Origin of the sequence: Methylomonas defluvii (assembly GCF_033949435.1) — a bacterium.
GTDB lineage: Bacteria > Pseudomonadota > Gammaproteobacteria > Methylococcales > Methylomonadaceae > Methylomonas > Methylomonas defluvii.
Window position 1 is genome coordinate 55,700 of sequence record NZ_JAXARY010000017.1, and the last position, 57,671, is coordinate 113,370.

At 55.8% G+C, this 57,671-nt stretch carries 47 protein-coding genes and 1 other RNA gene (2 of these 48 running past the window's edge); 36 read left to right on the forward strand and 12 right to left on the reverse strand.

The features are described 5' to 3' along the window. The 22 genes from QLH52_RS17280 to QLH52_RS17385 all read left to right on the forward strand — a co-directional run. Positions 1–631, forward strand: partial view of a phage tail sheath family protein gene (locus tag QLH52_RS17280; RefSeq protein ID WP_319962373.1) — the 3' portion only. 1,547 nt of this gene lie to the left of the window's left edge; only the last 631 of its 2,178 coding nucleotides appear in the window; its start codon lies off the left edge, out of view; the stop codon is at positions 629–631. A gap of 21 nt (positions 632–652) precedes the next feature. Further along, entirely contained in the window at positions 653–1,114 is a 462-nt protein-coding gene (locus QLH52_RS17285) for a phage tail protein (RefSeq protein ID WP_033157779.1), read from the forward strand. A gap of 15 nt (positions 1,115–1,129) precedes the next feature. Further along, positions 1,130–2,629: a hypothetical protein gene (locus QLH52_RS17290; RefSeq protein ID WP_319962374.1), complete on the forward strand. Its 1,500-nt coding sequence runs from the start codon at positions 1,130–1,132 to the stop codon at positions 2,627–2,629. Further along, the gene (locus QLH52_RS17295; RefSeq protein ID WP_192376405.1) at positions 2,622–3,134 is read left to right on the forward strand and encodes a phage tail protein; all 513 of its coding nucleotides are present in this window, start codon (positions 2,622–2,624) and stop codon (positions 3,132–3,134) included. The genes QLH52_RS17290 and QLH52_RS17295 overlap by 8 nt, the downstream gene beginning before the upstream one ends. After that, complete coding sequence (locus tag QLH52_RS17300) at positions 3,131–4,390, forward strand: CIS tube protein (protein ID WP_319962375.1); 1,260 nt, start codon at positions 3,131–3,133, stop codon at positions 4,388–4,390. The genes QLH52_RS17295 and QLH52_RS17300 overlap by 4 nt, the downstream gene beginning before the upstream one ends. Positions 4,391–4,403: 13 nt before the next feature. Continuing rightward, the gene (locus QLH52_RS17305) at positions 4,404–4,571 is read left to right on the forward strand and encodes a hypothetical protein (protein WP_171697448.1); all 168 of its coding nucleotides are present in this window, start codon (positions 4,404–4,406) and stop codon (positions 4,569–4,571) included. A 409-nt stretch (positions 4,572–4,980) separates the two neighbouring features. Further along, positions 4,981–6,027 carry a phage late control D family protein gene (locus QLH52_RS17310; protein ID WP_319962376.1) on the forward strand — a complete coding sequence of 349 codons (1,047 nt, stop codon included), beginning with the start codon at positions 4,981–4,983 and terminating at the stop codon, positions 6,025–6,027. Then, the gene (locus QLH52_RS17315; RefSeq protein ID WP_319962377.1) at positions 6,024–6,665 is read left to right on the forward strand and encodes a phage baseplate assembly protein V; all 642 of its coding nucleotides are present in this window, start codon (positions 6,024–6,026) and stop codon (positions 6,663–6,665) included. Before QLH52_RS17310 ends, QLH52_RS17315 begins: the two co-directional genes overlap by 4 nt. Positions 6,666–6,671: 6 nt before the next feature. Further along, on the forward strand, positions 6,672–8,336 hold the full coding sequence (locus QLH52_RS17320) for a hypothetical protein (RefSeq protein ID WP_319962378.1): 1,665 nt from the start codon (positions 6,672–6,674) through the stop codon (positions 8,334–8,336). Between the two features lie 2 nt (positions 8,337–8,338). Continuing rightward, entirely contained in the window at positions 8,339–8,734 is a 396-nt protein-coding gene (locus QLH52_RS17325; RefSeq protein ID WP_319962379.1) for a GPW/gp25 family protein, read from the forward strand. Between the two features lie 19 nt (positions 8,735–8,753). After that, positions 8,754–10,925, forward strand: a complete 2,172-nt coding sequence (locus QLH52_RS17330) for a putative baseplate assembly protein (RefSeq protein ID WP_319962380.1) — start codon at positions 8,754–8,756, stop codon at positions 10,923–10,925. 9 nt (positions 10,926–10,934) lie between these two features. Then, on the forward strand, positions 10,935–13,361 hold the full coding sequence (locus tag QLH52_RS17335; RefSeq protein WP_319962381.1) for a phage tail protein: 2,427 nt from the start codon (positions 10,935–10,937) through the stop codon (positions 13,359–13,361). 291 nt (positions 13,362–13,652) lie between these two features. After that, complete coding sequence (locus tag QLH52_RS17340) at positions 13,653–14,555, forward strand: hypothetical protein (RefSeq protein WP_319962382.1); 903 nt, start codon at positions 13,653–13,655, stop codon at positions 14,553–14,555. Between the two features lie 13 nt (positions 14,556–14,568). Beyond that, positions 14,569–16,260: a hypothetical protein gene (locus QLH52_RS17345; RefSeq protein WP_319962383.1), complete on the forward strand. Its 1,692-nt coding sequence runs from the start codon at positions 14,569–14,571 to the stop codon at positions 16,258–16,260. Positions 16,261–16,727: 467 nt separating this feature from the next. Then, positions 16,728–20,405 carry a hypothetical protein gene (locus QLH52_RS17350; protein ID WP_319962384.1) on the forward strand — a complete coding sequence of 1,226 codons (3,678 nt, stop codon included), beginning with the start codon at positions 16,728–16,730 and terminating at the stop codon, positions 20,403–20,405. Between the two features lie 9 nt (positions 20,406–20,414). After that, positions 20,415–22,028, forward strand: a complete 1,614-nt coding sequence (locus QLH52_RS17355; RefSeq protein ID WP_319962385.1) for a hypothetical protein — start codon at positions 20,415–20,417, stop codon at positions 22,026–22,028. Next, positions 22,021–24,000, forward strand: coding sequence for an ATP-binding protein (locus QLH52_RS17360; RefSeq protein WP_319962386.1), 1,980 nt, complete (start codon positions 22,021–22,023; stop codon positions 23,998–24,000). Before QLH52_RS17355 ends, QLH52_RS17360 begins: the two co-directional genes overlap by 8 nt. A gap of 3 nt (positions 24,001–24,003) precedes the next feature. Beyond that, positions 24,004–27,825 carry an eCIS core domain-containing protein gene (locus QLH52_RS17365; protein WP_319962387.1) on the forward strand — a complete coding sequence of 1,274 codons (3,822 nt, stop codon included), beginning with the start codon at positions 24,004–24,006 and terminating at the stop codon, positions 27,823–27,825. After that, positions 27,825–28,790: a tetratricopeptide repeat protein gene (locus tag QLH52_RS17370; protein WP_319962388.1), complete on the forward strand. Its 966-nt coding sequence runs from the start codon at positions 27,825–27,827 to the stop codon at positions 28,788–28,790. The genes QLH52_RS17365 and QLH52_RS17370 overlap by 1 nt, the downstream gene beginning before the upstream one ends. 359 nt (positions 28,791–29,149) lie before the next feature. After that, positions 29,150–29,857, forward strand: coding sequence for a hypothetical protein (locus QLH52_RS17375; protein ID WP_033157792.1), 708 nt, complete (start codon positions 29,150–29,152; stop codon positions 29,855–29,857). A gap of 1,039 nt (positions 29,858–30,896) precedes the next feature. Then, positions 30,897–31,928 (forward strand): agmatine deiminase family protein, encoded by a 1,032-nt coding sequence (locus QLH52_RS17380; RefSeq protein ID WP_319962389.1) that lies wholly within the window; start codon positions 30,897–30,899, stop codon positions 31,926–31,928. Positions 31,929–31,943: 15 nt separating this feature from the next. Continuing rightward, complete coding sequence (locus tag QLH52_RS17385) at positions 31,944–32,828, forward strand: carbon-nitrogen hydrolase (RefSeq protein WP_319962390.1); 885 nt, start codon at positions 31,944–31,946, stop codon at positions 32,826–32,828. Positions 32,829–32,894: 66 nt separating this feature from the next. Here QLH52_RS17385 and QLH52_RS17390 read toward each other — a convergent pair whose 3' ends face one another. Then, positions 32,895–35,129: an Rne/Rng family ribonuclease gene (locus QLH52_RS17390; RefSeq protein WP_319962391.1), complete on the reverse strand. Its 2,235-nt coding sequence runs from the start codon at positions 35,127–35,129 to the stop codon at positions 32,895–32,897. Positions 35,130–35,547: 418 nt separating this feature from the next. Between QLH52_RS17390 and rluC the strand changes: the two genes are divergently transcribed. From rluC to QLH52_RS17430, 8 genes are all read left to right on the forward strand, one after another. Beyond that, positions 35,548–36,507 carry a 23S rRNA pseudouridine(955/2504/2580) synthase RluC gene (gene rluC / locus QLH52_RS17395; RefSeq protein WP_319962392.1) on the forward strand — a complete coding sequence of 320 codons (960 nt, stop codon included), beginning with the start codon at positions 35,548–35,550 and terminating at the stop codon, positions 36,505–36,507. Then, the gene (locus QLH52_RS17400) at positions 36,491–37,138 is read left to right on the forward strand and encodes an HAD-IIIA family hydrolase (protein WP_319962393.1); all 648 of its coding nucleotides are present in this window, start codon (positions 36,491–36,493) and stop codon (positions 37,136–37,138) included. The genes rluC and QLH52_RS17400 overlap by 17 nt, the downstream gene beginning before the upstream one ends. 7 nt (positions 37,139–37,145) lie before the next feature. Beyond that, complete coding sequence (gene sppA / locus QLH52_RS17405) at positions 37,146–38,129, forward strand: signal peptide peptidase SppA (protein WP_319962394.1); 984 nt, start codon at positions 37,146–37,148, stop codon at positions 38,127–38,129. 116 nt (positions 38,130–38,245) lie between these two features. Then, an RNA gene (ffs, locus tag QLH52_RS17410) (signal recognition particle sRNA small type) lies at positions 38,246–38,342 on the forward strand. Positions 38,343–38,375: 33 nt separating this feature from the next. Continuing rightward, the gene (gene dnaX, locus QLH52_RS17415; RefSeq protein ID WP_319962395.1) at positions 38,376–39,974 is read left to right on the forward strand and encodes a DNA polymerase III subunit gamma/tau; all 1,599 of its coding nucleotides are present in this window, start codon (positions 38,376–38,378) and stop codon (positions 39,972–39,974) included. Between the two features lie 16 nt (positions 39,975–39,990). Further along, entirely contained in the window at positions 39,991–40,314 is a 324-nt protein-coding gene (locus tag QLH52_RS17420) for a YbaB/EbfC family nucleoid-associated protein (protein ID WP_026147014.1), read from the forward strand. 2 nt (positions 40,315–40,316) lie between these two features. Beyond that, positions 40,317–40,913 (forward strand): recombination mediator RecR, encoded by a 597-nt coding sequence (gene recR / locus QLH52_RS17425; RefSeq protein WP_319962396.1) that lies wholly within the window; start codon positions 40,317–40,319, stop codon positions 40,911–40,913. 8 nt (positions 40,914–40,921) lie between these two features. Next, complete coding sequence (locus tag QLH52_RS17430; protein WP_319962397.1) at positions 40,922–41,260, forward strand: histidine triad nucleotide-binding protein; 339 nt, start codon at positions 40,922–40,924, stop codon at positions 41,258–41,260. Between the two features lie 71 nt (positions 41,261–41,331). Here QLH52_RS17430 and QLH52_RS17435 read toward each other — a convergent pair whose 3' ends face one another. From QLH52_RS17435 to QLH52_RS17465, 7 genes are all read right to left on the reverse strand, one after another. Beyond that, positions 41,332–42,324, reverse strand: coding sequence for a polysaccharide deacetylase family protein (locus tag QLH52_RS17435; protein ID WP_319962398.1), 993 nt, complete (start codon positions 42,322–42,324; stop codon positions 41,332–41,334). Continuing rightward, complete coding sequence (locus QLH52_RS17440; protein ID WP_319962399.1) at positions 42,321–43,178, reverse strand: hypothetical protein; 858 nt, start codon at positions 43,176–43,178, stop codon at positions 42,321–42,323. Before QLH52_RS17440 ends, QLH52_RS17435 begins: the two co-directional genes overlap by 4 nt. 52 nt (positions 43,179–43,230) lie before the next feature. Next, positions 43,231–43,497 (reverse strand): acyl carrier protein, encoded by a 267-nt coding sequence (locus QLH52_RS17445; protein ID WP_319962400.1) that lies wholly within the window; start codon positions 43,495–43,497, stop codon positions 43,231–43,233. Positions 43,498–43,527: 30 nt separating this feature from the next. Continuing rightward, entirely contained in the window at positions 43,528–44,631 is a 1,104-nt protein-coding gene (locus QLH52_RS17450; RefSeq protein WP_319962401.1) for a 2-oxo acid dehydrogenase subunit E2, read from the reverse strand. Between the two features lie 9 nt (positions 44,632–44,640). Then, entirely contained in the window at positions 44,641–46,668 is a 2,028-nt protein-coding gene (locus QLH52_RS17455; protein WP_319962402.1) for a dehydrogenase E1 component subunit alpha/beta, read from the reverse strand. Between the two features lie 122 nt (positions 46,669–46,790). After that, complete coding sequence (rsgA, locus tag QLH52_RS17460) at positions 46,791–47,702, reverse strand: ribosome small subunit-dependent GTPase A (RefSeq protein WP_319962403.1); 912 nt, start codon at positions 47,700–47,702, stop codon at positions 46,791–46,793. Further along, positions 47,702–48,952: a M48 family metallopeptidase gene (locus QLH52_RS17465; RefSeq protein ID WP_319962404.1), complete on the reverse strand. Its 1,251-nt coding sequence runs from the start codon at positions 48,950–48,952 to the stop codon at positions 47,702–47,704. The genes rsgA and QLH52_RS17465 overlap by 1 nt, the downstream gene beginning before the upstream one ends. A gap of 89 nt (positions 48,953–49,041) precedes the next feature. Here QLH52_RS17465 and orn point away from each other — a divergent pair, with 89 nt between their 5' ends. From orn to QLH52_RS17485, 4 genes are all read left to right on the forward strand, one after another. Beyond that, positions 49,042–49,587, forward strand: coding sequence for an oligoribonuclease (gene orn, locus QLH52_RS17470; RefSeq protein ID WP_319962405.1), 546 nt, complete (start codon positions 49,042–49,044; stop codon positions 49,585–49,587). After that, positions 49,587–50,294, forward strand: a complete 708-nt coding sequence (gene crcB / locus QLH52_RS17475) for a fluoride efflux transporter CrcB (RefSeq protein ID WP_319962406.1) — start codon at positions 49,587–49,589, stop codon at positions 50,292–50,294. The genes orn and crcB overlap by 1 nt, the downstream gene beginning before the upstream one ends. A gap of 42 nt (positions 50,295–50,336) precedes the next feature. Further along, positions 50,337–51,608 carry a serine--tRNA ligase gene (serS, locus tag QLH52_RS17480; protein WP_319962407.1) on the forward strand — a complete coding sequence of 424 codons (1,272 nt, stop codon included), beginning with the start codon at positions 50,337–50,339 and terminating at the stop codon, positions 51,606–51,608. 157 nt (positions 51,609–51,765) lie between these two features. Beyond that, entirely contained in the window at positions 51,766–52,155 is a 390-nt protein-coding gene (locus QLH52_RS17485; RefSeq protein WP_171697483.1) for a group I truncated hemoglobin, read from the forward strand. A 52-nt stretch (positions 52,156–52,207) separates the two neighbouring features. On the opposite strand, the gene QLH52_RS17490 is transcribed toward QLH52_RS17485, so the two are convergent. Beyond that, positions 52,208–54,238, reverse strand: coding sequence for a methyl-accepting chemotaxis protein (locus tag QLH52_RS17490; protein WP_205451411.1), 2,031 nt, complete (start codon positions 54,236–54,238; stop codon positions 52,208–52,210). A 119-nt stretch (positions 54,239–54,357) separates the two neighbouring features. Then, a complete protein-coding gene (locus tag QLH52_RS17495) occupies positions 54,358–54,627 on the reverse strand; it encodes a hypothetical protein (RefSeq protein ID WP_033157811.1) in 270 nt (89 codons plus the stop codon). A 194-nt stretch (positions 54,628–54,821) separates the two neighbouring features. Here QLH52_RS17495 and QLH52_RS17500 point away from each other — a divergent pair, with 194 nt between their 5' ends. Beyond that, positions 54,822–55,547, forward strand: coding sequence for a pentapeptide repeat-containing protein (locus QLH52_RS17500; RefSeq protein WP_205451410.1), 726 nt, complete (start codon positions 54,822–54,824; stop codon positions 55,545–55,547). A 38-nt stretch (positions 55,548–55,585) separates the two neighbouring features. Here the strand turns inward: QLH52_RS17500 and QLH52_RS17505 are convergent, their stop codons facing one another. After that, entirely contained in the window at positions 55,586–56,368 is a 783-nt protein-coding gene (locus QLH52_RS17505; RefSeq protein WP_205451409.1) for a symmetrical bis(5'-nucleosyl)-tetraphosphatase, read from the reverse strand. A gap of 564 nt (positions 56,369–56,932) precedes the next feature. Between QLH52_RS17505 and QLH52_RS17510 the strand changes: the two genes are divergently transcribed. Next, positions 56,933–57,202: a hypothetical protein gene (locus tag QLH52_RS17510; protein ID WP_033157813.1), complete on the forward strand. Its 270-nt coding sequence runs from the start codon at positions 56,933–56,935 to the stop codon at positions 57,200–57,202. Between the two features lie 223 nt (positions 57,203–57,425). On the opposite strand, the gene QLH52_RS17515 is transcribed toward QLH52_RS17510, so the two are convergent. Further along, positions 57,426–57,671, reverse strand: the 3' portion of a protein-coding gene (locus QLH52_RS17515) for a DUF805 domain-containing protein (protein WP_205451408.1). Its footprint extends 162 nt past the window's final position; the window shows 246 of its 408 coding nt (coding positions 163–408); the start codon falls outside the window, past its right edge; the stop codon is at positions 57,426–57,428.

The following is a 57,671-nucleotide window of genomic DNA, read 5'->3' on the forward strand; positions in this document are numbered from 1 at the left end:
CTTTGACGACTCCAGGCTGGCACTGTACTACCCCTGGGTGGTCATCGCCGATCCGCGCGGCTTGCTCAGTACTATCAACGTACCGCCGTCCGGCTTCGTCGCCGGCGTCTATGCCAATACCGACGTGCAGCGCGGCGTGCACAAGCCGCCGGCCAACGAGCCGGTGATCGGCGCCTTGCGCTTTGCCCAGGAAATCAATCGTTTCCAGCAGGAATTGCTGAACCCCAACGGCATCAACTGTCTGCGTTCGTTTCCGGGACGCGGGCATCGGGTTTGGGGCGGCCGCACTTTGTCCAGCGATCCGGAATGGAAATACGTCAACGTCCGCCGCTACTTTTTGTACCTGGAGCGTTCCATCGACAAATCCACGCAATGGGCGGTGTTCGAACCGAACGGCGAGCGCTTGTGGGACAACATTCGCCAGACTGTGGAAAGCTTTTTATACAACGAATGGGTCAACGGCCGGCTGTTGGGTAGCGCCAAAACCGCTTATTTCGTGCGTTGCGACCGCAGCACGATGACCCAAAACGATCTGGACAATGGCCGCTTGGTCTGCGAAATCGGCGTGGCAGCCTTGAAGCCGGCCGAATTCGTGATTTTCCGCATCGGCCAAAAAACCGCCGACGCCTGAACCCTGGACTGGAGATAAACCATGGCTACATATCGCGAAACGCCCTATGGGGTGTTCAATTATTTGGTCAACCTGGGCGACGGCAGCGAAGGCGAAGTGCAGGGCGGCTTTTCGGAAGTGTCCGGTTTGAATGCGGAAGTGACCGTAGCGGAATACCGCAACGGCAACGACGCGGTGAATTACGTGCGCAAGATTCCGGCCATCAACAAGGCCGGTGACGTGACGCTGAAGCGTGGCGTGATCGGCGCGGACAATATTTACAGTTGGCTGGAGCAAATTCGCGGCGGCGATGTGACCGCCAAGCGCGATGTGGTGATCAAGCTTAAAAACGAAGATCCCACCAGCGCCAGCGCCGTGGTCACCTGGAAACTGGTCAGGGCCATGCCTATCAAATGGACCGGGCCGACCTTAACCGCCAAGGGCGGCAGCGACGTGGCGATGGAAGAGCTGGTGCTCTCGGTTGAAACCATCATCCAAAGCTAGCCGGAGCGACAGCGGATGGAATGGCTAGCGGGAGCGCGCATCGCCCTGACGCCACGGCCGGTTGAACGCCGGATCGCGGGGCTGGAAGCGGCCATGCTCGGCCATTGCCCAGGTCGGGTCCGGCTTGAGCGCCTGCTGCAATTGCCGGCAGCACTGGCGGACATGCGCGCGGTCGGATACGGTAAGACAGTCGATGACTTGCTGCTGGGCGCTTCCAGCGAGCTTTACCATCTACCGATACCCTTGCAGTCCAGCGCCGAATTTCACGACATTTTCCCGGATGCGCTTAGCGCCACCACACAATATGTCAGCCTGCTGGCTGGTAACAAAGCCTGGCTGGGCCTGGCGGTTGACGATTTTTTTGCCAACGGCGGCGAAAAACTCTGGGTGGTGCGGATACCCGAAAGCGCCGGGCAAGCCGGTTTCCTGCCTGTCGACAACACGCAATTGCACGATAATACGACGCTCCAGGGCTTGGCTTGTGTGCTGGTCATTCCGGCTTTGGGCGTGGTGGGTTTTCCGGATTTGGAACGCCTGCAAATTCCGCCGCGTCTGCCGGATATTCCCAGGGTGCGTCTGGAAAATAACGACCCGCAGTTTCTGCCTTGCACGCAAAATACCGATGACGATCACCGCGAACGCCGGTACAGCAGCGAGTTAAGCGATATGCCGCCGCCTTGGCAATTGCCGCAGGTGTTGCGCGGCATGCTGCAATTTATTAGCAGCCATCGGCCCGATCTGCAATGTCTGTTTACCTTGCCGCTGGCGTATTCCGGCGAGTTGGACAGCCCGGTGCTCGACCCGGCGGCGTTGAGTGCACTGGCCAGTTATCAAAGCAATCCGAATACGGCGCAAGCGTTGCGCTATGTGCAGTTTTTGTTTCCCTATCTACGCGGTCCGCGCTTTGCCTTGCATAGCCCGGTGGGTTTGATCGCTGGCCAGCAGGCGGCGGTGGCGCGTCGCGACGGGCCTTGGCGCTCAATGGCGGCCAAGCCCTTAAACACCGACGCTTTGCCTTACCCGCGTTTGTCAATCGCCCAAACGATTGGTTTACGCGATAAACCCGGCATCAGTGTGCTCAACTACCGCAACGCGGTTAGCGGCGGCGCGGAGCTCAGCCTTGATGACGAGCGCCTGGTGGTGCCGGCCTTGCCGGTCGCCGATTATCCGTTCGACGACCAGCGCTACGATGGTTTTCGCTCGGCGGAAGTGATGCGCTTCCTGGGCTTTTTGCGCCGACAATTGCAGGCCTTGGGCGAGCAATTGATCTTCAATCTGGATTATCGCGATCCCCGCCCGCGATTGCTGCTGGAACAGTTTTTCCGCCGCTTGTACAGCCAGGGTGCCTTGCGCGGCGCGTCCGCCGAGCAAGCGTTTTCGATTCGCGAATCGACGCCACAAGAGGGTGCGATGCTTTACGAGATCATGCTGGCACCGGCGTTTCCGATAGACAGGCTGTTTTTGACTTTTGCCAATCTGAACGGCGAATGGCGCTCGGAGGTGGTCGATGGCTGAAGTCAGCGAATTCGTCGCCTTTCGTTTCAAGGTCAATCTGTACAACAGCGACCAGAGCAGCTTGTTGTGCAGCGGTTATTTCAGCGAAGTGACTGGTTTTGAAGCGACGATGGAACCCAAAGTGATCAACGAGGGCGGCCATAATTGGGGAGAACATCACCGATCCGGGCCGACCAAATTCGCGCCGATTATTTTGAAACGCGGCGTCACCGACATCAACGATTTATGGTCCTGGTTCGACATTACCACCCGCCAGGCCAACTACGGCTACCGGCTGAGCGGCGAGATTATCGTGTTCGGCAATCCCAGCGTCAGCGGCGGCAACGTCACCGATAACGCCGTGCTGGTTTGGAAACTTAGCGGGGTGTTGCCGACCAAATTCAAAGGCCCGGATTTGTCGGCCACCGCCAGCCAGGTAGCCATCGAAGAATTGCAGCTGGTGCATCAAGGCTTGGAATTGCAAAGGCCGGCGCCGGCCAGCACCCAAGGCAGGGGGACGGCATGATCGCCATAGAACGCGGCAAACTAATTCCAGTTAACGGCGACAACGATAGTCCTGATTTGGATAATGCCATCGATGTGCAATTTAACCCGTCCAGCCTGAAAGTCAGCCTGTCCAACACCTTGAAAGAAAACGCCCGCAACGGCAACAGCCGCTCGGCGCAGTTTGTCGATAAAAGCTCGTCCAATCTGACTATAGAGTTGATTTTTGACACCACGTATATCGAAGCCCCCGGCGGCGCAGGCCAGGGTAGCGGGCAGACGGCCAGCAATGCCGGCAGCAACAGCAGTTCCAAGAAAACCATCGAACAGGGTTCGGATGTGCGGCTGGAGACTAAAAAAATCGCCGATACTTTTATCAAGCCGGTAGAAGACGGCAAAAAAATGAAAGCGCCTAAGCGCTGCTTGTTTCAATGGGGCGCGTTCGAGTTTTTGGGTTTGGTGCAAAGCTTTGACGAAACTCTGGATTTCTTTTCCCCGGAAGGCCGGCCGTTGCGGGCTACAGTGTCCTTAAAGCTCAGCGAGGACCGCTACCAGTTCCGTAACCGCGCTGTCGAACAAGCCGCCCGCAATACGCCCAGCTTGAGTTCCACCGGTGCCGGGCCGCAAGGCGGTTCCGGGCAAACGGCCGCGCCGGTGCCGGGCACTAGTGGCGAAGGCGCGGGCAATTGGCGCGATACCTCGCTGTTTAACGGCATAGAGTCGCCCAGAATGCCGTCGCTATCGGTGGTGGCTGTGCCTAGTCTGAGCCTGAGCGCTTCGGTGGGGATTAGCGGCGGCGTAGGATTTGGGGTGAGTGCTGGCGTCAATATCAGTGGCGGAGTCAGTACCAATGTTTCGGCAAGCTTGTCTGCTTCGGTCAGTGTTGGTGGTAACACAGGCGGCAGCATTGGCGGTAATGCCGGTGCGGTAAAGGCAGCGCAAAAACCGGTGCCGCCGGCCAGTCCGGCGTTTAAATTCGGCAATTCCGCCAGCCTAGGTACCGGCATTGAAGGCGCGTTTAGCCCGGCTGGAAAAAAGGGCAGCTTGAATGCAGCCAACATTCAGACAGGCAGTGTGCCGCTAAGATTCGATACTGCGCAAACCTGGATTGGTGGCGTGCAAAACGGACAAGCGGTAACTGCGGCGACCGGTGGGAGACCCTTATCAACAGCCGCAGCTAACCAAGCCGGTTCGGCAACTGTGACTCGCAAAAGCAGTGGCGTATCGGTAAGCAGTTTATTAAAAGCTGCCGCCGACAGTGGCGTTGGTTTCGATTGAGTGGGAATTACAAATGCCGGTATTGATAGACGAAGTGATATTGGACGTGCAAGACGGCGTCACCGAAGCCGCCGAGCAACAACCGGCCGCGCAGCAGACGCCGTTGTCGCCGGCGGAAATCGAGTTGACGCAAATGCTGGAATTGATCAGGCAGCGGCAGGAGCGGTTGAGGATTGATTGAATAGATGTGGGTGAGTGAGAGATTTGGTAATGAAGTTTTATATACCCTCACCTTAGCCCTCTCCCGGAGGGAGAGGGGATGTGTCGAAGGGTTTTAGGAGGCTTTGAGTGGTGGAAGGGTTTCCTTCCCGTATGCCGCGCCGAGCACCGGAGCTTTTGAACGGATCCGCCCGTAGGGGCGCCGCATGGATGCGGCGCGTTGCCGAAGGGGCAGGAGCCCCTTTAGGCAACCCCGTTCAAAAGCTTCGGAGCGCAGGGAATAAGCGGCATCCGGGTCGCCTTTTCTTTGGATACTTTCTTTTGGCGACGCAAAAGAAAGTATCGCGGTTGTCGGTCCGCGAACCGACATTAGAAAAACCGTCGCGATAGCGACACATAATAATTAAACGACAATAAACAAGAACAACACTATGCCCGATTCAGCCTTCACCAGCTCCCGCCCAACGATCAAGATCGACGGCGAAAAACGCGAAGATCTGCAACAGGCCTTGCTGGCGATGCAGGTTAATCTGCCCTTGCACGGCTGCGCGCATGCCGAATTGCAGCTGTCCAATTGGGGGAGGCCGGAAGGCGGGCAAGACCCCGACTTTACTTTGAACGACATTGCCTTGGGTGCCGGCGTGGAAATCGAAATGGGCAGCGACACTCCGCAACATCTGTTTAGCGGCGAGATTACCGCCATTGAAGAAAGCTACGGCGAAGGCGCGCCCAACATCGCGCTGCTGTTGCAAGACAAATTGCATAGACTGGCGCGCAGCCGGCATAACCGTAGCTTTGAAGATCAAAGCCCGGACGAACTAGTGCAAGCCATCGCCGGCGAGGCGGGCCTGCAAACCGATGCGTCGTTGTCTAGTATCACCGCCACCTGGCATCAACTCAACGAAAGTGATTTGGCCTTTCTGCTGCGCATCGGCAATCGCTTTGACATAGCTGTGCGCTTGGAAGGCAATACGTTGCGGGCTAAAGTTGAAGAAGCCGATCCCAGCCCAATCGAACTGAGTGCCCAGGACAGTGCCTTGAAAGTGCGCTTAATCGCCGATTTAAATCATCAACCGCTCAGCAGCCAAGTCAACGGCTACAACCTGGCGAGCGCCGACCCGGTGGATTTTACGGCCGACGCAATGACGCCGGCGCCCACCGGCACCAGCGCGGCGGCGGCTTTAGGCAACCTGAGCTGGCCCGGTGCCGAAATTGTCCCGCAGCCCTTTCCCGGCACTAGCAGCGAAGCGGAAGCCTATGCCAAGGCCGCATTCAAACGCCAAGCCAAACGCTTTATTCACGGCGAAATTGTTTGCCAAGGCGAAGCCAGCCTAAAACCTGGCCGCGAGATCGAGTTGGACGGTGTATCGCCGCGCCTGAAAGGCCGCTACCAGATTGTGCATTGCGTGCATCGCTTCGATAACAACAGCGGTTTCGAGACACACCTGAAAGTCAACAAAGGCGGGTGGCAGTCATGAATAGTCACGCCTTAGGTAATCTGCACAGTTTGCAACTTGGGCAAGTCACCGATAACGCGGACCCGGATAGCCGTGGCCGCGTCAAGGTGCGTTTGCTGGCGACGCGGATGGAATTATGGGCCAGCGTCGTCGCACCGTCAGCCGGTCAGGGTTACGGCGCTAGTTTTGTGCCGCGCCTGGAAGAAATTGTGGTGTTGGCTTTCATCACCCCGGAAATGCCGTTGGTGCTGGGCAGCGTCTGGGCCGGTAGCAGTAGCGTGCCGGCAGAGGCCGATCCGCAGGAAGATCATTATGTGATCCGCACCCCGCAGGAAACGGTGTTGGATTTTGACGACGGCAGCGGCCCGAAAGTGGAGTTGCGTACCCGCTCCGGTTACAAGATTTCGATAGACGAAGCCGGCGGCGGGGAAATCGTTATCGAGCGCGCCGACCAGAGCGTTACGCTCAACAGCAGCAGCATTGCGGTGCGCAGCAGCGGCAGCGTCACGGTCGATGCCAGCACAGTCACCATTAACGCCAGCATGGTGACGGTGAATGCCAGCATGTCCAAGTTCAGCGGCGTGGTGCAAGCCGACACCGTGATCGCTACCTCGGTGGTGGGCAGTTCCTACACGCCGGGCGCCGGCAATATTTGGTAAGGGATTATGAAAATAGAGCAGGCGCTGCATCCGCTTAAATTGAAACCGCCGTTTTATCAGGAGGGCGGACAATGCGGCTTGCATCGATATCTGGATGCGGAGTTTATTAATCGGTTCAAGCAGGACATGCAGCGTCGCCAGTTCGATTTGCCGCAGTTCAGCGCCTGGCAGCAGGAGGAGCGTCATAGCCGCCACGGCCAGCAGCCTGTTTTACGACTACCGCTGCATCGGGCTTTTCATATCGTCAGTTGCGAAGTGGTTTGCGACCGCTTCGGCGAGCCGGCGCTGGATCCGCAAAAAATCAGCTCGGCCGGCTTCGTGATTCGCCGGCTCAGTGGTGGTCGCGAGCAGGCCTGGATGCTGGAAGACGGCGAAGCCCTGGGCTGGCAGGACGCGCCCAGCGAACTGCGCGACCCTGATCTGCATCGCCGGCTGTGCGCCAACGGCGTGCTGCTCAAACGCGATGATCAGGCGGCCTATAGCGGCGAGGAAGTGCATCCCTTGCATGTGTTAAAAACCAGCGATGCCAACCGTAAAACCCACACGCTGTTGTTCGGTTATTTGCCGCTCGGCGGTTTTTATTATCTGCGCGATGTCAGCCAGGCGTTTGATAGCGCCGATCAAGCGCAAACCGCCAGCATCGCGGCGGCGATGTTGCCCTGGCCGTTCGGTTATCGGCAACCGCTGAATCAAACCTGGCTAAACGAACACAGCAAGCCGTTGGCGCAAGGCCTGCCCAGCAAAGGCTTTTTTGAACTGCTGAGAATGCTGGTCAACCGCTATCACCTCGGCGAAGCCGGCATTGCCGAGAACACCGCGCTGGAAAATAAAGCGCAGCAACTGTGGCTGTACGACGAAGCCAAACTGCCGGTCGGTTTGCAAGGCCAAGCCTACACCGAAACCAGCCAGGGCTTGTTCGCGCCGTATCGGCAACAAACCTTTTACAGCTACCTGCAAGCTTGCTTTGCTTTGGGTGGCGATAACCCGTTGGTGCGCTGGTTGATTCAACAAGAACAAGCGATAGACGTGGTCGGCGGGCTGGACAAACTGGCGGCATTACCGGCCTTGCCGAATGCCAATGGCGTCGGCAACCTGAGTTTGACGCTGTTGCTGCTGGCCGCCGATGCCCAGGAAATCCGCGTGCTGTTGGGGCAACGCCTTAGCGACCAAGCACTGAGTAAGGTCAAGGAAATCCCCTTGCCAAAATTCGCGCAAAATGCCGGCGATGTTTATCAAGTAGTGGCCTTTGTGCGCGCCAAAAACCAGCTCGGCCAGGAACAGATTCAATGGGCCAATGCAGACACCCGCAGCATACCGTTTCGAGTCGCCGCGCCCTTCGATCCGGACGCCAGTCGGCCGGCGTTGATTCAGATGCCATCGCTGGCTGATTTGCGCCGTGGTCTGGCCAAGGGCGCGGCGATGATCACGCCCGCCGATACTTTCGATTTAATGAACAAACTGAAATTGAATAAGGGCGCCAGCGAAGACACGGTCAAAGACACGTCCGGCCCGGACTTTGGGATTCAATGGATTTGTTCGTTCAGCTTGCCGGTGATTACGCTGGTGGCGATGATCTTGTTGATGATCATGATTTCGCTGCTGAACATCGTGTTTTTCTGGCTGCCGTGGGTACGGATTTGCCTGCCGTTTCCAAAAATCAAGGGAGATTAAGCATGCGCACGCCGGTACCGGAAATTTTGAGTTGGCCGCTGGGCAATATCGGTGCCGACGGCCGCTTGAGCTGGACCCGCGACGATCAGAGCATCCGCGAGGTGATGTTGAATATCCTGCTGACCCGGCCCGGCGAACGCTTGCAACGCCCGACTTTTGGTGCCGGTTTATTAAACTTCGTGCATCAACCCAATAACGAAACCACCCGCCATCTGATTGCCGGCGTGGTGCGCAAATCGCTGGAGACCTGGGAGCCTAGAGTGGAAATCGACGAAGTGCAAGTGCAGGCCAGTCCGGCCAGCGTCGCCGATGTGCATATCAATATCCGCTATCGGCTGCGTAACAGTCAGCGCCCAGCGGAACTGGGATTCACGCTAAACCTGAGCTTGCCGGCTTGAGGTTGCAAGAGAGGCCGTTATGCCATTACCGGTACCGAATTTAGACGACAGACGCTTCGAGGATTTGGTTGCCGAGGCCAAGGCCCGGCTGGCCAGCCATTTGCCGGAACTGGCGCAGATTGCCCCCGGCGACCCGCTCAACAGCTTTGTGGATTTATTCGCCTGGCTGACCGAAACCATTTTGTACCGCGCCAACTTAATTCCGGAACGCCAGCGCCGGGTGCTTTTAAATTTATTGCAAATTCCGGTGCGCGCCGCTAGGCCGGCCAAGGGCATAGTCTGCGTCGATGCCGGACCGACCAGCGTGTTGCCGGCGGCATTATTGGCGGACGGCAGCCAGTTGCGGGCCGGCAAACAGATTTTGACGGCGGTCGGCGAATTGCAACCCACCTGCCTGAGCTTACAAGTGTTGATCAAACAGAAGTTGGAGGCTGCCGATCTGGCCGCACTGGGTTTGACCTTACAGGACTTGCAGGAGCAGTACGGTTTGCGCAACGGCCAACGTCCCGAGCCGTTTCAACCGCGCCGCTTCCAGCCGGTTAAGGAAGTGCTGGATCTGACCGGCAGTCTGGATCGCAGCTTTTACCTGGCCTGCATCGCCCCCCGGCAGCTGGAAGGCCAGATTGCCTTGCTACGCAGCCATCTGGCCGGCGTGGCCTTCAATATCGGCATCGCGCCCGCCGACAATCTGGACGGCGACGCGATCAACGAACTGAATCCGCGCAAGCTAATCTGGGAGCTGGTGTCCACCGGCGAGGCCGGAGAAACGATTTATCTACCCTTGGATGTGCTGGCCGACAGCTCCAAAGGCGGCCGGCAAACCGGCGTGCTGCGCTTGCGCTTACCCAAAAATCCGGCGCTGTTTCAGGCGTTTGTACCGACCGATCCGATGTTCAGCGGTGTCGGCGATAGGCCGCCGGAATTGGCCGATCAAGTCGAAGCCGGCCGCGTGGCGTTTTGGTTGCGCTTGCGTTGCCCGGAACATCCCACGTTACAACTGGGCTACCTGGCGCTAAACGCCGTCGATGTGCTTGCGCAAGGCTTGCAGCAGGATTTGCTGGTGGGTATGGGTACCGGCCAGCCCGATCAGGTGGTGGTATTGCCTGATCAGAATATCGAGGCCGCGACCTTGCAACTGGATGTTGAGGAAAATGGTGCCTGGGTGCGTTGGCAACAGGTGGCTTTTCTTGCCGGTCAAGCCGCCGATGCCAGGGTGTATCGGCTCAATCCGCAGTCCGGTTACGTGTACTTTGGCGACGGCACGACCGGGCGCCGGCCGCCGTCGGGTAGCCGGATTCGTATTGCGGCTTATTTATTTGGCGGCGGCATCGCCGGTAATCTGCCCGCCGGTAGCATCAAGGAAGTGGTGAACGGCAGTTCGCGTTACAAGCTGCGTCACGAATGGCCGTTAAGCGGCGGCATTGATGCGGAAACGGTCGAGCAGGCGGAAAAGCGCATCCCGCAATTTCTGACCCATCGCAACCGGGCCGTTACGCAACAGGATTTCAAAATCATCACCGAAGCCAATCCCGTCAATCCGGTGGCCCGCGCCGAAGTATTGGTCGGTTTTCTGCCCGGCGCCAGTATCCGCGCGGCGCGCGACGGCGTGTCGGGCGTGGTTAGCGTGTTCGTGCTGCCACCGGCCGAACCGGCTGTGGGTCACACGCCCAAACCTAATCAGGGCTTGTTGAAGGACGTGTTTGCCTACTTATTGCAGCGGACCATGGTCGGCACCGAGCTGTATGTGTTAAGCCCTGAGTTTGTGCCGATTGCGGTCAGCGTGAAAGTGCAGGTGCGCGACATTGAAACCGAGCAACAAACCTTGCGCGATGTGCAGCAGACGCTGCTGGAATACCTGTGGCCGCTGGCACCCGGTGGCGCGCGCGGCGCGGGTTGGCCTTTGGGCGGCGCGGTGCGCGCCAACGAATTATTGACCCAGGCGGCGCGGGTGGCCGGGGTGCAGGCCATCAATGCCTTGAGCCTGTTTCAGCGCGGTAGCCAGGGTTGGCGACGATTGTCCGCCGACGAGCCGGTCAATTTAACTCAATACCAGTTGCCCGAGCTGCTGGGCGTGCGCGCCGACAGCGGTTCCGGCACACCGGCCTTGCCGGACGGCATCGGCTTGCTGGAAGGCCAAACCCCGGACGATAGTTTGGGTGTCGCGGTACCGGTGATACCGGACATTTGTTGAGGGCGAGCGATGGACGTCAACAACACCCCGTATTTTTTACTGAAAGGCCAAGCTGATTTCGAACAGGGTTCCAGTCATTTGAACTGGAATACTGGTTTGCAGGCGCTGACGCTGGCACAAAACCAGGCCTTGCGCTTGCCAGCCGCCGATCCGGCGGCGGCTTTGCTGGCGTGGCAGAACAGCGCGCCGCTGGCTTTGGACAGTTTTAATCAGATTGGTCGTTTGAGTGCCGACGGTGCGCGTGTCGAATTTAACAGCGGCCGTGGTTATCTAAGCTTGCAGGATAATGAATTGCAGGATGTCGTCGCGCCGCAAGGCCGCTTTACTGACATGGCGTTCGCGGCGATTGCCCGCAGCGGTAAACCGGGCTTCGGGCAACCGGCCGGCGACGGCAGATTGGCCTTGCCGTTCAGTGACGGTATCAATCAGCATGGTTTGCTGCTGTTTCATCTGGCCCGGCGTTGGCAAACCTTCTGTGCTTGGGGCAATGCGGAAGGTGAGGACGCGGCGTCGCAAATGCCGCTAAGGGCATGTGTAGACGCCGAGCAGCGAATCTGGTTGATCAGCAATTCCGGTTTGATGTTGTGCAGCGGTGAAGCATTGCCCTTGCCGTACACGCCGCAACCGGTGCGCTTCGAACCCGAGCAGGCCAATCCGCATCCCTTAAACCGAATTTGGCAGCAAGCCTTGCCGGAGGGTATGCAGGCGCTGGCGCTATGTTGCGATTTGCAGCAGATTTTTATCTTGTGCCACGACGGTATGGGGGCGCAGGCCATAGTGACGCGGCCTTTATCGGCATTAGCTGATGCGCCATTCAAAGCCTACGCCTGTCCTGCGGAATTGCCGTTCGCTATCGATCTGGCGCTGGCTGCCGATTCGGCTTTACCCGACAGCGGCCGGCTGGCGGCTTTGGTGCCGCGCGCTGCGGATGATCTGAATTTTGCGCAACGCGATTGCCCGGTGTTGACCCTCCATTGGGATAACGAAACCAACACCGGTCAGGCCCGCTTGCTGTACGAGCGTTATCCAATGCTGTCGCAAGCCATGCCGCGTTTTGTCAGCAGCGCGGACGGCCAGTTGCGTTATCAAGCCGAGGCCGATGCGGATTTTCCGGCGATAGCTCCGCGTCCCCGAGAATTGCATGCCTTGCGCCGCCCGCAATTTTTTCTGGAAGGCACGGCCTTATTGCATGAGCTGGATTCCGGCCAAGTCGATACGCAATGGCACCGGCTGTATTTGGATGCCTGCATCCCGCCGGGCTGCGACATTCAGATTGCGGTGCGGGTATTTGCCAGCCGGCAGGCGGTGCGGCCTAAGCCTATCGAACAACCCGCGCCACTATGGAATCCGCTACCGTCCGAACTGCCGTTCGCGGCCAGCCTGGCCGGCCAGCAAACCGGTACTAGCGGTCTGTTCGAGATTTTGTTGCAACAGCCTTCCGGTCGGGTGCGGCAGTTGCGCAGCCGCTATCTGCAAATTCAAGTGACTTTGCGCGGCGACGGCCGGCAAAGTCCGGCTTTGCATGCCATCAGAGTCTATTACCCGCGCTTTTCCTACCAGGAAGCTTATTTTCCGGAATTTTACCGGCAGGAACTCAGTTACGACCCGGTGCAAGCCATCGGTCCGGCCAATGGTGCTGATGTGCGAGAGCGTTTGCTGGCAGCCTTCGAAGGCGTGTTGACCCCCTTGGAAGGCCTTATCGCCGCCAGCGAGCAATTGCTTGCTCCGGAGGCGACGCCTGCCGCTAATCTGCCCTGGCTGGCCGAGGCGGTCGGTGGCCACCTGCCAAGCCACTGGCCGGAAGCCCGGCAGCGGCGCTGGCTACGGGACCTGACCTTGATTCAACAATACAAAGGTACGCTGGCGGCCTTGAATCTGGCTTTGGACATCGTCAGCGACGGTGGCGTGCAGCGTGGCGAAATTGTGGTGTTAGAGAATTTCCGCTTGCGGCGCACCATGGCGACGATACTGGGCATAGACATGGATGACGGCGATCATCCTTTAACTTTAGGCACCGGCATGAGCGGCAACAGCATCGTCGGCGACAGCTTGATTCTGTCGGAAAGCGATGCCCGGCAGTTTTTGGCATTGTTCGCCCCGGAGCTCGCGACCGCCGACGAAGCGGCCCAGGTCAAAGCGTTTTTTGCAGAATACGCGCACCAGGTCAGCATCTTGCTGCACGGGCGGGCGGTGAGTTTGCGGACTGCTGTGGAAGACATTTTGACGGAACAGCTACCGGCGCACCTGCAATACCGGATCATCGAAACCGAACATCCCTTCGTGCTGGGTATCGCGCCGCTGCTGGGCATGGATACCTTCATCGAAACCGCGCCGCCGTTCCGCCGCGTCACGCTGGATGACACTTATCTGGGCCGCGAGGGGATTTTGAAAAACCCGGCGGCATTTTCACCGGAGGACATCAATGCACAGGCTTAGCGGTTTTCCTGGGTTGGTTAACAACCCGGTCCTGTCTATCACGTTGATTTCCTTTGGGCTGAGTCATTCGACTGGTTCGGCGCAACCGGCTTGGCGGATTCCGGTTCCTGTCAGAGGCTGGGGAAGAGGCTCCCTCTCCTCGCGGGAGAGGGTTGGGGTGAGGGGGCTCGAGCAATGTGATCCAGCTGTTTTTAGCCCCTCACCCTATCGTCTCCCGGAGGGCGATGGGATTTATGCTGCCGGATTCCGAGATTTTGGCATTTCCTATTGGGCACCACACACGGAGGCCGCATGGACACCCTAGACGATTTCACCACGCTGGAACAGGATGCTACTTTGGCAGAGCCCCTGCGCCGCGTGGCTTACGAAGCCGGGATGATGCTGGGTCTGGAAGCAACCCGCGACGAGCAGGCCTACCACCGCCGCCGCCTGACCCGGCATCAATACTGGCTGCAAGGCTACGGCACGTTGGCGGGCATGGCGGTGAGCATGGCGCCGGCCACGCATCCCAACAACTCCGACAATCTGACGGTGCGCCTGCTGGTTAGTCCCGGCATCGGCATTGACGGCCTGGGCCGCGAGGTGCTGATCCACGAGCCTTATTGCATCAACCTCGGCGACTGGCTGGCCGCGCAATCCGAAAGTCATCTGCGCGAAGGTTACAGCGACGCCGATAATCTGCTCTGGCTGAAAATCTGTGTGCGGCAAAAAGATTGTCCGGTGGCGATGCAGCCGGTGCTGGCGCGCAAGCTGAATCTCAGTACCGACGCGGTGCAACCCAGCCGCACCGCCGACAGCGTGCGCCTGGAATTGATTCCGGAATTGCCGCCGCCAGCGGCAGACGATGATTATCAACCCTGGGCTTGCCATCAAGTGCTACCGGCGGCCATGCCGGCGTTGTCGACCGCCGAACAAGCCTTATTGCAGCAAGTGCAAAACGATAATGCTGTGGCCGGTGCACAACTAGCGCTGCATGCCCGTTTGCTGCATGCGCTGGACAGTAGTGGGGTTAATCCGCAGCAATTGAATGACGAACTGGAGGAGGGCGCTCGTTTGTTGCTGGCCAGGATCAGCATCAGCGTCGCCGACATCAACGCCATTCTGGTTAACCCGCAATTAATCTCGATCAACAACTTGGTGCGGCCGTTCCTGGCCACCGCCAGCCAATTGGCCTGGCTGGCGCGCCAGCCCTGATCATGGAGGGACTATGAGCGAAATTTTATTTCAACCTCTCGGCAATCCGATTGCCGCCGGGCTGGCGCTGGATCAGGTCGCCGACATCGATCCGCGCTTGACCCGCAGCCATTATTTCGACGGCCGCTTGCTGACCGCCGAAGACTTGACCCGCGATCAAATCTATCTGGATCAGCGCTTGCGCGAGCTGGGCCGGGTGCTGGGCAGCGGCATCGTCGCCGGTTTGGCCTTGAGCTTCGATCGCTTCACCGGCTTGCTGACGCTGGAACCGGGGTTGGCGATGACGCCGGCCGGCCGGGTGCTGGAGCTGGGTAGCCGGCTCATCGTCAATTTGCGCGACCGGGCCTTAATTAGCGGCTTGAACGAGGGCAATTTCTCGAATCTGAACCGGGGTTTGTACGCGGTCGTGCTGCGCTATGTCGATGTCGGCACCGACATTGCCGAAGTGTTTCCGAAGGATTTGAGCGCCAAGCGCGGCTTTCAATACGCGATGATCACCGAGTCGGTGCAGATGGGCCTGGTGCCTTTGCCGATTCCGCTGCCGCAACAAAGCCCTTTGCAGATTCGGGCGCGTTTGATGAGAGAGTTGCTTGGCGATGATCAATTGCACGGTTTATTGCCGGAAGATGCCGTGGCCTTGGGTTTGGTGGCGATTCAAGAAGGCGCGCCGCAATGGCTGGATGCGCAATTGCTGCGCCATCCCTTGCGCGCTGAAGCCGGCATCGATTCCTTGCAAAGCGATTTGGCGCGGCAATATGAAACTTTGCTGGTCGATATTTTGGTCAACCGCCGTAGCGGTGGCCTGACCGGCGATTTTCATGCCAGCGATTATTTTTCCTTGCTACCGCCGGTCGGCACTCTGCCCAAGGAAGCGGTCGATCCGGTCAACGGTCGGCAAGGCTATTTTCCGGAAAACTATCAGGTCGCTATCGCACCTTTACGACAATCAGACGTGGAACAGATTCGCGCCGAATCCCTGGCTTTGCCGCCCATCGATTTAAGCAACGGCGAGCCGGTGGACATCGTGGTGCTGGTGCCGCTGTCCAATCTGGATTACGGTCATTACGCCGCGCAACTGGAACGCAATTTCGACCCGAATAAACGCCTGCTGCCGCAACTGGATTTGCTGCGCCTTAAGCTGTATCCGGTTAGGCCGGTGCATGCGCTGGATACCGACCAGGCCGCCTGGCAAGCCATCTGGGACCGTTTCGGCAGCAACGCGCCGCTTTACGTGCGCCGGCCCAGCCGCGCCGCAGAAACCTCGATCAGCGGCATCGTGTTAGCGCTGGGCACTTCGTTGCCGACGCCGCCCGAAGTGGTGGGCGGCCCAGCCGATGGCGGCGGCTTGATCGACGACGAAGACAGCGTGTTCTTGAAACGGGTGAATTACCCGATGCTGGCCGAGCTGCGCCCCCCCAGCGACGACGCCGGCCGTGCGGCCTTAGCGGCGTTGGTGGCGTCCTTCAATGAATCAACATTGGTCGCCGCCAGCCAGCGCATATTGCTGTTGGTGGAACGCCAATACGACGCGGTAATCTGGCAAACCCTGCAACAACTGGCTGCCGCGAACAGCCTGGAAGCATTTTTAGCTGCGTTGCGTGCCAAACCCGCTGACCAGACAACTCGCGAATTGGTTGTTGCAGATGGTGCGGCGTGGGGTTTGGATAACGGCTTAATCGGGCAGTGGACGGTATTGTTGCCGTGACGGGGATTAAGAAAGATTTAGTTGCTTTGCAATGCTTTCAGAGGATGGGGAAATTGGCGGTTTTATATCCCCTCACCCTAGCCCTCTCCCGGAGGGAGAGGGGACTGTTTCGACTTTTTATGAGTACTCAATAGCTTCGAGTTGGAGGCGAGTTTTATCCCGTATGCCGCGCCGAGCACCGGAGCTTTTGTCGAGAATAGCCCGTTAGGGGAGCGGCATGGATGCCGCTCGTTTTCGGAGGGGCTGGGAAGCCCCTTCCGAAAACCCTCGGCAAAAGCTTCGGCGCGCAGGGTCAAAGCGGCATTCGGGCCGCCTTTTCTTTGGATACTTTCTTTTGGCGGAGCAAAAGAAAGTATCTCGGTTGTCGGTCCGAGAACCGACATTAAAACACCTGTCGCGATAGCGACTCAACAAACAAGGTTAAAAGGGATACCAGCGTAACGGTAGCCCAATAAGGAGTAGCCATCATGTCCATGATCCTGCTGCATAACCCCATCGCCAGCTCCCGCAGCTTGCAGCGGGTGCACATGTTCCCCGGCCGGCATCTGGGCGAGGAAGAGTTCGACCGCGAACAGGCGTATGCCGACGCGCGGCTGGCTAAGCTGTTACAGGGTAAAGCGGCCGGCATCGTACATGGCCTGGATTTACAACTGGGGCCTAATGGCGTAGCCGAGCCGGGCTTCAGTGTCAGTTCCGGCCTGGCATTGGCCGCCAACGGTCAGGCGTTGGGTTTGTACTACCCATTGCGCGCCGAATGGGGGGAGCTGATCGACGCCTACCTAAATCGAAACGAGGTCGCCAGTGCGGTCGGCGTGTATTATCTGATGCTGACGCGCGGCGATCGGCAAATCGACGGGCCGGGTGTCGATCCTTGCCAGCGTACCGAATTGGATCCAACCCGCGACACCCAAAGAGTGTTGGCCGGCAGCCTGGCTCTACAGCGCATCAATATTAGCGACGCCGCAGTGAATACCTGGCCGCGCGACCGCATCGAAAACTGGGTATCCGCCGACCGGGTCGACGCCGGTTTCATGGTCAAGTTGGGACATGCCGTGCCGCTGGCCTTGCTGGCGGTGGTTACAAACGAAGATGCCAGCTACCGAATCGCCTGGCTGTCCCAAGAAGCGGGGCGCTACGAAGCGGTGGCAAATAGCGGTTACCGGGTGCTGCTCAATCAAACCGGCGCGGCGATGCGGCGGGTGATGCAATCCGCTGGTTTGCCGGCTAATATCGGGATTCCGCTGCCGCAGTTTTTACAAGACAATCTGCATCTGGATTTTCTGCCGGCCGCCGGCCAGTTGCCGCTGGACTGGCTGCAAAATCCGGCCGCGCCCGCGCCAAATCTGCTTTGGCTGCCGACGCATCTGGGCATAGACATGGTGCCGGTGCCGGAAGAAGCGGTGATCGAGCTGTTGAACGGCCATATCGCCCGCCGGGTGATTGATTTGCGCCAGCCGGCCGGCGACAAGATTAGATTGTTGCTGGCGGTTAACGAGCCGGATTATCGGCCCAATCTTTTGGATATTCCGCAAACCGACCGCGTGCTGGAAAGCGATATTTTCCGGTTTTACATGCGCGCTTACGAAGCCTGGCGCAAATGGCGCCAACAATTCGATGCGCTCTATTTCGTCGAACCCTCCAACACCTCGCCTCTGGCTGGCGGCATAGGTGTTATCGAACATGCGGTGCTCGATCCCGCGCAATTCAAAAATCTGGATTTACCTAAACCGGAAATGCCGCCGGCCTTACCTCTGACGATTTTCGAGAAAGTCATCGCTCGCGCCAACACGGAACAACAAGACCCGCAAAATCCCGGTACGCCTTATCCCTACAGCAAGGGCGTGCCTGCCTTACCCAATTTTTATAGTAACTGGCTGGGCGCAGACGGTAATCCGCCGCCGATAGCCGTGCCCAGCGACGACGGTTTGGTGGTGCAATACGCGGTAGCCTTGGTGGAACTGGAAGCCATCGAAAACCAGATTCGGGCGATTCGCAGCCGGGTCGAGAAAACCCGGGATTTTTTGCTGCTGCAGCGCCAACAACTGGATTCGCAAACCGTGGCGCTGGCCGCATTGGCTGGCGGTGTGGCCGGCGACGGCACCGGCTTGCAGGTGGCGCGTTGGTTGCCGTACGCCAATCTCAACGCCACCGACATTCCCAATAACGTCGACAAAGCGGTCAGCGCGGAAAGCGTGGTCAGCAATGCGCCGAAAGCCGTGTTTGCCACTGCGTCCGCCGGCTTATTCAACAGTGCGATCAGTCAGATGGCTGCGCCGAAAATCAGCGCCAGCAGTGCCTTGAGCAACAACTTATTGAGTAACGCGCTGGCCTCCACGTCATCGGTGTCCAAGTCGGCGTTTTTATTGACCAGCAAGCCGCAAACCTATTCGGCGTTTGAATTGGGTATCAATAAAAACCGCCTGGATATGTTGTCGCGCATCACCAAGGAAGCGGTCAGCAAGCCGGCTTTCGAAGCCAAGGAATACCGCTTTGGCGTGATTGATCATATCAGCCCGGAAATCAACGAATATGCCAAGGCCTACTACGGGATGAAGGAATTGCTGGCGACGTTGACCGATTTGTTCGACCCCACCGATGCCGCCACCTTGCGTAAACAGATGGAAAAAATCGGCGTGGTGGAAGACGATCAGGCCGGCGCCAATGCCAGCAATCCATTCGAGCGTAGCGGCAAACTGGAGTCGCCGGCGGTGCTGGATAATCTGGCCGACAAAAACGCCCCGAACAATCCGCAGCGATCCAGCCTGTTAAAAACCCAATACCGCTACCACGCCTTGTTCAAGGCCGGACGGATTTTGACGCAATGGATCGCGATTTTCGAGGCGCGTTACAACAATATCGAACGCAAACTGCAAGGCAAATTACGCGAACAAGCCAACAAGCTGGCGCAGATCGACAAACTGGCCGGTTTGATCCGGGTGGCGCGGGAAACTCTGGAAGGTATGGATAGATTCCGCGTCGAACAACTCGGCGACTACGGTGTCGCGCAGCGCTTGCTGGATGAAGATTGGCGGCAGGTGTGGGCTTTGAATAAGGAACGTACCCGGATTTTGACCAAGGCCTTGCGCGGTTTGTATTACGTCAGAGTGCGCGGTACGCCGGTCAGCGCTGCCTTGGTCGACCCCTTGGCCTTGCGTTACGGCAGCAGCAAGGACATCGTCCCCGGCTGCGATTGGGAAGAAGAGGAAGTGGATTTGCCCGCGGCGCTGGACCCGTTTTTCGCGGCGATCTGCGAGATTCCGATGGACGACTGGGCCGGTTTAAGACCGTTGCGGCCCAAGCTGCCGCCGTTTCAACAATTCGATTATCTGGGACAACTGCGTCAGGCCCGCTTCAAGGCCAGGCCCGCCAGCTTGCTGACGCCAGCCAATACCGATACCTTGCAGGCCCGCCTGCAGACCGTGCATCTGCAAACCCAGATCGTCATGCAGCAGTGGGCCGGTTTCAGCTTGCCGGCATTTACCGCCAGCAGTTTGCAAACTCAGGCGGCAGCCGCCAAAGTGTTGGCCTTGGCAGACCTGGCCGGCGCTGCCGGACCGCTGCGCAAACCAGCCCACGAATTGCGCGAGCAGTTGGAGCACTGCCAGTTTTGCTTGCTGGAAAAACTCAATCTGTTGCCGCCGTCCTTGCGTTTGCAATGGGGGCAACTGGCCGAAGACGATCAGATTCGCGTCGAAGACGTATCCTGGTGGCCGGGTATGGATAGAGCGGAAGCCGACGATTTTAACGCGGCTCGTACCGTATCGGAATTAATCGCCTGGTGGTTCCGGCAATTGGACCGCGATGCTTCCGCCGCCAGCCGCAGCGCGATGCGCAATATGATTCGGGCCGTGCTGATTCATGCTTCGTTGGGCGATCCGCAGGAAATCATTCGCGGCAACGTGCATGTACCGCCGCGCTTGGCAGCGATAGGTGAACGCTTGCAGGTCAAGTTGAACCGGCCGCCGTTGCCGGGCACCCGGTTGCAATTGCTGGATACCGAGCAGCGGGTGGTGGCGGTGCTGGCGGTGGAAGACCATAGTCCGCAAAGCACCCAGGTCACTATCGTCGATATGTTGCAAAGCGACGTGAAGATCAACACCCGCTTTAGCGTGGTGGCGAACAAGCTGACGCGGCAACGCTTGTAAATCGCCGATATGACCAAGCTGGCCGCCGACACCGTTGCGATACACCGTCTGACCGTCCGGGCCCGACAACAGCGGACGGCGGACGGCATGCGCGACAGTTTGCAAAGTGCGGATTGGCCGCAAGCCGGGCAGGACAACTGGGTGTTTATTCGCCGCCTGCAAGTCAGCGGTGCGGCGCGGCAACTGCCTCTGCATTTGCTCGAGCAAACCCGGCAGTACTTAACACAAAGCAACAATCCCGAACAGGTGATGCGCTTTGCCAGCCTGGCCGAGCTGTTGGCGGCTTTGCTGGCAGATCTGGTGCGCGGCCGCGCCGGCTTGCATTGGTATTGGCGACGCTGGGCGCATTGGTTTGAATTGCCGGTGTCGCGAGCCATATCCGGCATAGTGTCCGAACATCTGGATTTGCTACCGTCGGTTTGTGCCCGATTGGCGCAACGAGAAAAATTAGCCGCCGTCTGCTTGAGTCTGACAGACAGCGATGCTCGGCAATTGGCGGTTGAACTGGCCGGAATGAGTGGTTTTCGCTTGCCGTCTGTTTTGGAAATCGCCGAACTGCATGGTTCTGAAATCGATAACGCAGACAAGCGATCCTCCTCCGATGACCAGACGTGGGCTGAGCAACTGACGCCAAGTCCCGGATTGTTGGCGCTTTGGCGACCTCTATTGCAAGAGCTGGATGTTGCAGACGGCCGCTATCAATTGGCCTTATTGCTGATCGGCCAAGACCTAGCACCGTTGTTGTTACAACAACAGCCGGCTAGGCTGCTGGCTGTTCTATCCGCCCGTTTTGCGGCTATGCTGAACGCCAAAAAAGCGCAGACGAGTGGCGAGCCCAAGCCCAAGCCCAAGCCGGTAAGCGCGAAGGAACAGATCCATCCCCGGCAAGTAAAACCCCCTTTGCAAGCGCAGCCGCTTAACCAAGCCCATCAAGCCCTTGCGCAAACAGACGGCGAGGCCAATCCGAAACTGGATGCCGACACCGAGCGGCAGATACCGGCGCCATTACCGCACAAGCCCCTTGCCGAGCATGATGGCAACTATATTCGGCAATCCCGGCAAACGCCGATGGCTGAAAGCCTATCGTTAGCCGACTCTTCTTTTCCTGCCACGGCGCTTGCCCATGGCTCTTTTCCAGAACCGGCCAGCGCAGGCCTAGAGTTCGCGGGATTCCATACCCGGCAAGGCGGTTTGCTGTACTTACTGAATATGCTCAACCGCGCGGAAATGCGCAGCTTGATGCTGGAGCATGCCGAAACATTGCCCAGTGCGTGGGCCTGGTTGTATCGGCTTGGGCAAGAATTGCAATTGGACGAGGACGACGCGCTGGTCGATTTCATCGCGCTGCAATTAGGCTTGGATGATAGCGCCGAACTGGCCGGATTGCCGTCGCTGCCAGCTCGCGAACAGGTGTTGAGTCTGGCCCAGCGCTGGTACGGCAAAACCGGCGTTTGGCAGCCTGAGTTGTTGGCGCTGAACGGGCAAATTCAATACAGCCCCAGCCATATCGATTTGTACGTGCCGATGAACGCAATCCGCCTGCCGGTGCGTCTGGCCGGGCTGGACATCAATCCGGGCTGGCTGCCGTGGCTGGGCCGAGTCGTGAGTTTTCACTATGACTAAGCCGCCGCAGCCCTTGGCCGAATCGCTAAATCTGCAAGCACCTAACCGGCAGCAACCGCTGGCGGCCTTGGTGCGCGTCGGTTTGGCTGAATTTTGGGAACGGATGATGCCGGGCGACAGCGAACTGTCCGAGCAATTGCGGCAACAAGCCGCCCGACAGTTAAACGTGGAAGTGCTGCCGAATTGGGCTCAAATGCGCGATGCAGCGGCGATGCAGTTTTTTAACTTGCCCGGTCCCTTTGGGCATTGGTTGCGGGAACAACATATCGACCTGCCGCAAGCCTTTTTGCTGGCCGTGGTCGGCAGCGCCGAGACCGATTATCTGGTGACCTTGACGCTGAGCGAGTTGCAAGCACCCAATCCCGGCAATCGCTTGGCGGTGCATCTGGCGCTAACGATGCTGGACGAATTATTCGGTGCCGGCACACTGGATGCGCTGGATTTGCACGCTACCCTGTTGGTGCAGCAGCAAGTGTTATTGCTGGAGGGAAGTGGGCCGCTGTCGCTCAGGCCATTGCGCATCGAGCCGGCCTTGTGGTCGGTATTGTGCGGCCGGCCGACGATTTGGCCGGGATGCCGAGTGGTTGCGTTGACTGACCGGGAATTGCTGCCGCAACGTATCCGCAAACAATTGCCGCATTTGGCGACCTTATTGGCGAAAGGCGAAGTGCGCGGCTTGGCGATACGCGGCAACAGCGGTTGCGGCCGGCGGGCCTTGGCCGCCGAGCTGGCGGGTTTGTTGGGATTAACGGCCATCGAAGTGCCGAGTGATTTGTGGCAACAGCAGCCGGCCTTACCGCTGGCCTGCCAATTGGCCGGCTGGCTGCCGGTCATCAAGGTGCAAGTTGCGGCCGGTGAAAGCTGGCAGTTGCCGGCGATACAACCCAATATTGCCCATGTGATTGTGCTGGGGATGAGCGATGCGGTGTCCGGTCAGGATTTGCTGGAATTGGAAATGGGTGTGCCCGACGAAGCCGAGCGCCGCCAGCTTTGGGCGCGTTATCTCACCGATGCGGAATTGGCTCGCCGTGCCGCCAGCGCCTTGCTGAGCGGGCCGGTGATTCAGAAAGTAGCCCGGAATGCGGTGCTGCGCGCGGAACAAAGCCGCAGCGCCTTGAATGCCGAACACATTGCCCAAGCCCGCCGCGATTTGGGCGCGGAACGCTTGCGGCTGTTGGCCGAGCCGGTGCGGCGGCGCGTCGAACGGGCAGCGGTGGTATTTCCGCCGCTGGTGGAGCAATACCTGCACGACTTTATCGCCCGCGCGCATAGCCGCGAATCGTTGTGGGAAGCCTTGGGCGTGACCTTGCAAGCCTCGCGTAATGCCGGCCTGCGGGCCTTATTCGTCGGCGACAGCGGCACCGGCAAAACCCTGGCCGCCAGTTATGTCGCGACTGCGCTCGGCGCGCCATTGTACCGGGTCGATCTGGCGGCGATCATGAACAAATACGTCGGCGAGTCGGAAAAAAACTTGGGGAGTTTGCTGGATTTGGCCGCCGCCGCCGATGCCATCCTACTGTTCGACGAAGCCGATTCCTTATTCGGCCGCCGCACCGAGGCCCAGCAAAGTGGCGAACGTTACGCCAATATGCTCACCAACTTTTTATTAACCCGCATCGAAAACCACCCCGGCATCACGATTCTGACCACCAACAGCCGCGAGCGTATCGATAATGCTTTTACTCGCCGGTTGGATGCGATTGTGGATTTTCCCATGCCGGGGTTTCAGGAGCGCCTGGATTTATGGCGCAGCCATTTCGGTCAACGCAGCCCCAGCGACGATTTATGCAAAACGCTGGCTAGCTATTGCGACATCAGCGGCGGCCAGATTCGGAATGTGGTGTTGACCGCTGCCGGTTGCAGTCCGGCGGATCAGCCTATCGGCATTGAGACCTTATTGTCGGCCTTGCAGCGCGAATATCAGAAACTGGGCCGCAATCCGCCGGCGCAGTTAAAACAGTTAAGGAGTTAGCTTATGGCAACCTTGGCGTCCAAACTCCGTAAAAAACAGTCGCAGCGCAAAACCAGTGCGCCGCCCAAACCCAATGAAGAGAAAAAGCAGCGCAAGCCGGCGTATCTGCAACGCAAGATGGCCGTCAGCCAGCCGCAGGACCCTGAAGAAAAGGAAGCCGACCAAGTGGCTCAGGAAGTCAGCCGCGCCAAAAAAACCGGCGAACAGCCGGGGGTGAAGGAAGACAAGGAGATGATTTCCAGCAAGCCGGTGCCCAGCGCTCAACGCTTGTTGCGGCGGCTGAACCGGGCTGCGGCTAATGCCGCAAAACCTGAAGAGGAGCAAAAGCCGGTGCGCCGGGCGAAACAGCCGGATGAGGACAAGAAAAGCCCTGCCGCGCAGCGCTCTGTGGAAACCGAGGATAAAAAAGAAGATCAGCTCAAACGTCTGAGTCGTAAAACCAAGGAAGAAGAAAAGCCCAAGGCCGCTCGGCTATTTCGTAAGGCCGCAGGACCGGAAAAAACAGACGAACAACCAACGTCCGCCGCGCGTTTGTTACGTAAATCCAAACCGGCGGATGAGGAGCAAACGGTCGCGCAAACCCGCCTGCACAGGGCTGCCGCCGAACAAGCAGAGCAGCCTGACGATACCGAATCAGTCGCGTCGGCAAACACAGTCGAGCAGTCGGTGGAAGCGCGGATTGAGGAGAGCCGGGGTAAGGGGGCGCCGTTGCCGGAAAATATCCGTCGCGAGATGGAACAACAACTCGGGGCGGATTTTGCCGGGGTGACCATTCACAACGATGCCGAAGCGGCGGATTTGTGCAAGCAACTCAATGCCCGGGCCTTTACCGTTGGTAATGATGTGTACTTCGCCCCCGGCGAGTTTGCGCCGGAAGCCGACGCCGGGCGCGAACTGTTGGCGCACGAGTTGAGCCATGTGGTGCAACAAAGCGGCGGGGTGCAACGTGTGATGCGCGCGCCGCCGGCGGCTCCTGCTGCCGCTCCCGCAGCGGGCGGAGCCAAAAGTGCCGGTAAAGGCACGCTGAAGGGTGGGGAATTGCATGTGCCCCTGCTGACTTTGCCGCAAAAACCGGGCATGCAGGAAAAATTCAGCGCCAAATACGGCGGGCTGACCAATTGGAAACTGCCACAAGCCGACGAGCGTACCAACCAGATTGACGACTGGAAAAAGCAGATCAAACCGTCGTCCGGTGGCTGGGATTTAAAACCCTACCTCGGCAGCGACAACACTTTGCCGGATACCAACGGTGCCAGCACCCAATACGCCTTGAAGCTGAAAGCCGGGGGGGGCGGCCAAGGCTATCTGATCGGCTCCGAAAGCGACATCCGAGAGCAGGCTATTCTGCCGTGGTGGAATAGCCAGGGCGCGCCACATCTGTTCGATGTCGATCATATTCTGGAACTGCAATTGGGCGGCGATGCGGACAAGCTGGAAAACTTCCAATTACTGGATGCCAGCGCCAATCGCAGTTCGGGTAGCAAGATTAAAAACGCCATCGATAAAGCGATACGCGCTGCCATTCCACCCGAAGTGGAAGGTGGTGGCGACTTGCCGGAAAACCTCTCCAAACCGTTGCCGGGACGCGGTAAAGCCGCCCCTGGCGCTGCACCGGCACCGGCTGCGAATGCCGCGGCGCCTACTCCGGCCCCTGCTGCGGGAGGCGGCGCAGCACCGGCTACCGCCGCCAAAGATCCGGCCTCGGCTGCGCTGGACGCGATCAAAACCAGCTATCAGGACAAGCTGATTTTCGACGAAGTGAAGTTCGAGGGGGCCGTCGGCGGCAATCCGGGCATTTGTTGGCAGGCCGACCGCGTCACGAAGATGGAACACCTGAAGCCTCTGGAAAAAGCTACCAAAACCAATGCGCCCGACCTGTTTGCCAACGACAAATTGCGGCTGCTGCCACGCCCCGGTGCCGGGGTGATGTTTGTGAGCGCCTTGAAGGGCGACCCCGGCAGCGAAACTTTCGACGCCGGCAGTTGGGGCGGCATGTCGGTGGTGGGCGGAACCTTCAACCGCAGCGCCGGCAGCGGTACGGTGACGCTGACCATGCCCAAAACCAAAAAAGTCGATGCACAAAACACTACACTAAATTTTGTCAGCAGCGGTGCGCCGACCCTATGCCATATTCCGCCCGGCCAGGTAGCGGATGCTTATCGCAACGCCTTTAAAGCCAAGACTTTGAGCCCGATTGCGCTGAACAACGCCGATATGGATGCCAGCGCCAATATCGTCGGCGGCGGCGTCTTAACCATCGACGGTATTCCGCTGTTGGCTGGCACGACGGTTGACGTGGCGTTGGTGGGCGGCGATCTGGTGTTTTCAAAAACCTTTTCTACCGACGAGTTCGATATGAAAGGGCCTATCCAATTGGATAGCAGTTCGCTGACGCTGAGTGCCGGCGCGGCCACGCCGATTGCCGCCGCTGGCTTGGTGGAGTTTCATATCGGTGAACTGGCCAAAGGCTATTTGGAGGGCAGTGCCACCGCCGGCGGCTTTGCGATGGCCGGCCAATTGGAATTTGATAAACAGCTGTTCACCGGTGCGGGGCGTATCGACTATGACAGCGCCAAAGGCATTAAAGCCTCCGGGACGCTGGGCCTGAAGCCGGGCGCATTGAAAGGCATCAAAAAAGCCAGTTTTACCCTAGCTTACGACGATGCCAAAAAAGCCATCGATTTTGCCGGCGATGCCGAGGTTTCCGTGCCCGGTTTTAAAGGTGCCAAACTGTCTGCGCATGCCGACGATACCGGCAATATCAGCTTGGGCGGCGAGGCGACGCTGTCCGACACCATCCCGCGTATCAAGGCCGGCAAGCTAAATGTCTCGGCGGAGCGCAAAGGCGATGTCTGGTCGCTGGGCGGCGGCGGAGAGTTAGAGCCCGATTTGAGCGGATTGGACGCCAGCGCCAAAATCAAACTGGATTATAAAGACGGCTTATTGAATGGCAAACTCACGGCCAATTACAAACGCAGCATGCTGGCCGGTAATATCGATTTGAATGCCAAAGCCGTGGTCGGTGAAGGTGGCGGCGAGGCCGAACCGATCAAGGTGTGGGGCAGCGGCACGGTCGATGTCACTGCCGCGCCGTGGTTGAAAGCGACTGTTGGATTGACATTGGACGAGAAAGGCGAGATTACTGTGTCCGGCGAATTGGGTTTACCCAGTTCGTTGGAGATCTTTCCGCGCAAGGAGATCAACAAATCGCTGTTTGCCGTTGCCACGCAAGTACCGATTGTGCCGGGTATCGTCGCGGAAGTGGGCGGCAATCTGAGTGCGACGGCGGGCATTGGCCCCGGTAGCCTGGATCAATTGAAAATCGGTTTGACCTACAATCCCGATCACGAGCAAGACACCAAAATTACCGGCGACGCGCATCTTAAAGTGCCGGCCGATGCAGGCTTGCGCTTGGCGGTGCGGGCCGGTATCGGTCTGGGCATTACCGGCGCCAGCGCCACCGGCGGCCTGGAGATAGGCGGCAAACTGGGTATTGAGGGTGCGGCGGAGGCGGGGGTGCATGTGGATTGGACGCCGGCCACAGGCCTGGATTTGACTGCCAAGCTGGCGGTGTCCGCGCAACCCAGCTTTACCTTTGATATTTCCGGTTACGTAGCCGTGACTGCATTGGGCTTCAGCGTGTACGATCAGCGTTGGCAACTGGCTTCTTATCAATTTGGTTCGGATTACAAGTTTGGTATCAGCCTGCCGGTGCATTATCACGAAGGACAACCCTTCGATGTATCGCTGGATGACGTGCAGTTCGAGGTGCCGGACATTTCGCCGGGCGACATTTTGAGTGGTTTGATTGCCAGGATAGCCTGATGAATGCGCTTAACGATCTGCTCCGAGAAGGCGTGATTGCCCATCAGTCAGGTAACCTGACCGAAGCGGCGCGCTTATATCGGGCGGCGCTGGACTTAGATGCTGACAATGCCAGCGCGCATAACAACTTGGGCTTTGTGCTGGCGCAGCGGCAAGAGTGGGCGGAGGCCTTGGTGCATCTGCGTACCGCGCTGCGTTTGAAGCCGAATATGGCGATGGCGCATTGCAATCTCGGTCAGGTGCTGGTCAATACCGGGCATGCCGGCGAGGGTTTGGCACATCTGGAGCAGGCTACGGTATGCGATCCGGATAGCGTCACGGCTTGGGACAATCTGGCCCGCATCAGAGTCTTACTCGGCGACTTTCAGGGCGGCGAGTATGCGGCGATCCGAGCCTTGAAACTGCAACCCAACGCGCCGCAGCTGCATACCCGCTTGGGCATCTCCGTGGCCGCTCAGCAACGGTTGCCCGAAGCTTTGCAGCACTACCAACAAGCTTTGGCATTAGACAGCAAACATCAGGAAGCCTGGGCGCAACTGGGTATTACCTGTTTCCTGCGTAACGATCTGGGCAGCGCCCGCGAAGCGCTGGAAACCGCACTGGCGCTGAATCCAGACGACAGCAACGCCTTGCGGCATCTGGCCTTGGTGAATCTGAGCCTGGGTAACCGCGATGTGGCCATCGCCCAGTTCGAATATCTACTGGCGCATAACCCGGACGATGACGACTCGCGCCTGGATTTGGCGGTGGTTTTGTTATCCGGCCAGCATACGGCGGCGGCGATGGAGCAGCTGGAGTCGATAAATGAGCATGTGCGCGCGTCCAGCAAATATCAATTCTATTTAGGCCTGGCCTTGCAACAAAACGGCGAGCAGGAATCCGGCGCGCAATTGCTGCGGCAACTGGCCGATTTACCGAATGATGCTTATGGGGTTAAGGCGCGGAAGATGTTGTTGGTGAGTTGAGTTTATTGAGGTGGGAGGGTTTGAATTCGACTCGGAGGATTTCCAGCATGAAAGTATTTAAGCGATTTGTTGAAATGGATTATTTGAGAGGCGGGAACCGGCCACAGAGCAGTCTTGGAGGAATGACGGCAAATTGGCACATTGCCCGATGGTTTCGCTTCATTGATCGTCCGACTGGACACGGAAACATAACAACCTCTAAAACAACTATCGGTGTAGTTTGGATGATATACAGAAAGGAAAATCCTTGCTGATCACAAACTTATTGTAGCGACGCAGGTTTCATGGTAGATATTCAGAAACTATCTAATAACTAGTTAGCGCCCATGATCCGGACAAAAATCCTCTAGGAGGTTAGCATGGATGTTGGTACCGCCATAACAGTGAGCAAATCCCTGCTGGAATTGGGGCAAGACATAGCCGAGGTTGTTAAAAAAGCCCAGGACAGTCCAGACGTCACGAAACGTGTTCTTTTATACTTGGAATCGGCGCGGGCAGCAGTTAACGCTTTAGGCCTCGAACGCCAACACATTCTCACAGATGTGCGGAAATGTGACGTCGGAGAACTTGATCAGGTAAACGCTCTCTGGGCGCGACTTGATCGTTACCTTCATGAGGATAATATTCGCCCTCAGTTGGAGAATTCAATCCGCGGGCTGTACGCATGCCATCAGGCAATCGAAAAAGAGGCAAAGGGAATCTGGTGGCGTAAGCGCGATAAACAACTCGCTGTAAAAGCATTCACAAATACCTTAAGTGAACTGGAAGCCATGTTGCAGGGCTTGAGCTCCAACTTCTATCCTGGCGGGAGCGGTATGGGAGTCCAAACGCTTGTGCCAATCTTTGAATTAATCAGCAAGGTTCGTGAGGACCGTAAATTTGGCCGGTTCCAAGACACTCAAGTTGAATTGGTTCATGAAGAGCTTGGCGAATTGGCCTACCAAGGCGTATGTGACGAATCACACGAGGAATGGTTTCGGATGGCTGGAAGGGTTGAAGCGTTAGTTGCGCAACTGCAATTAGCGTTCTCGGTAAAGATAACGAAGGAACATGCAAGCGGCTTCTGACAAGCGGCCAGCGCTAACATTGCGCTCAAGCCCACCCGCTTCCGCTTCACTCCAGCAGTCGGCTTAGCTTTACGTTGATGTCAGCTAATTGAATCCCTCCCGACATTGAGTGCAAAGCTTCGAATGTCGCCTTGGGGGCGATGGCTACAGTTCACCAGTTCCAAATGCCATTATTCAATACGGCTGCAATGTTATCGGTACGGGGGGGCTGATTTAGATCTGGGCCAGTAGCGGTTTTAGCCGCGATGAAGGTATGGATTTAGAAAGGAATAGTAATCACAAAACCTCCAAATATTCGCATCCGTCATAGCTAGTAAGTCTAACTGATCGCCACTCCCGCGCAGGCGGCAGTCCAGTAAAAATCCTGGATTCGAGTCCCGCTTGATGCCTCATTTGTTGAAACTGCGTCAATAACCGCCCGCAAAATCAATATTCCCGCTTGAAAAAATCGGCCGGAAGGCCAGAATGAAACGCAGAGCGCTACTGCGGTGTTAACACTGCGCAAGCGGTCGATGACGAGTGGAACAAATGAGCGGCAACGCGTGTCCTGTCTGAGGATTGAACGTTAGGGGCAATTACCACGTAAAGAGCGGGTACGGAAAGATTCAAATTGGTACATAGTGGCGTCGAATCCCTCGAGCAATCGTGGTTTCGTATTTTGTTCATAATTGGCTGAAATGATGGCAGATGTCTTGGTTAGTGCGGCCTCACGGTAAATTTCGGGATTTCTGACTGACTACAGACCTCGAGTCTGACCTCGTCAACGGCATCGGCGGTAGGCTGGCGGGTTGGAGACTACAGTTTAGGCTGTGGAATCCCCCGCCGGCGGGCTCATCATCCAACTCCGGTTATTTCTCCCTTCCTGCTTCTCGAATCGCATCCCAACTGTTTCTCGGTGTTAGCGGCAAACCTCTGGAACCTTGCCTCCGTATCCAAACATGCACCGATTACATTTAAAATTCCGTGGAATAGGCCTAACCGGTCAGCATTGATACAATAAGGCATTATTTCTCAAAGCCACATTATCCAGGGAGTACTCATGATTCGCTTTCCAGCAGAATGGGAAACACAATCAGCCGTGATCATCGCTTGGCCGCACCACAGCGGCGACTTTACCAATCTGTCCGCCGTCGAAGACACCTACCATTTTGTCGCGACTACCATCAGCCGTTTTCAGCCCTTGGTGATTATTTGCAAAGACGGCGAGCATCAGCAGCATATTCAGACGCAACTGGGCCACAACGAAAAAATTCATATGGTGCAGGCCGATTACAACGATATTTGGCTGCGGGATACGGTGTTTTTGACGATGGAATGGCAACATCCCAAAGCCAGCGTGCAGCTGCTTAACTTTCGATTCAATGGCTGGGGTAAAAAATATCCGCATGCGGCCGACGACGCCTTGAATTTGGCCTTGTTTGCGCATCCGATTTTTAAAGGTCATCCCACTGCCACGCTGGATCTGGTGCTGGAAGGCGGCAGCGTGGAGTCGGACGGGCAAGGTACCGTGATGACCACTAAAAATTGTCTACTCAATCCCAACCGCAATCCGGATTTGTCGGAAGCGGCGATAGCCGGTCAACTGCAAAATTATTTGGGCGCGAAGCGGATTTTGTGGGTCGAGCAAAGCAATCTGGCCGGCGACGACACCGATGCGCACATCGATACGCTGGCGCGGTTTTGCGATGCCAACACTATCGCTTATACCAGTTGCGACGACAGCGCAGACCCACATTTCCAAAGCCTGAAAAATATGGAAGCGCAGCTAAAAACCTTTAAGACAGAAGGCTGCGATGCCTATCGGTTGGTGGCGCTGCCCCTGCCAAAGCCGATTTTTGACGAACAAGGCCAGCAGTTACCGGCCAATTACTCGAATTTCCTGATTATCAACGGTGCGGTATTGGTGCCGGTTTATGAGGATGCTATGGATGCGGTGGCGCTGGAGCGGCTGAAAACCTGCTTCCCCAATCACGAAATCATCGCCACGCCGTGTCGGCCGTTAGTGCATCAGTATGGCAGTTTGCATTGCGCCAGCATGCAGGTGCCGGCGTTCGTTAAATTGAATTTCTAAGAATCTGTTCGACTCATGAAAAAATCGATTATCGCCTGTGCCGTGCAGCAGCCCTGCAACCGCGGCCGGGAAACCAATCTGGCTTATTCGATTAGTCAAATCGAAACAGCCGCCCAACAAAATGCCGACTTAGTGGTTCTGCCGGAGCTGCATCTGGACCATTATTTTTGCCAAAGCGAAGACACCGGGTGTTTTGATTTGGCGCAGCCGATTCCCGGCCCAACTTGCGAAACGCTGGCTGAAGTGGCGAAGGCCAATAAGGTGGTGATCGTTTCGACCATTTTCGAGAAACGTGCGCCGGGTTTGTACCACAACACGGCGGTGGTGTTCGATAAGGACGGCAGCATCGCCGGCACATTCCGGAAGATGCATATCCCCGACGATCCGGGTTTTTACGAGAAGTTTTATTTCACGCCGGGCGACTTGGGTTTTACGCCAATAGAAACGTCGATAGGCAAGTTGGGGGTGTTGATCTGCTGGGATCAATGGTATCCGGAAGCGGCGCGGCTCATGGCGTTGGCTGGCGCGGATGTGTTGATTTATCCCACCGCTATAGGTTGGAATCCCGAAGACGATGCGGCCGAAAAACAACGCCAATGTGATGCCTGGATTACCGTGCAGCGGGCGCATGCGGTGGCGAACGGCATTCCGGTTATTTCCTGCAACCGCATCGGTTTCGAAGCCGCGCCGGACCAAGCGCCGGGCATTCAATTCTGGGGGAATAGCTTTATCGCCGGCCCGCAAGGTGAGATTTTAAGCAGCGCCGACGATAATCAAGATGTGTTGTTATTTGCCGAGCTCGATTCGCAGCGCAGCGAAGATGTCAGACGCATCTGGCCGTTTCTGCGTGATCGCCGGATAGATGAGTATGCGGATTTGAAGAGACGCTTTATCGATTAAAGACTGATGATGTCAGCGCTTTGAGAAAGCCGGACAACAGCTAGAACTGTTGGCCGGCTTTTTTTATCAGTCTTCGCTGGCGCTGCGGCTGACAGGTTCTTGAGGTGTTTCGTTGTGGCGATTGTTGCTGCGCTCGGCGAACTCTCTATCGTAAGAGCGCGGCTGGCTGCTGGCTTCGCCGCTTTCGGAATAGCTTGGAGCTGGGGTTGGACGTTCGCCGCCTTGATTGCCTGTTGAGCTATTTTCGCCCGCTTCGCCACCGGCGCTTTGCTCGGGGCGTCTCTCGCCACCGTTGCGCGGGCCACGTCTGCGGCTGCGGCTGCGGCGGCTGCGTTCTTGGCCACCGTTGCCGTTTTCTCTTTTTGCGGTTGTAGTCGCGTCGTCGGTATTTTCCTGGTCAATCACCACGGCTTGCTTTGGCTCGACTGGAGCGCTGCCCGTAGCTTCGGTATTTGCCGGGTTGTTGGGCGGACGGCGATTGTTGTTACGGCGGTTGTTGTTACGGCCTGATGCTGAGCGCTCGCCCCTCTCTCCTCTGTCGCCGCGATCACCACGGTCCCGGCGATTGTTTCTGCCGGATCTGGGTTTGTCTTCGTTGCTTTTTTCAGAGGCTTCGCCGTTTTCGGCGGCTTTGCTATTCCCGATCAGACGCTGCCAGAAACGTTGAATCAGACCGGCAGAGGTCTTTTTGTTTTGTACGGGGGCCGGGGAGTCCGGTAAAAACTCCTTAATCGCGGCTTTTTCGGCTTTAGGGCCGGCCTGCTTGGCAAATTCCGGTACCGTGATGTCTTCTTCCTTGATATGCAAATGGCTGGCTTTTTCTTCGCTGCTTTCGCCTGCAGATTTGATGCGTTCGATGTCGTAAGACGGGGTTTCCAGGTGTTTGCTCGGCAGCACGATAATGCCGACTTGCAGTCTGGTTTCGATTTCCTGAATCGCCGCGCGCTTTTCGTTGAGCAGGAAGGTGGCGCAATCGATAGGCAAATGGGCGATGACGCGCTCGGTGCCTTTTTTCATCGCTTCTTCCTCGATCAAACGCAATACAGCCAGCGTGACCGATTCCACGTTACGAATCGTGCCTTGGCCTTTGCAGCGCGGGCAGGTCAGTTGTGTGGAGTCGCCCAGCGAGGGACGCAGACGTTGTCTGGACATCTCCATCAAACCAAAGCGCGAGATGCGGCCGGTCTGGATGCGGGCGCGGTCGATTTTCAACGCATCGCGCAGACGGTTTTCCACTTCGCGCTGGTTTTTGTTCGACATCATGTCGATGAAGTCGATGACGAATAAGCCGCCCAAATCGCGCAAACGCAATTGGCGGGCGATTTCGTCGGCGGCTTCCAGATTGGTGTTTAATGCAGTCTCTTCGATGTCGCTGCCTTTGGTGGCGCGCGCCGAGTTAATATCGACCGAGGTCAAAGCTTCGGTGTGATCGATGACTATCGAGCCGCCGGAAGGCAATGACACTTCCCGGCGATAGGCCATTTCAATCTGGGTTTCGATCTGGTAGCGGCTGAATAGCGGCACGCTGTCCTGATACAGTTTGGCCTTGTGCAGATTATGCGGCATCACCTGCTTCAAGAAGTTATGCACCAGTTTGAAAGCGCCTTCCTGGTCGATCAGGATTTCGTCGATGTCGCCGCGCAAGTGATCGCGCAGGGCGCGGATGATGACGTTGCTTTCCTGGAAAATCAGGAAGGGCGCGGTTTGCTCGGTGCTGGAGCGGTCGATGGCTTCCCACAGTTGCAGCAGGTAGTTCAAGTCCCATTGCAGTTCTTCGACGTTTTTGTCGGAGCCGGCGGTGCGGATGATCAAGCCCATGCTGTCCGGAATTTCCAGCGCGGCCATTGTTTCGCGCAATTCACTACGGTTGTCGCCCTCAATGCGGCGGGAAATGCCGCCCGCTTTGGGGTTATTCGGCATCAGTACCAAATAGGTGCCGGCCAAACTGATGTAAGTCGTTAGCGCCGCGCCTTTGTTGCCGCGTTCTTCTTTTTCAATCTGAACGACGATTTCTTGGCCTTCGCGAATATTGGATTTAGAGGATTTACCCTCTTCGCTGTCGCCGGTCCGGTACTCGGGGGCGATTTCCTTGAACGGTAGAAAACCGTGTTTCTCGGCGCCGTAATTAACGAAGGCGGCTTCTAGGCTGGGTTCTACCCGAGTGATGATACCTTTATAAATGTTGGATTTTTTTTGTTCTTTTGAAGGAACTTCGATGTCGAAATCATAGAGTTTCTGACCATCTACCAATGCCACTCGCAGCTCTTCGGGCTGCGTGGCGTTGATAAGCATTCTTTTCATTAAATTATCCTTATTGTAATTTGTATCCTACTTAGAGCTTAAACAGGTTTGGTTGTCGCGGATAAAGGCGGCGTGTTTCCCCATATGTACTTAAGTGAGCGGCCAGACTGACGGAAAACTGCAATTAGTTGTAGTAATTGTCGCAGCGGGTTATCGGCATTGCCGAGGGTGGCGCTTGAAAAGTGGGAGGTCTGTTATACCGAACTCTATTCTAAGGATGCAGCTCGCTCATCATGGGTTGAGCGATAAAACCCGAAAAAATTCTTTTAGGTCAGCGCGAAGACACAACGCTGAAACCCCGGTCTTTAAATTTTTATAGCTAAAGTCTATCCAAAGATAAACTAGCCTAATATAGCAATGTTTATTGACAGCAGCAATTTTAAACATGGCTGGCGGATATGTTGTTATTATTTGCCGCATGAATACCGCAGAAAATCAGACCAATCCGCAAGTCCAATGGCTGGAAATTACCGAGGCAAACAGCGAACAAAGGCTCGATAATTTTCTGATCACTTATCTCAAAGGCGTTCCCAAAACTCGCATCTATCGCATGGTCAGAAAGGGCGAAGTGCGGGTCAATAAAGGCCGTATCGACGTTAGTTACAAGTTACAGTTGGGCGATATTGTGCGAATCCCGCCGGTCAGAGTCGCGGAAAAAAAAGACGAAATCATCGTCCAACCCACCTTGAAGTTCAGCCTGGAAAACCACATTCTTTACGAAGACGACGGCTTTATCGTGCTGAACAAGCCGGCCGGCTTTGCCGTGCATGGCGGTAGCGGCGTCAGTTCCGGCGTGATCGAAGGACTAAGACAGATTCGGCCGCAACAGAAGTTTTTGGAATTGGTGCATAGGCTGGACAAGGAAACCTCCGGTTGCTTGTTGATTGCCAAGAAGCGTTCAGTATTGAAGCTATTGCATGAACTTTTTCGCGGCGATGGTATCCAGAAGACCTATTTGGCTTTATTGGTTGGGCAGTTCCAACGCAAGAAACAATTAGTCGAGGTGCCCTTATTGAAAAACGTCGCCCAGGGCGGCGAGCGGATGGTAGTGGTCAGCCAGGCAGGCAAATCCGCCGAAACCTTGTTCACGCGGCTGAAGCAGTTTCAGGATGTCACCTTGGTACATGCCGCGCCTAAAACAGGCCGTACCCATCAGATTAGGGTACATGCTGCTTGGCTGGGGCATCCGATTGTGGCTGATGATCGTTATGGCGATGACGATACGAATAAAGCCTTTAAAAAGCGCGGATACAAGCGTTTGTTTTTACACGCCGAGCAACTGCAGTTTGCGCATCCCGTCAGCGGTGCCTTGCTGCACTTTACCGCGCCATTGCCCGAGGATTTACAAGAATTGCTGAATCATGAAAAACCGCTTTGATTTAATCATTTTCGATTGGGACGGTACTTTAATGGATTCGGTAGACTGGATTGTGCATTGCATCCAACAAGCTGCGATGAGTTGTGAATGTGCCGTGCCGGAAGCGCAGGCGGTCAGGGACATCGTCGGCTTGAGCATCGAAAATGCGATGAAGCAACTGTTTCCGAATGAAGAGTCCGAGATCCGGCAAAAGATCGCTGCCGATTACGCGGAAACCTTTTTTAGCAAGCAAATCGGTCCTGACGACTTGTTTCCCGGTGTGCATGAAATGTTGAAGCAGTTTCGTGACCAAGGGTATCGCTTGGCTGTGGCGACCGGCAAGAAAAGCGCGGGTTTGCATGCGGCAATGAATGCGACCGGTGCGGCGGATTTGTTTTGTACTACGCGCTGTGCGGACCAAACGGCTTCCAAGCCCAATCCGCTGATGCTGGATGAAATCATGACCGAACTGGGTGTGGATAAACAGCGCACCTTGATGGTCGGTGACTCGGTGCATGATTTGCAAATGGCTTTAAATGCCCAAGTCGCGTCAATCGGTGTCACTTGCGGGGCGCATTGCGCGGCAACCTTGCAAAAATACAATCCCTTGTTGTGTGTGAACTATCCCACCGATTTAATCGGAATCATATAGGAGACAAATGGTGGAGAATAAACAAGATCTTCCCGAAGATATTGCTGAAAACAGCCCCGGTTGGGAAAAGTCGGTGCTGGAGAAGCTGGCGTTTGCCGCAATCGACGAACAGAAAGCAGCGCGCCGTTGGGGAATATTTTTCAAGTTGCTGACGTTTGCTTATTTGGCCGTTGTGCTGGGTATAGCGATTTATCCGAAATTCAAGGAGGATATCGAGTCCGGCACCTCCGAGCATGTGGCTATCGTTGATGTGCTCGGGCAGATTGTCGAAGGTGAGGCCGCCAGTGCTGATGTGGTGATCGAGGGCTTACGTGATGCGGCCAAGGATAAAAATGTCAAGGGTATCATCCTCAATATCAACTCACCCGGCGGCAGTCCGGTGCAATCTGCGTACATTTACGATGAAATCAGGCGCTTGAAAGCCAAGCATCCGCAATTGCCGATTTATTCGGTAGTGGGCGATATGTGCGCATCCGGCGGTTATTATGTGGCCTCGGCTACCGATAAGATATTCGTGAATCAGGCCAGCATCATCGGCTCTATTGGCGTCATCATGAACGGCTTCGGTTTTACCGATGTGTTGGACAAACTGGGCGTGGAGCGGCGTTTGTTAACCGCCGGCGCACACAAAGCCATGCTCGATCCGTTCTCGCCGGTCAATCAGCAAGAAAGCAAGCATATGCAGTCATTGCTGGACCAAGTACACCAACAATTCATCGGTGCGGTGCGGGAAGGACGCGGCAAGCGTTTGAAGGAAACCGAAGCGCCCGAGATGTTCTCCGGGCTGATTTGGACCGGCACCGAAGGCGTCAGGCTGGGATTGGCGGATGATTTCGGTAGCGTTGATAGCGTGGCCCGCGACCAGTTCGGCACCGAAGAGAAAGTAAACTTTACGCCGCAAGAACGCCTGATCGACCGCTTGGCCGGCAAGTTCGGCGCCTCGTTCGGTCATGCCATCGCCAGCCATTTGCCTGTGCCGGCGATGCAGTAGTCCGGCGCGTGTTATCCATTTATTTACTTAATTTTTGGCAAGACAGTTGCTTATCGATGAACTTTTATGGATAATGCGCCACTCTTCAGCGTCTTGCTGATGTTTTATGGTTACTGTGTCGGTCCTCTCGCAACGATACGCTGTAAACCCCGCCAGGTCCGGAAGGAAGCAACGGTAGCAGCGGACTCGTGTGCCGGGATGTGGCTGGCGCAGTAGCCGCCCAACTCTTGCCTTTCCGCGTTGCTAATGGCTTATCAGGTTCTTGCCAGAAAATGGCGTCCCAGCAACTTCAAGCAGCTTGTCGGTCAGGAGCATGTTAGCCAATCGCTAATGCACGCCTTGCAACATGATAGATTGCATCATGCCTATCTGTTCACCGGCACCCGCGGCGTCGGCAAAACCACGGTGGCGCGGATTCTCGCCAAAGCCATCAACTGTGAAGATCTAAAAGATTTCAACCCTTGCGGCGAATGCCAGGTTTGTCGGGATTTCGAGCAAGGCCGGTTCATGGACTTGATAGAAGTCGATGCCGCCTCCCGCACCAAAGTCGAAGATACCCGCGATCTGCTCGACAATGCCCAATACGCTCCCAATCAAGGCCGCTACAAAGTCTACTTAATCGACGAAGTGCATATGCTGTCCGGGCATAGCTTTAACGCCTTGTTAAAGACCCTGGAAGAGCCGCCGCCGCACGTCAAATTTCTGCTGGCTACCACTGATCCGCATAAAATTCCGGTCACGGTATTGTCGCGCTGTTTGCAATTTAATCTAAAACGGTTGCTGCCGGAGCAAATCGACGCGCAAATGCAGTTCATCTTGGGCCAGGAGCAAATTGCCTTCGAGCCTGCCGCGCTAAAAATGTTGGGCAGAGCCGCTGACGGCAGCTTGCGCGATGGCTTGAGCTTGCTCGATCAAGCCATCGTGTACGGTAGCGGTAGCGTTACAGCGGAAGCGGTGATCGGCATGCTCGGCACCGTGGCTCAGAAGCCTATCGACGACATGTTGCAGGCCTTGGCGGCAGGCGATGCACGGGCCTTGCTGGCAAAAATCGCCGATGTGGCCGAGCTTACGCCGGATTTCGCCGATATTCTGCAGCAGATGTTGCGGGTATTGCATCGGGTCGCGTTGTCACAGCAAATGCCGGATTTCGTCGATCAGGAATTTGATAAGCAATTGTTGGATATGCTCGCCAAGACTTTATTGCCGGAAGATGTGCAACTGTACTATCAGATTGGCTTGCTTGGCCAACGCGATCTGCCGCTGGCGCCCGATCCGCGCAGCGGGTTTGAAATGGTGATGTTGCGGATGCTGACTTTCCGGCCGCAAACTGCGGAAGCCCAAACGCTTGAGCCGGCCAAACCGCCGGTCGTTAAGTCGGTTGCCAGTACGCCGGCGCCGGTTGCGGTTGTGGAGAGCAGCGCCAAATCCATCGAAGAGCCGCGTCCGTTATCAGTCTCACAAGTCGTCAAACCGAGCAATTGGACCGAGATTATAGCCGCGTTGAATATCAGCGGGCGTACCCGCGAACTGGCGAATAACTGCGTGTTGGACGGGATCGACGACAGCAGTTGCCACTTGCTGCTCGATCCGAGCTTCCAGCAAGTCGGGACTAAAGCCGAGGACAACCTACGGGTAGCATTGCAAAATTATTACGGTAAACCCTTAAAACTGGTCATAAGCAAGCAAGCCGAGCAACAAATGACACCGGCGCTGGAAATGCAAAAAGCGCGCGAAGATCGGCAGCAAGCGGCGGTCGATAGTATTAATAACGATGAAAATGTGCAGGCTTTGAAAGACACGTTTGGCGCCAGAATCATGCCTGGCAGTATCGAGCCACTGAATTAATATTGGAGAGACAATGATGAAAAATGCACTAGCGGGCATCATGCAACAAGCCCAAAAAATGCAGGACAACTTAAAAAAAGCCCAGGAAGAATTGGGCGCGATGGAAGTACAAGGCGAGTCTGGCGGCGGTCTGGTGACGATAGTGATGACCGGCAAACGCGAAGTGCGCAAGGTCAGTATCGACCCGTCTTTGGTCGGCGACGACAAGGATATGTTGGAAGATTTGGTGGCGGCGGCGATCAACGACGCCGTGCATAAAGTCGGCAAAATGAAAAAAGAAAAAATGGCCGATGTCACCGCCGGCATCCCGATCCCGCCCGGTTTCCAAATGCCGTTCTAAACATGCAAAACCAGGGCCTGCTGAAAGAGTTGATTCAAAGCCTGTGCTGCCTGCCGGGGGTGGGGCCGAAATCGGCGCAACGCATGGCTTTTCATCTATTGCAGCGCAATCGTGATGGCGGCTTGCAGCTCAGCAAAATGCTGGCTAGGGCCGTCAACGAAATTGGCCATTGCCGCGAATGCCGGACTTTGACCGAAGCCGAGTTGTGCGAGGTCTGCGCTAATCCGTTGCGCGATGCGGAGACGATCTGCGTGGTCGAAAGCCCGGCCGACGTTTGGGTGATCGATCAGGCCACTACCTTCAAGGGCAAATACTTTGTATTGCACGGCCGCTTGTCGCCGTTGGATGGCATTGGTCCCGATCAGCTTGGTTTTGAGCTACTTGAGGCGCGTATGGCGAGTGGGCAAATCAAGGAAATCATTTTGGCGACCAATTCCACTGTGGAAGGCCAGGCTACCGCGCATTTCATCGGCGAAGTCGCCGGCAAATTCAATATCCGCGCCACCCGCATTGCGCACGGCGTGCCGATGGGCGGCGAGCTGGAATTTATCGACAGTGGCACTCTGGCTCACGCCTTCAACGGCCGCCGGGAATTTTAGGAGGAAATATGAGCGATTGTTTGTTTTGCAAGATGGGCAGCGGTGAAATCAAGCCGGATGTGGTTTACGAAGATGAGCAACTATTGGCGTTCCGAGATATTCATCCGCAGGCGCCCTTGCATGTGCTAATCATCCCTAAGCGCCACGTCGCCAATTTAAATGATTTGGACGATGCTTTGCTGGGCGGATTGATGTTACAGACTGCCGCTAAAATTGCCGGCCAGTTGGGTTATGCGGAAAGCGGTTATCGGACGGTGTTCAACTGCAACGGCGACGGTGGGCAGACCGTACATCACTTACATCTGCACCTGCTAGCCGGCAGGCAAATGCATTGGCCGCCGGGTTAACCCGGACATAAAAAGCACAAAAAAGCCGCGTAATTCGCGGCTTTTTTGTGTTTGTGCGGCTTGCTGGGGCATCAATGCTGTTCCAGCCAGTCCTTGATCTCCAGCGGGGTCATGGTCGTGCCACCCAATTCCCGCATAAAAAAGTCGAAGTAGCGCCGGCACTTTTCCAGAAACCGTTCAAGGTCCGCATCGCTGTTCACGTAAGGCGTACCGCCGGGCATCACCGACGGCGAGTGAAAGCTGAATACAAAGATTCGCACACCGTCAGCCAGCAAGGATTTGGTTAAGCGGCGCATTTCCGGCTCGCTATAATCTTCGGGCGAGAGCCTAATTCGTTCCAGCAATCGCAGCCTAGCGACGGCCCCGGATATTTTCGCCTTACGTAGCCAAGGGTGCATCAAGCGTCGGTAAAGCGGCGTGCCGCCGGCGCGTAGGGTTCCCACATAACCGCCCGAGCCGGGCAAGCTAAGCAGGCGGCGCTGATTGCCAAACCAAAACGGGTCACTGGTATAGCTGGAGTAGTCCGGGCCGCCGTCGGCGCTGTAATCGATAGACGCGGCCACGCTGATGTCTACCTCGTAGCCCAGTTCTTCGAGAATCTCGCCGGTGTTGGGGCCGAAGCCGTAACGGCCCGCGAGATAGGTTAACGGCGAGCTGCCGAACGAGCTCCTGATTTGTTCGGTGAGCATCCTGAGTTTTTCATATTCCAACGCGCGCGGCAAATTGCCGGGATAGGAGTTGCGGGCATTGAGCGCTTCATCGTGCGGTGGCGAGACCCAGGGATGCAAATGCGCTCCGATCAGCGCTCGGCCCGAATCGGCGTAGGCTTTCAGCGGACCGAAAGCTTCTTCTTGCGAAGCAATCGGATAGTCGACCACATAGTTTGGCACAATCCCAAAACTATCGAAAACCTTCTGTGCCCGGTCGATGTGGCGCATATGCTTAACGCCGGTGGCCTGCCTGTCGTGCGGCTTGTTCCAATCGAACTCCTCCTCGGTATGGATGACTACCGACAAGATGGGGCGGGTTTCGCTGTCTACACGAATCAGTTTTCGTTCGCTCACTGGTTTAGCCCCACGATCTCGGAATAAAAATTGCTGATATCGGATTCGCTCAGGGTGTCGCTACGAAACACTTTGTTGCGGTAGCCGGCCAGTTCGTGGCATAGCAGTGGTAGCCGGGGCAGCAGGCGCGACTCGACTCGGGTGTAAAAACAGCCTTTCTGTAACAGGTGTGAGCCGATGCTGTGGCGGTAACGCAGAAATAGCTCGGGATCGCTGAATCCCAACACCAGCGCGCCGGGGACGCCTTTTAATCTGTTCGGTTTCCAGGTCACGAGACAATACGAGCCTGGTTTTCCAACTGCCAAGTGTCTAAGCCAGGGTAGATGCCGGTGGTCATGGAATACCTTGGCATCGGCGGGCGCAAGCGCCTGTTCAATAGCATCGTGATCGGTAATTACACGTACGCCGCCAAGGCTGGCAAATGGCCAGGGAAGATTGGGCCACAGTGCGTGGCGTTCGTTCATGGGCTTGAACTTCAGGAACTGTAGCGTCTTCGATACTACTTCGGTCGGTGTCAGGTCGGTGAAATGGAAGCCGGGCTGCGAGACAACAGCCATCGCCAGCCGCATGCTTTGTGCGCGAAAGGCTTCCAACACGCACCAACTGGTGATGTTGCAGAATTGTTCCGGTTTACCGTGAATGATCCGCTCCGCATAAATCGCGCCGATGCCACCGACAATTTTGCCTTCGTCGCGGATCAGAAAACCGTTGTTGGGCTTGGTTACGCCCCAGTTCTGCTGGAAAGCTTGAGCCCATTGTTCGGCACTGCGCTCGGCGCTCAGGTGTTCCGTAAGAAATTGGCAGTAAGCGAGTAGGTCGCCGTCTTGAATCGGTTCCAGCGTCGGCATGGCCATGATTATTCCTTCAGCGCGGTTGCGTCAAATAGGCTGCGGTAGATTGTTTGGCTTACGCTTGTTTGCTGGACAGCAGAAAGTCGGTCATCGCATTAATCGAGCCGAGATTGTCGATGTTCATGTCTTCCTGTTTGATCCGAAAGTCGTAGCTGGCCTCAAACCAGACCACCAGTTCCAGAATGGCGCCGGAGTCCAGCAGGCCGGTGGCAGGCAGGATGTCGTCGTCAGTGACGCCGGAAGCGTCCATATCCAACGCTTTGGCAAGTTCTATTACTTTGTTGCGGATTGCGGCTTTGATCTGGTCGGGATTTAGGTTCATCTATCGGTGGCCTCTGGTTTATGTGAGTGATTATGCCGGACGGGACAACGCTAGCAACACCTGTGCGACGTCGAAACCCGTGAGAACGCGGTGATCGTAAGTGGCACCCAGTACGGCCTTATCGGAATTTTTCGGCGCGGCGTGAGCAATAATCAGCGATGTTTGCGGCGGTAGAATAGGGGTGTGGCGGCTGATATTCCAGCGTGCCATGCTCGAAAACGACAAGGTCGCGCCGGTGGCTTCCTGCGGCGGTAGCTTGTGTGCCATCGCATGGCGCTGCACCTCGCCTAGGGCGCTGATGAATTGCGCAGCGTCCATGTCTTGCGTGTCGCGTACCACGGTTAGGTACAGCATCGCGCCGGCCTGCACGGTAAAGCCGATATTGACGGGTGTGTATTGGAAGCGCTGACCGTTGACTATCGTGGAGTTTATTATAGGGCGTTCGCGGCCCAATTCCGCCAAACGAAAGGTCATCAACGGCAGCAAGGGCGAAAGCATCAGCTTATGTTCGGCAGCATAGGCGGCGGCGCGTTCTTCCCAAGGTTTGGGGTCGTATTCGACTTCCAGATAGGCGGAGGCCGCAAAATCCCGATGCCAGGCAACTGTATGCAGCATGCCTGCCGCTTCCGGCGACAATTCCTGCAAGTCTCCTGCAACGGTCGGCGTGTCTTCCCGGCGGTTTACCGTTTGAGTGGATACTGCGGCTTTACCGGGCTTACCGCCCTTGCTCAGCCATGCTTCGATGTCGGCCACCGACAGACGCTCGCCGCTGACGGGGACGCGGGACGGGTCGATGTCCAGTTCCTTAAGCATGGCTCTGGCTTTTGCCGTGGGTTGGCGCACGGTGCTTGCTGTTGACGAAGTGTCCTTGGTCTCTTCCGGGATTGCTTCGTCGCGCGTCTCACCCAGCCAGAACATCACCGCACCGACGCGGATTTTCTGTCCCGGTTCGCAGTCGACTCGCAGCACGTAGCCGTCTTGTTCGGCGACCACATCTATCATGGATTTGTCGGTTTCGACGGTGGCGACCACGTCGCCGTTATTGACGAACTCGCCTTGCTTGACGTCAATGCTGACGACGTCCACGAACTCGTCGTTGATGTTCACGCAGGGGACGGTTTGGAAAGTGGGCATGGCAGTCCTTTAAAAAAGGTCGAGAATTTGCTCGATAATCGATTGTTCGTCGGGAATAATGCTGCGCTCCAGGCTGCGGGCGGAGGCAATGGGCACGGGCGGTGTGCCGATGCGCAGAAACTGGCCCTTGAATCCGGATTCGAGCAAAGCGGCGGCGATTTCGGCGCTGACGCCGAAGTCGTGGTGAGATTCCTCAATCACGACCACGCATTCTCGGGTGGCTAGATGCTTGATCAGCGATTCGCGCGGTAACGGCGACAGCAATGACGGCGAGACGATTTCAACTTCCAGCTCTTCTTCGCTTTCCAGTCTGTTCGCCACGGCTTCCGTCATCGTCAGCATGCCGCCGTAGCTTACTAACGTTACATCAGGTTCGGTCGCACCGCGACGTAATGTGGGGAATAGGTGGGTAGCCACATCATCCGTGGCCGGCAGCGTGACATAATCCGCCGGCTCCATTTTTTCGCCGTACAGCAGTTTGTGTTCAAGAAACAGTACCGGGTAGTGCCAGCGCAGCACTGCGTCGATTAACAGTTCGGATATATTGTGTCTATGGCTGCCGTAAACCACGGTCAGGCCCGGCACCGAGGTAAACAGGTGTTCCGGACTTTGGCTGTGCGTGGGGCCGTAACCGCGCCGGCCGCCGCAAGGCGTGCGGATGACGATGGGCACCGACGTGTCGGCAAACATGCCCGGAAACTTCACGGCGTGGTTGAGCAGTTGATCCAGGCATAGCGACAGGAAATCGGCGAACATGATTTCCACGATCGGCAGGTAGCCGTCAAGCGACAAGCCTATAGACGAGCCGGTGATACCAGCCTCGCTGATCGGCGTGGAAATAACGCGGCCAGGAAATTCGCTGGACAAGCCTTGCGTTACTTTGAAGGCGCCGCCGTAAGGATCGTGCAGATCCTCGCCGATTAATAGCGTGCGTTGATCGGATTTGAGCAGGTACTGCAAGGCAGTGTTCAAAACCTGTCGCACGTTACTGCCCGCCGCGATGGGCGGATAGCTGGGCAAAGGGTGTTCAAGTTGGGCGGTGAAGATGTGGCTCGGGGTTTCGGCGAGCGTGGCTTCCGGCGAGGCGTTGGCCGCTTGGCGTACCGTTTCCACGAATTCGCGATTGCGGGCTTCGATAGTTGCCAGCGTATCTGCCGGCAACTGCCTAGCTAAGGCGGCCAATGGATCGCGGGCGCGAATTTCTGCGAGTTCGTTTGGATCGCGCAGATCGTCGCCTTTACTGTGCGGGCCCATCCGCCGGGTATCGATTACCAGGAAGCCGGGGCCGCGACTCGCGCGCACTGCGCTGACTACTTCCGCTACTTTGCGGCAAAATTCCGGATCATCGTCGGCAAGACGCCAAGTGGGTAGTCCAAATGCTGCGCCACGGGCTTGGATGTCGCCGCCCAGATTGTCGCGACTGACGGTAGTCTGAGAAATACCGTTGTTCTCGACCACGACCAGCAGCGGTGCTTTCCAGACCGACGCCAGATTCATGGCTTCGTAAACCAAGCCCTGGCCGAGCGTGCCGTCACCTATGATGGCGGCCACGATTCCGGCGCTGTCTTGCAGCTTGCGCGCCAAAGCCAGGCCGGCACCTATGCCCAGCATGCCGCCCTGCACACCGTTACTGTGAAAATTGCGATGGACCAGATGTTGACTGCCGCCCCAGCCGCCGCAAGCGCCAGCCTCGCGGCCCATGATCTCTGCGACCAGTCCCACAAAGTCCCCGGAGTACGACAGGAAATGGCCGTGGTTACGATGATTGGAGAGGACGGCGTCATCGGGATGATCCAAGGCGCGCACCACCGATAATGCGGTGAGCTCCTGGCCGATGCAGGTGTGGGTAGTGCCTGAGACCAAGCCGCGGGAAAATTGATCCAGCACCAGTTCTTCGGTCAGGCGTATCAGGTGGCCATATGCATAAAGACTTGCCGGGTCGAGGCCGATTTGCGGCTTGCCGTGCTGGTCGCGCGTGAAGCCCGGCACTTGCCAAGTTTTATCGTCCGGAAGGCGAGCTACTGTGTGTGTATCCATGTATTGGTTCCGGCGGTCTTGGCTAGCGCTTTAGTCAAAAGAATATAATTTACGCGAACCTACTGTAGCACGCAAGATGGGATTGAGCTGGTCCGGAATGCAGAATCATGTGTTGGAAGGGACTAGTTGCGATTGCCCGGCGGCATCTTTTCTCTGAGTTTTAAGAAGCGCTGGTAGCGCTCTGCGGCAATTTGGCCTGCTTCTACCGCTAGCCGCACCGCACAATCCTTGTCATTGACATGCCGGCAGTCGTTGAAGCGACATTTGCCGATGTGCGGCTGAAATTCTCTAAAACCCCAAGCCAGTTGCCCTTCCGACAAGCCGGCCAAGCCAAATATCGCCACGCCGGGGCTGTCGATTAAATCGCCGCCGCCCAGTAAATGGTAAAGGGTTGCTGCCGTGGTGGTATGGCGGCCGTGGCGGGTGATTTCCGAGACAGTGTTGGTTCTTAGATTCCGGTCCGGCAATAGCGCATTCGTCAAAGACGATTTACCGACTCCGGATTGGCCGGCGAACATGCTGGTCTGCTGTGCCAAAACCTGTTGCAAACCCGAAATACCAAGCGCGTGTTTGGCGCTGACTCTATGTAAGCTGTAGCCCAAACTTTGATAATAGGCTAAGCCTTCTTCAACTATGGCGGATAGTGGCAGATCGACTTTATTCAGCACTAGCGCGGCGTCGATATTGCAGTTTTCGCAGATCGCCAAATATTGGTCCAGCAGCAGAAAATCGCATTCCGGTTCGGCGGCGAAGACCACGAAAATGGTATCCAGATTGGCCGCTACCGGCCGCGTGTCGTTGCCGCGGCTGGGGCGTTGCAACACCGAGCGCCTGGGCAGTATTTGCTCTATGCGGCCTTGCTCGGGCGAGGACATCGAAAGCATCACCCGGTCGCCGACCACCACGGTGTCCAGTTTGCGCAGTGTTTGGCAAAGCACGAACTGCTCGGCGGCTACACCGGCATCATCACTCACCTCGACAGCAATCCCTTTGCCGAGATGGGCGACGACCAAGCCTTGGTGCAAGTCTGCCATCAGGCGGATTGCATTTTTTCTTCGATATGCGCTATGCGGATCGCGGCGGGCGGGTGGCTGTAATGGAATGCTGAATACAAGGGGTCGGGCGTCAGCGTGCTGGCGTTTTCTTCGTAAAGTTTCACCAAACCGCTGATCATTTTGCTGCCTTGGGCATTGCGGGTGGCAAAATCGTCGGCTTCGAACTCGAATTTACGTTGGAAATAAGCGCTGATTGGTTGCATGAAAGTCGTAAAGACCGGTGACACCAGCATAAACAACAACAGCGCCGCCGCGTTGGAATGGGTAGTGACCCCCAAGCCGTCGAAAAACCAGTCTTGGGTGATCAACCAGCCTAATACTGCAAAGCTGATCAAGGTCATCACCGACGAAGCCACCAGCATTTTAATGGTGTGCTTGCATTTGAAGTGGCCTAGCTCGTGTGCCAGCACTGCTTCCAGTTCTTCCTCGTCCAATGAATTCACCAGCGTATCGAAGAACACGATACGCTTGTTATTGCCCAGGCCAGTGAAATAGGCGTTGCCATGGCCGGAACGGCGCGAGCCGTCCATGATGAAAATGCCTTGGCTGTTAAAGCCGCACCGTTCCAGCAAACCCTGAATGCGTTGCTTCAACGAGCCTTCCTGCATAGGCTCGAATTTGTTGAACAGCGGGGCGATCAGTGTAGGGAACAGCCAGCTCATCAACAGCGAGAAGCTCATGATGATAGCCCAGGCATACAGCCACCAGAGGCCGCCGATGCTGTCCATTACCCACAGAATCAAAGCCAGAATCGGCAAGCCTATCGCCAGCGTTAAACCCATGGACATCAATTGGTCTTTCACGAACTGCGGCAGTTTGCTTTTGTTGAAACCGTATTTTTCTTCGATGACAAAGGTTTGGTAAAGGCTGAACGGGATTTCAATGACAGTCATCAGCAGAAAAATGCTGGCCATGGACAGCAAACTGGCCATCAGTGGCGACAAATCGAAGGTCGACCAGAAATCGAATACCAGGCTGATGCCGCCGCCCAAGGTCAGTGCCAGCAGAAATACCATGCCGACCACGCTGTCGATGTCGCCCAGTTTGCTTTTTTCTATCGTGTAATCGGCGGCCTTTTGATGCGCGCTCAGCGACACCCGATCTTTAAAGGCTGCAGGCACTTGCTCGCGATGCTGCAAAACATAGGATTTCTGGCGCATTGCCAGCCAGAATTGGATGCCGTAGGAAAGGACTAAAGCCGCTAAAAAAATGCCAGTAAACGTGTTCATCAAGCCTATGTAGGTGGGGTTAACAATTAGCGGTACAGATTAGCTAATGCTACAATTTGCCGCAACATTATTAATACCATGGAATGAAAATGGCTCAAGATGCCGACAATCTTATCTGGATCGATCTGGAAATGACAGGCTTAGACCCGGATAACGATCTGATCATCGAAATCGCCACGGTAGTCACCGATAAAAATCTGCATATCCTGGCCGAAGGACCGGTGATGGCAGTGCATCAGCCCGATGCGGCGCTGGCGGCGATGGATGATTGGAACCAGAAGCACCATGGGCAGTCCGGATTGATTCAGCGGGTGAAGGAATCAAAAATCGACGCGGCCGAAGCGGAAGCGCTAACCATCGCGTTTTTGCAAGAATGGGTGCCGGCCAGAACGTCACCGATCTGTGGAAACAGCATTTGTCAGGACAGGCGCTTTCTCTATCGCTACATGCCCAAATTGGAAGCCTATTTCCATTACCGCAATCTGGATGTCTCTACCGTCAAGGAACTGGCGGCGCGCTGGGCCCCGCAACTGAAGGATGGCTTTAATAAGCAGGCCTCGCACAAAGCCCTGGACGACATCATCGAGTCCATCGAAGAACTGCGTTATTACCGGGAAACGTTCTTTAAATTCTGATGTTGCAATTATTCGCGGTCGCTCTGGGCGGCGCCATCGGCTCCATGTTGCGCTATCTGGCTTCCAGCGGCGTCTATCTGTGGCTGGGCCGGGGCTTTCCTTACGGTACCTTGACGGTCAATTTGCTCGGCTCATTTTTGATCGGGCTGATGACCGAAGCGTTGATTCTGCAACGTCTGACGATTGCCTTGGAATACCGCACCGCGATTCTGGTCGGCGTGATGGGTGGATTTACCACTTTTTCCAGCTTTTCCCTGGAAACCTTTTATTTGCTGGAACAGGGACAACTCAGCAAGGCCGGTCTGAATATTGTAGCCAGCGTGTTCGGTTGCCTGTTAGCGGTATGGGCCGGTTTGGCGCTAGGCAAAGGCTTGTTTTTCTATTCGCAGGGCACAATTCGTGTGTTCGACTGGCCGTTTCCCTATGCATTGACGCTGGTTAATGGCATCGGCGCGTTTTTGATCGGCATCGTCGCCACCGTTTTGATGCACAAGCTCGCCATTTCGATAGAGTACCGGGCTATTTTAGTTACCGTTCTGATTGGTTTGTTCATCACGCTGTCCGGCTTATATTTGATTCTCTACCTGCTGGAAAGTGGTCATTCCTTCGAATCGCACATGGGTGCGATGCTGACCGTTTTTCTAAGCAACATCGTGTTTTGCGCCGCCGCACTGTGGACCGGCTTGTGGCTGGGCAAGCAGGTATAGCCGTCGTTTTATCTCTTTTTTCAATTCAGGATCTTTAACATCATGCTAGACCCCCGTTTATTTAGAAGCGACCTGGAACTGGTTATGCAACAGCTGCAAAGACGCGGCTTTCAATTCGATGCCGCTGCCTATCAAGCCCTGGAAGACCGGCGCAAAGGTGTGCAGGTCAAAACCCAGGAGTTGCAAAACGAACGCAATACCCGCTCCAAAGCCATCGGCCAGGCTAAGGCCAAGGGCGAAGATGTGCAACCCCTGCTGGATCAAGTGGCGGACTTGGGTGATCAACTGAAAGCCGCAGAATCCGAGTTGAACGACATTCAAAACCAATTGAGCGTGCTATTGGAAGGCATCCCCAATATTCTCGATGAAGCAGTACCTGCCGGTAAAAGCGATGCGGATAACCAGGAAGTGAGCCGCTGGGGCGAGCCGCGCCAATTTACATTTACGCCAAAAGACCACGTCGACTTGGGTGAGCCGCTGGGCATGAATTTCGAACTGGGCGCGAAAATCGCCAGCGCCCGTTTCGTGGTACTGGCCGGCAAGCTTGCGACCTTGCAGCGCGCTATCATTCAGTTGATGTTGAATACGCATATCAACGAGCACGGCTATCAGGAAACCTATGTGCCGTTCCTGGCCAACGCCGATAGTTTGCGCGGCACCGGCCAATTGCCCAAGTTCGAAGCCGATCTGTTTACGGTCCAAAACGATCCGACGTTTTACCTGATCCCGACCGCCGAAGTGCCGGTTACCAATATCGTCCGCGATGTGATCGTCGAAGCCAAACAAATGCCGCTGAAATTTGTTTGCCATTCGCCGTGTTTTCGCAGCGAAGCCGGTGCCTACGGTAGCGACGTGCGCGGCATGATACGCCAGCATCAATTCGAAAAAGTCGAGCTGGTGCAAATCGTCACGCCTGAAACCTCCGCGCAGGCTCATGAAGAACTCACTGCGCACGCCGAAGCTATTTTGCAAAAGTTGAATTTGCCGTATCGCAAAGTGTTGCTGTGCGCGGGCGACACTGGCTTTTCATCGTCCAAAACTTACGATTTGGAAGTCTGGTTGCCGGGCCAGCAGAAATACCGCGAGATTTCGTCTTGCAGCAACTTCAAGGATTTCCAGGCGCGGCGTCTGCAAGCGCGCTGGCGCAATCCGGAAACCGGCAAGCCGGAGTTGGTGCATACCTTGAACGGTTCCGGTTTGGCAGCCGGCCGCACCTTAATAGCGGTGATGGAAAATTATCAAAACGAAGACGGCTCCATCACCGTGCCGGAGGCTTTACGGCCTTATTTGGGCGGTATCGAAAAGATTCAATAACTTACAATCAGTCAGGTCTTTGGCGGCAGTGAAATAGTTTGGATACGAAACTATCATCGGGTATTATCGCCGCCGAGGCCGTTAAATCAGTCAAAAATCAATAGTTTGCCGATTTAACAGACGCCTCGTAAATTAAAAACTATAACGAGGGGGTATTATGAGTGAAGCAAATGAAGTGCAAGGACCATCTTTGTATGAACGCATCGGCGGCGAAGCGGCGGTGAATGCCGCAGTAGATGTGTTTTACGGCAAAGTGATGGGGGATTTTCGGATCAACCGCTTTTTTGAAAGAACCGACATGGCTAAACAAGCCGAGCATTTAAAAACCTTTATGACGGTGGCTTTCGGCGGTCCCAACAACTACACCGGACGTTCCTTGCGCGACGGTCACGCTCGCTTGGTAAAAATGGGTTTGAACGACTCCCATTTCGACGCCGTCATGGAGCATCTAGGCGCGACTATGCAAGAGCTGAATGTGCCTGCCGAACTCATCGCGGAAGCCGCGGCACTGGTAGAAAGCGTTAGAGGCGAAGTGCTGGGTAAATAGAATGGGTTCCGCTACCTGGGTGCCTGCACAAATCGGGTAGCGGCTTCTCTTGCTAGATGTTCAGTTTGAATTGCGTGGTTAGTTTTTGTAAGTTTTCCGCTAGCTGATTCAGCTGGCGGGCTTCGGCGGTAGTCTGATTAGCCCCGCTACTGGTGTGTTCCGATAAATTGGTAATGTGGACGATATTCCGATTGATTTCCTCGGTCACAGCCGTCTGCTCTTCGGCCGCGCTGGCAATTTGCAGGTTCATCGCGTCGATGGTTTCCACCGATTGGCTGATCGCTTCCAGGGATTGCATGGCCTCCCGAGATTTCTCCACACCTACATTAGCTTGCGTGCGGCTTCGCTGCATCACGGCGACCGCCTTGCGCGATCCGGCCTGTAATTCGCCTATCATATTTTCGATTACGGCAGTTGACTCTTGGGTACGGCTTGCTAGGCTGCGAACTTCATCCGCCACTACCGCAAAACCGCGGCCGTGTTCGCCGGCGCGGGCGGCTTCAATGGCGGCATTCAATGCCAATAAGTTGGTTTGTTCGGCGATACTTTTAATCACGTCCACCAATGAACCTATGGATTCACTGCTTTTTTCCAGACTTTGAATCACGTTGGCGGCACCTTCGATGTCTTTAGCCAATTGGCTGATCGATAGTGTGGCGCTGGCCACTATGCTCTGACCGTTTTTTGTTTGCTCGTTAGCGGTGCTGGCCGCTTGGGCCGCCGTATTGGTAGTGGAGGCAACGTCTTGGATGGTCGCGCTCATCTGGTTCACCGCTGTCGCGACCGAGGTGATTTCTTCGCGTTGCCGGTCGAGATGAGTCGCGCTTTGGTTGGCAACTGTGTAGACTTTTTGCGCCGACGTATGCAATTCGGCACTGGTATGAATGATTTCTTTCAGCAAAGCCGAACTGGTCTCTATCATGGCGTTAAAGTTTTCGGCAATCTCCCGCATTTCATCGTTGGCATCAATATGTATTCTCGCGCTCAGGTCGTTTTGGGCAACGCGCTTAGTTGCGAGGTTAATTGCGGTTATGTTGCGATTGACCGACTTGGTTAAGCCCAGCAATAGCACAATGACCACCAACAACACCCCGATTAACCCGGCCAGCGTAAATTGTAAAAACTGTTCGGCTGCCGTGCTGCGGGTGCGAAAAAGCAGGTCGAGTTCGGCTATCAGTCCGGTGTAGAGCTGGTAAGACTGGGTGATGGCTTGGGTGGAGGTTTCGAATACTGTATCGCTACCAACAGAAATGGTTTCGCTTTCGACCAATTGCTGGCGTAATAAACCGAGCATGGTTTGCAAGGCTGTTCGGTAGTTTTCATTGGTGCCGCGCAAGTTTCGCGACACCTCGGGGTTTTCCGCAAACGCCACGGCCAAGCCTTCATCCACCTTGCGGGCATAGGTTTCTATATTAGCGATTAAGATCAACAGCTTGGTCAAGGATTGCGGTGTGTGACTACCTTTGGCGGCGATGCCGGACGCCAGCGCCCGCGTTTGCCCCATCACTTCGATTAATTCGGGCAAATCGGCCGTCAGTACGAAGCCCATATGAAAGCTATCCAGCTTGGGGTCGAGAATGATGCCGGATGTATTCGAAATATGGTTTAGTAGCTTCAAACCATCGGCAATCAACATGTTATGAGCGGTTATCACTGCACTTAACTCTTGATCCTGGGAGTGTGTTTTGATGTCGTTCCACTGTTGGCGGAGCTTGGAAAGCATCTTGTCGGTTTGCAAGGCCTCATGCAGTTCGCGGTCGGTTTTTTCCAGTTCCGCAAAATAGCCATCGATTTCTTCGCGTTTACTCGTGATGCGTTCCTTAAATTGGGTTGCGCCGTTGCGAAATGCGCTGGTCATGCCCCGATGCTGCTGAATGTGTTCGATTGGTTTTCTGAGGGCGGCGATGTAACTTAGGCCATGGCGTTCTTGCGCCAAGGAGTCGATTTCCTGTTGAAATTGTCTGATCAAGGTGCCGGCCATGAACAGCATCGGGATCAGCACGATGCTGAATAGCAGCGCAAATTTTGCGGGATAGCGCAGCCTATCCATCAAGGCGATTGCGGGCGAAATGACAAAATCCATAGTTAAGATCCTGGCGATGTTGTGGAGGCGCGTGTCTGGGCAACTATAGTTGCTTTATGTTTTTTGGAAAGTATCTAGTAAATTTAATCGGCGGCGTGTTTGTTAAGCAGTTTTATGTTCTATAGGCGGGCAATCAGCAGGATCGCCGCCGAAACGATTAAACAGCTTCCCGCCAGCCAAGCCCCTGGACGGGACGGCTTCTTCGAAACTCGCAACATGATGAGGGTTGTCAGGGAAATCAGTAAGGCCGGATACGCTATCATAATCGCCAACGCCGGCAGCGCGGTGTTTGGGCCGGCTTCTTCAAGCGTGTAATAGCTGAAGCAGCCTAAACCGGGCAGCGCTAGTATCAGCCCCAAAATCAATAATTTATGATAGAAAGCGTTCACGCTAAACAGCCTTTAGTGGTTGTGTTGCCAAAAGTATATAACTTGTCGAAAACCCTTGATCATGGCTGGCCTGAAGTAGCACTTCTATAGGGCGGGAAAATTTGCCTAAAGCCTGATTTATTGGATTATGATGCACTGAAACTCGCAAGATGGCGGTTATTTTTTGACCGTCTAACCCGCTTTGAGGAGTAGTTATGCAATACGATTCCGGTGTTTGCCGAACCTTGGTAGCTTTCAGTTTGGGGTTTTGGCTATTGCCATGCGCTGCAGCGGAACTCACTCGAGAAGGCGTTATCGCGATTATAGCCGAGGCCGGCAGTCAGCAGCCGAACTTGATCAAGAAAGACCTGTCGGGTTTGGATTTATCCGGAATCGATTTCAATAAAGCCGACCTGTTTTCCAGCAATCTTGACGGGGCAAAGCTAACGGCAGCTAAAATGGTAGGTGTCAATCTCAATCTTGCGCAGATGCGTAATGCGAATTTGCAGAATGCCGATTTATCCTATGCCAGCCTATATGGCGTATTGATGGATTATGCCGACTTATCCGGCGCGGACCTGAGCCGCAGCCGCGTCACCGGATCGCTGAACAATGTTAATTTCGCCGGCGCCAAATTAAAACAGGCCAATTTAGGTCCCAATTCGGCGAGTCCGCGGCAACTGCGCGATAAGTTGGAAATGAACAATGCGATACTGAACAATGCGGATTTGAGCGACGCGAATTTTAATTACGCGCTGATGAGCAACGCATCGCTCCGCCATGCCAATTTGAGCGGCGGCCAGTTTATCTGGGCGGACTTGTCCGGCGCCAATTTAGACGGCGCGACCATTTCCGGCGCGGATTTTAGAAGTGCCAAGTTTGATGATGCAAATTTGACTAATGTGACAGGGGCCGATACAGCCCTGGGCTTTAAAAAATGAGCGTATGGCCGCCCAGGCTGAGTTCAAGCAACAGCGCATTAAGACATTGCTGCAATCATTGCGCCGGATGTCGATAATCGCAAAGCCGACAACGCGGGCAGCGGATAGAAGCCGGCGCAATCACTATCGGCAAAATGCGCGTCATCGGCAAAAACTAGGTTCAATTGCGATGTCAGCCGGTTGGGGACACGATACCAAGGCATTAAACCGCTCGGTTGAGCATCGACTGGGCCAGTTGCGTTGAAATCCAGCTTGCCTTGTTCATTGCAATAGGCCATTTGCGTATAGGCATTGGCAATAAAATTCAGCCGTTTCCAGCCGCGCAGTTTGGCATGCCAGCGCGACTGGTCTTGCTTGCGGTTTTCCAGAAACGCCGCGTAATTGCTTCCCGATAAAACCGATTCCACTTCATACGCAAAAGTCAGCGCCTGGCTAAAGCTCCATTCGCCGGGAATCCCGGAATGCACCAGCGTAAAATTAAGCTTGGCATCGTGATGAATCAGGCTACGCAATCGTAGCCATTTCAATAATTCGTCCCGGTCCGGCGCGTTAAGAATTTCATGCAAGGTATCTTCCGGGGTCATTGGCGTATAGCCCAGCGCAACGCTCAAGAGATGGAGTTCTTGTTTGCCCAATACCACGACTGCCGCCTTGCCCAGGCTTTTAACGTAACGCAGTACCTGCAAAGATTCCGGTCCGTGATTGACAAGATTGCCGGCAAACCACAGTCGATCTTCCAACGGATCGAAGCCGATAGTCGCCAGCAGTTGCATCAGTCTCTGGTAGTCGCCGTTTACGCTGCCGATGGCATAGATAGTCATAGGTATTTAAATTCCAAAGCCAGGGCTGAACAAATCTCCGGCCATGACCAGAAGGTCAGCGCAAAGCCGGCATATTGCCTGAACCCTATCAATTTTGATGCCATTAATCTTGGCGCCGGATTTCAGCGGAAGATGATCCTGCCAACTCACTGATTATGCGTTGGAAATAGATGAAAAATCAGCAATATGCCGATGGGTTTAACTTGGTCAACCTGGTTCGTTCCCCACTAAATCCGCAGTTTTGCCGCTGAAATGTAAAGTAATCGACACGCTTTGCCGCGCTGATTAACTAAGCCCATTATTCCTGCTGGCGATACTCAGACTGTCGCTTTATTCGACAAGCCGGCAAGGAATTCACTATATGTAAAATCTATTGAAGCCATAAAAACAATCAATTTTATTTGTTGCAGGGGTTTGTTCACAATGGTCTCCAAGCTGGATCGGTTGAATTTCCAATCAGAATTCCAGTGATTTATTAACCCAGGCCGACATACCGTTCTTCTCGAACGAGATGCAGAAACAGATAGGGCCGGGTTCATAACCATTATTACCAGGAGACCTATCATGAAAACCTTAAATACCATCCAATTGGCTATCGTCCTTACTGCCGCTCTTGTCTCGACAAGTGTTCAAGCACAGGGTGATCGCATCGCCTCCGGCGGCTTTTTAAATAGTTGGGTTGCTGAAGTGGTTTACGACAATCCCGCGCACAATCGCGGCATACATAGTTATCCCAATCCGCTTGCGCCGGTTGTGGTAGCGGAAAAAGATATGATTTATGTTGATAAAGCCCATGGTCAAGCTATTTACAGCTATCCCAGAAATACCAAATGAGCTCAACTCACGGCGGACGCCTTCGGGCGTCCGCCAGTATTGCCCAAATAGTCACTTCGCTGTAATGCTCGTGAAAGCGGGAATCCAAGATTTCCATTGAGCGAAGATAATTAAGGGCCGGGCTAAAAGAATTTTATCTTCCCGGAAACCAAGGTTTTAGGCGCGTCTAAGGGCGAGGTTGATAATCTTGAACAGGTTCAAACCAGCTGATTGGAATAAGCGCTTACAAAGCCCGTACTAATAGCACAGGCATCCACGGGCTCACCAATAACAGAAAGCCGGTAAACCAGATATCGAAGGTAGGGCGCAACGCTGGCGCTTCCAGTTGGTCGGCGGCCGGATTGCTGGGGGCGAATATTAATACCAAAGCCACAAACAGCATCAGCGGTGGCGCGAACAAAAATCCCAGCAATATTCCCCAGGCCGAAGAGCCGATGTCGCGGCAGCGTTTTATCATCGCGGATACCCC

Coding starts and splice junctions, on each gene's coding strand:
- QLH52_RS17505 (WP_205451409.1), bottom strand. CDS start 56,368: ATGACTATCTATGCCATCGGCAGCGTAAACGGCGACTACCAGAGACTG.
- QLH52_RS17360 (WP_319962386.1), top strand. CDS start 22,021: ATGACTAAGCCGCCGCAGCCCTTGGCCGAATCGCTAAATCTGCAAGCA.
- recR (WP_319962396.1), top strand. CDS start 40,317: ATGCAAAACCAGGGCCTGCTGAAAGAGTTGATTCAAAGCCTGTGCTGC.
- QLH52_RS17310 (WP_319962376.1), top strand. CDS start 4,981: ATGCCCGATTCAGCCTTCACCAGCTCCCGCCCAACGATCAAGATCGAC.
- QLH52_RS17295 (WP_192376405.1), top strand. CDS start 2,622: ATGGCTGAAGTCAGCGAATTCGTCGCCTTTCGTTTCAAGGTCAATCTG.
- QLH52_RS17285 (WP_033157779.1), top strand. CDS start 653: ATGGCTACATATCGCGAAACGCCCTATGGGGTGTTCAATTATTTGGTC.
- QLH52_RS17390 (WP_319962391.1), bottom strand. CDS start 35,129: ATGAAAAGAATGCTTATCAACGCCACGCAGCCCGAAGAGCTGCGAGTG.
- QLH52_RS17325 (WP_319962379.1), top strand. CDS start 8,339: ATGCGCACGCCGGTACCGGAAATTTTGAGTTGGCCGCTGGGCAATATC.
- QLH52_RS17290 (WP_319962374.1), top strand. CDS start 1,130: ATGGAATGGCTAGCGGGAGCGCGCATCGCCCTGACGCCACGGCCGGTT.
- QLH52_RS17335 (WP_319962381.1), top strand. CDS start 10,935: ATGGACGTCAACAACACCCCGTATTTTTTACTGAAAGGCCAAGCTGAT.
- QLH52_RS17510 (WP_033157813.1), top strand. CDS start 56,933: ATGAAAACCTTAAATACCATCCAATTGGCTATCGTCCTTACTGCCGCT.
- QLH52_RS17315 (WP_319962377.1), top strand. CDS start 6,024: ATGAATAGTCACGCCTTAGGTAATCTGCACAGTTTGCAACTTGGGCAA.
- rsgA (WP_319962403.1), bottom strand. CDS start 47,702: ATGGCAGACTTGCACCAAGGCTTGGTCGTCGCCCATCTCGGCAAAGGG.
- QLH52_RS17450 (WP_319962401.1), bottom strand. CDS start 44,631: ATGCCCACTTTCCAAACCGTCCCCTGCGTGAACATCAACGACGAGTTC.
- QLH52_RS17345 (WP_319962383.1), top strand. CDS start 14,569: ATGAGCGAAATTTTATTTCAACCTCTCGGCAATCCGATTGCCGCCGGG.
- QLH52_RS17485 (WP_171697483.1), top strand. CDS start 51,766: ATGAGTGAAGCAAATGAAGTGCAAGGACCATCTTTGTATGAACGCATC.
- QLH52_RS17440 (WP_319962399.1), bottom strand. CDS start 43,178: ATGGCCATGCCGACGCTGGAACCGATTCAAGACGGCGACCTACTCGCT.
- QLH52_RS17355 (WP_319962385.1), top strand. CDS start 20,415: ATGACCAAGCTGGCCGCCGACACCGTTGCGATACACCGTCTGACCGTC.
- rluC (WP_319962392.1), top strand. CDS start 35,548: ATGAATACCGCAGAAAATCAGACCAATCCGCAAGTCCAATGGCTGGAA.
- sppA (WP_319962394.1), top strand. CDS start 37,146: ATGGTGGAGAATAAACAAGATCTTCCCGAAGATATTGCTGAAAACAGC.
- QLH52_RS17365 (WP_319962387.1), top strand. CDS start 24,004: ATGGCAACCTTGGCGTCCAAACTCCGTAAAAAACAGTCGCAGCGCAAA.
- QLH52_RS17400 (WP_319962393.1), top strand. CDS start 36,491: ATGAAAAACCGCTTTGATTTAATCATTTTCGATTGGGACGGTACTTTA.
- QLH52_RS17455 (WP_319962402.1), bottom strand. CDS start 46,668: ATGGATACACACACAGTAGCTCGCCTTCCGGACGATAAAACTTGGCAA.
- crcB (WP_319962406.1), top strand. CDS start 49,587: ATGTTGCAATTATTCGCGGTCGCTCTGGGCGGCGCCATCGGCTCCATG.
- QLH52_RS17500 (WP_205451410.1), top strand. CDS start 54,822: ATGCAATACGATTCCGGTGTTTGCCGAACCTTGGTAGCTTTCAGTTTG.
- QLH52_RS17305 (WP_171697448.1), top strand. CDS start 4,404: ATGCCGGTATTGATAGACGAAGTGATATTGGACGTGCAAGACGGCGTC.
- QLH52_RS17380 (WP_319962389.1), top strand. CDS start 30,897: ATGATTCGCTTTCCAGCAGAATGGGAAACACAATCAGCCGTGATCATC.
- QLH52_RS17330 (WP_319962380.1), top strand. CDS start 8,754: ATGCCATTACCGGTACCGAATTTAGACGACAGACGCTTCGAGGATTTG.
- orn (WP_319962405.1), top strand. CDS start 49,042: ATGGCTCAAGATGCCGACAATCTTATCTGGATCGATCTGGAAATGACA.
- QLH52_RS17350 (WP_319962384.1), top strand. CDS start 16,728: ATGTCCATGATCCTGCTGCATAACCCCATCGCCAGCTCCCGCAGCTTG.
- QLH52_RS17340 (WP_319962382.1), top strand. CDS start 13,653: ATGGACACCCTAGACGATTTCACCACGCTGGAACAGGATGCTACTTTG.
- QLH52_RS17430 (WP_319962397.1), top strand. CDS start 40,922: ATGAGCGATTGTTTGTTTTGCAAGATGGGCAGCGGTGAAATCAAGCCG.
- dnaX (WP_319962395.1), top strand. CDS start 38,376: ATGGCTTATCAGGTTCTTGCCAGAAAATGGCGTCCCAGCAACTTCAAG.
- QLH52_RS17385 (WP_319962390.1), top strand. CDS start 31,944: ATGAAAAAATCGATTATCGCCTGTGCCGTGCAGCAGCCCTGCAACCGC.
- QLH52_RS17420 (WP_026147014.1), top strand. CDS start 39,991: ATGAAAAATGCACTAGCGGGCATCATGCAACAAGCCCAAAAAATGCAG.
- QLH52_RS17370 (WP_319962388.1), top strand. CDS start 27,825: ATGAATGCGCTTAACGATCTGCTCCGAGAAGGCGTGATTGCCCATCAG.
- QLH52_RS17320 (WP_319962378.1), top strand. CDS start 6,672: ATGAAAATAGAGCAGGCGCTGCATCCGCTTAAATTGAAACCGCCGTTT.
- serS (WP_319962407.1), top strand. CDS start 50,337: ATGCTAGACCCCCGTTTATTTAGAAGCGACCTGGAACTGGTTATGCAA.
- QLH52_RS17375 (WP_033157792.1), top strand. CDS start 29,150: ATGGATGTTGGTACCGCCATAACAGTGAGCAAATCCCTGCTGGAATTG.
- QLH52_RS17300 (WP_319962375.1), top strand. CDS start 3,131: ATGATCGCCATAGAACGCGGCAAACTAATTCCAGTTAACGGCGACAAC.
- QLH52_RS17445 (WP_319962400.1), bottom strand. CDS start 43,497: ATGAACCTAAATCCCGACCAGATCAAAGCCGCAATCCGCAACAAAGTA.
- QLH52_RS17465 (WP_319962404.1), bottom strand. CDS start 48,952: ATGAACACGTTTACTGGCATTTTTTTAGCGGCTTTAGTCCTTTCCTAC.
- QLH52_RS17490 (WP_205451411.1), bottom strand. CDS start 54,238: ATGGATTTTGTCATTTCGCCCGCAATCGCCTTGATGGATAGGCTGCGC.